Source organism: Bacteroides sp. FSHCM14E1 (assembly GCF_019633785.1).
GTDB lineage: Bacteria > Bacteroidota > Bacteroidia > Bacteroidales > Bacteroidaceae > Bacteroides > Bacteroides hominis.
This window is the reverse complement of the sequence record NZ_JADKYL010000013.1, coordinates 1-57,671: the sequence shown is the minus strand read 5'-3', so window position 1 is coordinate 57,671 and position 57,671 is coordinate 1. Positions and strand designations below refer to the sequence as shown.

The 57,671-nt window shown below is 38.6% G+C and carries 49 protein-coding genes and 1 pseudogene (1 of these 50 running past the window's edge); 6 read left to right on the top strand and 44 right to left on the bottom strand.

Going from position 1 to position 57,671, the window contains the following annotated elements; translation table 11 throughout:
- The 15 genes and pseudogenes from ISX59_RS17430 to ISX59_RS21290 all read right to left on the bottom strand — a co-directional run.
- Positions 1-307 carry the start of a glycosyltransferase gene (locus tag ISX59_RS17430; RefSeq protein ID WP_220576098.1) on the bottom strand. It extends 689 nt beyond the left edge of the window, so only the first 307 of its 996 coding nucleotides appear in the window; it begins with the start codon at positions 305-307; the stop codon falls past the left edge of the window.
- A gap of 56 nt (positions 308-363) precedes the next feature.
- A pseudogene (locus ISX59_RS17425) lies at positions 364-2,453 on the bottom strand (hypothetical protein).
- 11 nt (positions 2,454-2,464) lie between these two features.
- Complete coding sequence (locus tag ISX59_RS17420; RefSeq protein WP_220576097.1) at positions 2,465-3,136, bottom strand: acylneuraminate cytidylyltransferase family protein; 672 nt, start codon at positions 3,134-3,136, stop codon at positions 2,465-2,467.
- Positions 3,137-3,149: 13 nt separating this feature from the next.
- Entirely contained in the window at positions 3,150-4,391 is a 1,242-nt protein-coding gene (locus ISX59_RS17415) for a TIGR04150 pseudo-rSAM protein (RefSeq protein ID WP_032541008.1), read from the bottom strand.
- 13 nt (positions 4,392-4,404) lie between these two features.
- A complete protein-coding gene (locus ISX59_RS17410; RefSeq protein ID WP_032534069.1) occupies positions 4,405-5,652 on the bottom strand; it encodes a radical SAM peptide maturase in 1,248 nt (415 codons plus the stop codon).
- 3 nt (positions 5,653-5,655) lie between these two features.
- Complete coding sequence (locus ISX59_RS17405) at positions 5,656-6,975, bottom strand: radical SAM/SPASM domain-containing protein (protein ID WP_010993585.1); 1,320 nt, start codon at positions 6,973-6,975, stop codon at positions 5,656-5,658.
- A 30-nt stretch (positions 6,976-7,005) separates the two neighbouring features.
- The gene (locus ISX59_RS21295; RefSeq protein WP_032534071.1) at positions 7,006-8,262 is read right to left on the bottom strand and encodes a PDZ domain-containing protein; all 1,257 of its coding nucleotides are present in this window, start codon (positions 8,260-8,262) and stop codon (positions 7,006-7,008) included.
- A gap of 122 nt (positions 8,263-8,384) precedes the next feature.
- On the bottom strand, positions 8,385-8,696 hold the full coding sequence (locus tag ISX59_RS17395) for a TIGR04149 family rSAM-modified RiPP (RefSeq protein WP_010993587.1): 312 nt from the start codon (positions 8,694-8,696) through the stop codon (positions 8,385-8,387).
- 143 nt (positions 8,697-8,839) lie between these two features.
- Complete coding sequence (locus ISX59_RS17390) at positions 8,840-10,069, bottom strand: tight junction protein ZO-3 (RefSeq protein WP_032534081.1); 1,230 nt, start codon at positions 10,067-10,069, stop codon at positions 8,840-8,842.
- A 72-nt stretch (positions 10,070-10,141) separates the two neighbouring features.
- The gene (locus tag ISX59_RS17385; protein ID WP_220576096.1) at positions 10,142-10,435 is read right to left on the bottom strand and encodes a TIGR04149 family rSAM-modified RiPP; all 294 of its coding nucleotides are present in this window, start codon (positions 10,433-10,435) and stop codon (positions 10,142-10,144) included.
- 278 nt (positions 10,436-10,713) lie between these two features.
- Positions 10,714-11,943, bottom strand: coding sequence for a TIGR04157 family glycosyltransferase (locus ISX59_RS17380; protein WP_032541007.1), 1,230 nt, complete (start codon positions 11,941-11,943; stop codon positions 10,714-10,716).
- The gene (locus ISX59_RS17375; RefSeq protein ID WP_010993591.1) at positions 11,940-12,590 is read right to left on the bottom strand and encodes a hypothetical protein; all 651 of its coding nucleotides are present in this window, start codon (positions 12,588-12,590) and stop codon (positions 11,940-11,942) included. The genes ISX59_RS17380 and ISX59_RS17375 overlap by 4 nt, the downstream gene beginning before the upstream one ends.
- 13 nt (positions 12,591-12,603) lie before the next feature.
- On the bottom strand, positions 12,604-13,371 hold the full coding sequence (locus ISX59_RS17370) for a galactosyltransferase-related protein (protein WP_010993592.1): 768 nt from the start codon (positions 13,369-13,371) through the stop codon (positions 12,604-12,606).
- The gene (locus ISX59_RS17365) at positions 13,368-14,000 is read right to left on the bottom strand and encodes a hypothetical protein (protein WP_032529683.1); all 633 of its coding nucleotides are present in this window, start codon (positions 13,998-14,000) and stop codon (positions 13,368-13,370) included. Before ISX59_RS17365 ends, ISX59_RS17370 begins: the two co-directional genes overlap by 4 nt.
- 12 nt (positions 14,001-14,012) lie before the next feature.
- Positions 14,013-14,144, bottom strand: a complete 132-nt coding sequence (locus ISX59_RS21290; protein ID WP_255469918.1) for a hypothetical protein — start codon at positions 14,142-14,144, stop codon at positions 14,013-14,015.
- A gap of 189 nt (positions 14,145-14,333) precedes the next feature.
- On the opposite strand from ISX59_RS21290, the gene ISX59_RS17360 reads away from it, so the two are divergent.
- The 3 genes from ISX59_RS17360 to ISX59_RS17350 are packed head-to-tail and all read left to right on the top strand — an operon-like array spanning position 14,334 to position 18,440.
- Positions 14,334-15,692 (top strand): sensor histidine kinase KdpD, encoded by a 1,359-nt coding sequence (locus ISX59_RS17360; protein WP_032541006.1) that lies wholly within the window; start codon positions 14,334-14,336, stop codon positions 15,690-15,692.
- A gap of 10 nt (positions 15,693-15,702) precedes the next feature.
- Positions 15,703-16,365, top strand: coding sequence for a response regulator transcription factor (locus tag ISX59_RS17355; protein ID WP_014299476.1), 663 nt, complete (start codon positions 15,703-15,705; stop codon positions 16,363-16,365).
- A 38-nt stretch (positions 16,366-16,403) separates the two neighbouring features.
- Positions 16,404-18,440: a glycosyltransferase gene (locus ISX59_RS17350; protein WP_101603904.1), complete on the top strand. Its 2,037-nt coding sequence runs from the start codon at positions 16,404-16,406 to the stop codon at positions 18,438-18,440.
- A gap of 301 nt (positions 18,441-18,741) precedes the next feature.
- Here the strand turns inward: ISX59_RS17350 and ISX59_RS17345 are convergent, their stop codons facing one another.
- The 22 genes from ISX59_RS17345 to tig form a co-directional block, all read right to left on the bottom strand.
- On the bottom strand, positions 18,742-19,617 hold the full coding sequence (locus ISX59_RS17345) for a thiopeptide-type bacteriocin biosynthesis protein (protein WP_220576095.1): 876 nt from the start codon (positions 19,615-19,617) through the stop codon (positions 18,742-18,744).
- An 8-nt stretch (positions 19,618-19,625) separates the two neighbouring features.
- Positions 19,626-21,788 carry a lantibiotic dehydratase family protein gene (locus ISX59_RS17340; protein ID WP_080715649.1) on the bottom strand — a complete coding sequence of 721 codons (2,163 nt, stop codon included), beginning with the start codon at positions 21,786-21,788 and terminating at the stop codon, positions 19,626-19,628.
- Between the two features lies 1 nt (position 21,789).
- Positions 21,790-22,989: a lanthionine synthetase C family protein gene (locus ISX59_RS17335; protein WP_032541168.1), complete on the bottom strand. Its 1,200-nt coding sequence runs from the start codon at positions 22,987-22,989 to the stop codon at positions 21,790-21,792.
- Positions 22,949-24,721: a S41 family peptidase gene (locus ISX59_RS17330; protein WP_032541167.1), complete on the bottom strand. Its 1,773-nt coding sequence runs from the start codon at positions 24,719-24,721 to the stop codon at positions 22,949-22,951. The genes ISX59_RS17335 and ISX59_RS17330 overlap by 41 nt, the downstream gene beginning before the upstream one ends.
- A 66-nt stretch (positions 24,722-24,787) precedes the next feature.
- Positions 24,788-25,021, bottom strand: a complete 234-nt coding sequence (locus ISX59_RS17325; protein WP_005782335.1) for a TIGR04149 family rSAM-modified RiPP — start codon at positions 25,019-25,021, stop codon at positions 24,788-24,790.
- A gap of 709 nt (positions 25,022-25,730) precedes the next feature.
- Positions 25,731-26,111: a hypothetical protein gene (locus ISX59_RS21285; RefSeq protein ID WP_233481210.1), complete on the bottom strand. Its 381-nt coding sequence runs from the start codon at positions 26,109-26,111 to the stop codon at positions 25,731-25,733.
- Positions 26,044-26,994, bottom strand: coding sequence for a 6-bladed beta-propeller (locus tag ISX59_RS17320; RefSeq protein ID WP_233481211.1), 951 nt, complete (start codon positions 26,992-26,994; stop codon positions 26,044-26,046). The genes ISX59_RS21285 and ISX59_RS17320 overlap by 68 nt, the downstream gene beginning before the upstream one ends.
- A 206-nt stretch (positions 26,995-27,200) precedes the next feature.
- Complete coding sequence (locus tag ISX59_RS17315; protein ID WP_032541166.1) at positions 27,201-28,409, bottom strand: 6-bladed beta-propeller; 1,209 nt, start codon at positions 28,407-28,409, stop codon at positions 27,201-27,203.
- A 102-nt stretch (positions 28,410-28,511) separates the two neighbouring features.
- Positions 28,512-29,756, bottom strand: a complete 1,245-nt coding sequence (locus tag ISX59_RS17310; RefSeq protein WP_032541165.1) for a 6-bladed beta-propeller — start codon at positions 29,754-29,756, stop codon at positions 28,512-28,514.
- A 21-nt stretch (positions 29,757-29,777) separates the two neighbouring features.
- A complete protein-coding gene (locus tag ISX59_RS17305; protein WP_032541164.1) occupies positions 29,778-31,007 on the bottom strand; it encodes a 6-bladed beta-propeller in 1,230 nt (409 codons plus the stop codon).
- Positions 31,008-31,280: 273 nt separating this feature from the next.
- Positions 31,281-32,507 carry a 6-bladed beta-propeller gene (locus tag ISX59_RS17300; RefSeq protein WP_032541163.1) on the bottom strand — a complete coding sequence of 409 codons (1,227 nt, stop codon included), beginning with the start codon at positions 32,505-32,507 and terminating at the stop codon, positions 31,281-31,283.
- 371 nt (positions 32,508-32,878) lie between these two features.
- Positions 32,879-34,759, bottom strand: a complete 1,881-nt coding sequence (gene mutL / locus ISX59_RS17295; RefSeq protein WP_005782324.1) for a DNA mismatch repair endonuclease MutL — start codon at positions 34,757-34,759, stop codon at positions 32,879-32,881.
- 35 nt (positions 34,760-34,794) lie between these two features.
- Positions 34,795-35,091, bottom strand: a complete 297-nt coding sequence (locus tag ISX59_RS17290) for a hypothetical protein (protein WP_005782322.1) — start codon at positions 35,089-35,091, stop codon at positions 34,795-34,797.
- A gap of 2 nt (positions 35,092-35,093) precedes the next feature.
- The gene (locus tag ISX59_RS17285) at positions 35,094-36,797 is read right to left on the bottom strand and encodes an OstA-like protein (protein WP_032541162.1); all 1,704 of its coding nucleotides are present in this window, start codon (positions 36,795-36,797) and stop codon (positions 35,094-35,096) included.
- A 12-nt stretch (positions 36,798-36,809) separates the two neighbouring features.
- Positions 36,810-38,180, bottom strand: coding sequence for a peptidylprolyl isomerase (locus tag ISX59_RS17280; protein WP_005811273.1), 1,371 nt, complete (start codon positions 38,178-38,180; stop codon positions 36,810-36,812).
- 9 nt (positions 38,181-38,189) lie between these two features.
- Positions 38,190-39,032 (bottom strand): peptidylprolyl isomerase, encoded by an 843-nt coding sequence (locus tag ISX59_RS17275; RefSeq protein ID WP_005811274.1) that lies wholly within the window; start codon positions 39,030-39,032, stop codon positions 38,190-38,192.
- 56 nt (positions 39,033-39,088) lie between these two features.
- The gene (locus ISX59_RS17270) at positions 39,089-40,642 is read right to left on the bottom strand and encodes a peptidylprolyl isomerase (protein WP_220576093.1); all 1,554 of its coding nucleotides are present in this window, start codon (positions 40,640-40,642) and stop codon (positions 39,089-39,091) included.
- A gap of 187 nt (positions 40,643-40,829) precedes the next feature.
- The gene (gene guaB / locus ISX59_RS17265; protein WP_005811276.1) at positions 40,830-42,305 is read right to left on the bottom strand and encodes an IMP dehydrogenase; all 1,476 of its coding nucleotides are present in this window, start codon (positions 42,303-42,305) and stop codon (positions 40,830-40,832) included.
- Between the two features lie 86 nt (positions 42,306-42,391).
- Positions 42,392-44,572, bottom strand: coding sequence for a DNA helicase RecQ (recQ, locus tag ISX59_RS17260; RefSeq protein ID WP_005811277.1), 2,181 nt, complete (start codon positions 44,570-44,572; stop codon positions 42,392-42,394).
- Between the two features lie 171 nt (positions 44,573-44,743).
- The gene (gene clpX / locus ISX59_RS17255; RefSeq protein WP_220576092.1) at positions 44,744-45,991 is read right to left on the bottom strand and encodes an ATP-dependent Clp protease ATP-binding subunit ClpX; all 1,248 of its coding nucleotides are present in this window, start codon (positions 45,989-45,991) and stop codon (positions 44,744-44,746) included.
- A gap of 2 nt (positions 45,992-45,993) precedes the next feature.
- Complete coding sequence (gene clpP / locus ISX59_RS17250; RefSeq protein ID WP_005782306.1) at positions 45,994-46,656, bottom strand: ATP-dependent Clp endopeptidase proteolytic subunit ClpP; 663 nt, start codon at positions 46,654-46,656, stop codon at positions 45,994-45,996.
- 139 nt (positions 46,657-46,795) lie between these two features.
- A complete protein-coding gene (gene tig, locus ISX59_RS17245) occupies positions 46,796-48,151 on the bottom strand; it encodes a trigger factor (RefSeq protein ID WP_220576091.1) in 1,356 nt (451 codons plus the stop codon).
- Between the two features lie 1,239 nt (positions 48,152-49,390).
- Between tig and ISX59_RS17240 the strand changes: the two genes are divergently transcribed.
- Complete coding sequence (locus ISX59_RS17240) at positions 49,391-49,636, top strand: RNA-binding protein (protein ID WP_005811280.1); 246 nt, start codon at positions 49,391-49,393, stop codon at positions 49,634-49,636.
- Between the two features lie 117 nt (positions 49,637-49,753).
- Here ISX59_RS17240 and lptB read toward each other — a convergent pair whose 3' ends face one another.
- Positions 49,754-50,515, bottom strand: a complete 762-nt coding sequence (gene lptB, locus ISX59_RS17235; RefSeq protein ID WP_005811281.1) for an LPS export ABC transporter ATP-binding protein — start codon at positions 50,513-50,515, stop codon at positions 49,754-49,756.
- 75 nt (positions 50,516-50,590) lie between these two features.
- On the opposite strand from lptB, the gene ISX59_RS17230 reads away from it, so the two are divergent.
- Both ISX59_RS17230 and ISX59_RS17225 read left to right on the top strand, forming a co-directional pair.
- Positions 50,591-51,334 (top strand): ABC transporter permease, encoded by a 744-nt coding sequence (locus ISX59_RS17230; protein ID WP_005782292.1) that lies wholly within the window; start codon positions 50,591-50,593, stop codon positions 51,332-51,334.
- Complete coding sequence (locus tag ISX59_RS17225; protein ID WP_005782291.1) at positions 51,331-52,101, top strand: ABC transporter ATP-binding protein; 771 nt, start codon at positions 51,331-51,333, stop codon at positions 52,099-52,101. The genes ISX59_RS17230 and ISX59_RS17225 overlap by 4 nt, the downstream gene beginning before the upstream one ends.
- A 232-nt stretch (positions 52,102-52,333) precedes the next feature.
- On the opposite strand, the gene ISX59_RS17220 is transcribed toward ISX59_RS17225, so the two are convergent.
- The 6 genes from ISX59_RS17220 to ISX59_RS17195 form a co-directional block, all read right to left on the bottom strand.
- The gene (locus tag ISX59_RS17220) at positions 52,334-52,981 is read right to left on the bottom strand and encodes a response regulator transcription factor (RefSeq protein WP_005782290.1); all 648 of its coding nucleotides are present in this window, start codon (positions 52,979-52,981) and stop codon (positions 52,334-52,336) included.
- Between the two features lie 176 nt (positions 52,982-53,157).
- Positions 53,158-54,471: a ribosome biogenesis GTPase Der gene (der, locus tag ISX59_RS17215; protein WP_005782289.1), complete on the bottom strand. Its 1,314-nt coding sequence runs from the start codon at positions 54,469-54,471 to the stop codon at positions 53,158-53,160.
- 52 nt (positions 54,472-54,523) lie between these two features.
- Positions 54,524-55,405: a GTPase Era gene (era, locus tag ISX59_RS17210; protein ID WP_005782288.1), complete on the bottom strand. Its 882-nt coding sequence runs from the start codon at positions 55,403-55,405 to the stop codon at positions 54,524-54,526.
- A gap of 87 nt (positions 55,406-55,492) precedes the next feature.
- Positions 55,493-56,497 carry a beta-ketoacyl-ACP synthase III gene (locus ISX59_RS17205; RefSeq protein ID WP_005811282.1) on the bottom strand — a complete coding sequence of 335 codons (1,005 nt, stop codon included), beginning with the start codon at positions 56,495-56,497 and terminating at the stop codon, positions 55,493-55,495.
- Between the two features lie 98 nt (positions 56,498-56,595).
- Positions 56,596-56,781: a 50S ribosomal protein L32 gene (gene rpmF, locus ISX59_RS17200; protein WP_002562387.1), complete on the bottom strand. Its 186-nt coding sequence runs from the start codon at positions 56,779-56,781 to the stop codon at positions 56,596-56,598.
- A gap of 13 nt (positions 56,782-56,794) precedes the next feature.
- Positions 56,795-57,370, bottom strand: coding sequence for a DUF177 domain-containing protein (locus ISX59_RS17195; protein ID WP_005782286.1), 576 nt, complete (start codon positions 57,368-57,370; stop codon positions 56,795-56,797).
- Between the last annotated feature and the right edge of the window lie 301 nt (positions 57,371-57,671).

Below are 57,671 nucleotides of genomic sequence, written 5' to 3'. Positions count from 1 at the left end.
CATTCTCTGCCAGCCAGTCGTCACTGTCCAGAAATGCCAGATAATGCCCGGATGCATATTCTATTCCGGTATTCCGTGCAGCAGAAAGTCCTTGATTCGCCTGTTCCACATAAACGCAACGAGCATCCTTACCCGCATACTCCCGCAGCAACTCTCCGGAATTATCCGTCGATCCGTCGTTCACCAGAATGATCTCAATATCCGTCAAAGTCTGCTTCTCCAAAGAGTGCAGACATTCCTCCAGAAAAAGTTCCGTATTATAGACCGGAACCACCACCGAAACTACCGGTCTTTTTACCTCCTTCATATCCCTCTCAATTTTAGTTCGTGTATTTTTGGGGAATCAATATATCCATCCACCATCTATCTTTTATCAAGCTGCGAAACACATTTATCTGCCACTACTCGTCCTCCCCCTTTCAACATCCTCCACGGAATCCTTCCTTTACCCGCCATAAAGAAATAAGCGAATACCGGTTCCGCCCAACGTACGGCAACAAAAGGTTTATATCTCTGTTGTAAACTCCTGTACGACAGCTTCACAAAGGTGCCCAAAGGTATAAACCGCTCCGGATGTTTCCGGTAAGACTGCCGATAGCCCTCTTCATGCTCCTTCATCAGGGCACGCAAATGAAACCAACAAAAGCCGACATCCAATATTTCATTCGGACAGCGCATCACTTCCAGTCCCCGATGACGGCCATCCGGCTTCGTTTCCGTCACATACCTGAATATCCGGTCCGCAGACACCTCAAAAAAGAAAGTATCACGCACGCCATTAAACGGAGGGAGTATCTCTTTGCTATCAGGCTCCGGATGTTCCTGCCCCAACCCTACCATCCACTCCCGGTCTTTCCGGAACAAGTTAATGCCCGACATCGAGACAGGCACTTTATACCGAATGATCATCTTCTCCAGATAAGAAGCATACAACGCATGTGTCCACAACGCAATTCGTAATCAATGCACATCTCCAAAAAATCCTCACAATTCTTACAGCGCAATAACCCCGATACCCCGACGGGCCGTTCGCGTGTCAACGTATCCGCATCAACCACATAAATCTCCTTCAACGTAACAGGAGGCATTTTTTCTTTAATAAACCCTACCATATTCCGGAGAGTTTCTTCTCCTGTTGCCTGAAACCACAGAGGTTGCCCCTTCTCCATCCTCTGTTCAAAATCTCCATAATTCTCCAGTATCCGGGACAAACCGCCGGTCAACTCCTCTTTCGTTTTCGCTATCATCCCCAGCCCCTCGGCTTCCACATCCGGAGAATACCGCGATCCCTCGGTCGGATCGTACACCAACGGGACAGCACCATGCGCCACTCCCTCCATTAAAGAAGAAGAATAGTGTGCCACCCCTACCCGTGTGCGGGCAAATACCTCTGCCAGCTTTCTATCCGTTACCATTTCTATATTAGGAATCTGCTCCCATTCCATGCGTACCTCCTCACCTATCCTGAACTCAGGATGTTCACGCACCAGAAACCGCCGGGCGGGAAATTCCGCAGCAACCGTCCCTATCAGACAGATCATCTCTTGAAGATACTTTTTGTCACTCAGAAAAAAAGGTCCCTGCAAGAAAAAAGTAACACACTCCTTTTTCGTCTCATTACGTGGTTCCACCTGATACATATAGCCCGTCGGAACAAAGTCCGGCAGCGGATTATGCTTCTCCCACAAAGTCCGGAAGCCTTCCCCCCACATCAGATAGTACCGGTAAGGCATCCTCCTGAAAGCAGTGTGCATCAATGACGGCCATCCCTGCTGGATACACAAGGTCGGTATTCCATAATCACGTCCTATGGTGGCAAGCAATAACTGCTGGTAATGGCAGCCTTCCAGAAAAATCAATCCTTTAGGTTGCAAGATCCTCATCAATATATCAAATGTATTCGCATATTGAAAAATCAAGGGAAACCACTCTTTCAGGAATGGATTAACCAATGGAGCTGTTTTGGTAAATTCAAGAGTAATGGCCGTTACAAAGTCCGGCAACTCCGTTTCATCCGGAATCTCATATTCCGACAAGAGCAACACCGGTTCTTCCAGACGTTCAATCAACGGAGTCAGATAAGCCAATTGACGGGCATTATAAATATAGATCACCAACTGCCCGCCATAAGGTGCCAGTGCTTCATACCATTCATGGTCGTAGATTTTGTATTCCTCTTCCTGTCGCTCCCATTCTTCCACCTGCTTATCTGCCAGTATCTCCTTTACGCTACCCAATGCTTCCCCACAGCTCTTTCCTTCTTTACGTAACCGGTCGTACTCCTCTCTATGCCATGTGAACTGCCAGAATAGTAAATTGATCAAAGGCACGCCCACATCATGCCTCCCCATTTTCAGCCAATACTCTTTCTCTTCCCTCAAATGGTTCACGTAGTCAGACAGCACCCTATCCAGTACTTCATAATACTCCACATAATAGTCCCGTCTATCCATATCTTTTTTTATTAAAGCCCGGTTTCAATATAATGTTCAGCCAGTCTCCAGTCCGCTTCTTCATCAATATCTATCACCCCTGCAGGACCGACCTCCACCACCTTCACAACTCCCGAAAGAAGCTGCCCGGAGTCCAGTATTCTCCCCACCGTAGAAGCATAGAAAGCTCCCGACTCTATCAGAAAACCTTTGTACTCCTGCCGGCGAGGTTTGGTTTCGAATGAATAGTCCAAAGGTCTCCCCTCATCACTCCAACGAAACTTCTTCAAACGGCAACAGGCAACATAGGAATCCGCTTCCCCCCTTTTCATCTCTTCTGCAAGCCCCCTTAGTTCTTGTGCAGTCGTAAAAGGAGAAGTAGCCTGTAACAAAATAAAATCATCATTCCGGTCCGGCTTACAAAAATAGAAAAATTCCTGTACAACTTCCAGACTGGGAGCCTCATCCCTTGCACTCCACTCACTGCGCCTGAATATCCGTACAACTTCTTTGTAACGGCCTCGTATCAAACTTTCCATTTCATCACAATTTGTCGCTACACATATCTCGTCCGCTATGCCGGAAGCAAGGATGGTATCGATAATCCAACATACCAGAGGTTTATCTCCCAGCATACGCAGGTTCTTACCGGGGATACCTCTACTCCCTTTGCGAACCGGAACAAAACAGAAAGTACGATTCATAAGCTATTATCATTTATGGTTTCACATGACAGAGGTTCGGTTTTCCAATAGCCAATTCATAATTAGAGGGCGAAGGACACAGCCATTGGTAAATGCAGTCACAGCAAGGATAATCATTTCGTATTTTCCGCCATGCTGTATTATCAAGCATTTCTTTGTTAACAATATCAATCAAACTATCTTTATAGATATTTCCCAAAACTAAACTATTCAAATTAGCATATACGTCTCCATTAACAGAGATTGATAACGAACCGAAAAAATGTGAATTCATTTTTTGATGAGCAAAAATTTGGCTCATTGAGTATTGAGATTGCAGGATATCCCCTTTATCCATATAAACATATTTTTCAAAATAATCCAAATTACATCCTACATAGGTAGAATGTATTGAATAGTCATTAATAGCATATTTATGTACAATCTCCTCCGCCTTAGCATATTCATCTATTTGCGTAACATAAAAATGAATCTTTATTTGTAAATCTCCTAATAAAAAGATACAATTTCGCAGTAATTCTTCTTCCATGGGAAAAGGAACAATCACATCATAAAAAAAATCTGAATCTAAGATTTTATTACCCACAAAATCAGCATAATGACTCCAAATATGAATTTGACCTTTAAAACCTGATAATAAAAAAGGAATATCATTATAATTAGGATACTTCCAAATATTTCCACCAAATAAATTCAACCGACCTACCACTCCATATCGAATTTGTGCTATAATAGACTTCAAAGCAGAGATATCAAGAACTTGAGACGTCTCTGTTTCTGCTACGCGACAGCACAAATTTTGCTGTGAATATTTACTGCAATATAAACAATGATGATCACAAACATTATAAAGAAAAACATTTATTTCTAACAAATTAAACAAAATATCTTCTCCTATACCCCTATCTTCTATTTGCTGTAATTTATCCACATCACATTGTAAATTAAGAATAGGCATCATTTGTATCGGTTTATCGGGAAAAGATGCCACATCTATAACACCTCCCATTTCCTTTAACACAAAACCAGATATAAAATTTGAGTAACATAGCTCTGTCAACATTTTCCCTTCACAAAACACCGCACCAAGATTATCTCTTTTATGTAACTGTCGTAATAGCCCTATTACATTCTCATTTTCCACCTCTAAATACTCCCAATTCTTAGTATTATATAATAGAGCCTTCTTACCCTTTATACAACAATATACATAAGGCGCAATTACCAGCCAATAATTCTTATCTACTTGAAACATATTATACCCTATTTTATTCAACCATCACATTTTCCATAATTCGATAATATTCTTCCGGATGCTTTCTTAGAAAATCTATTTGTTTTGTTTTATAGATTTCAAAAGCTTGTTTACTAGTAAATCCATAGCAAACAGGACAAGTATCCAAGTTATTAAGATTGAAAATACATTGTATACAAGATTCTGCTTTGTAACATTTACTACATTGATTTTCCATTTTAGCATAATAAGTATTATACTTATCTGCAATTGCTTCTAAATCAAGTTCAACACCGCTATCTGCCGTTACCTTTCCCAATGCAAATTGTTGTCCTATGCGTTCGCAAGGTAAAATCTTACCAGTAACAGTGACAAACATTCTTTTACCAAAAGGGATACAAGTACCGGTAGGAATTGTTTTTTTAGGTTTACCATATTGCAAATCAACATAACTTCGAAAAACAAACCCACTATACTGATGGAGAAAATTGGTAAGAGTCTGATAAGTAGCTGATTTTAGAAACATATCCTGCTCTATTTTTTCATAATTCTCTGCTTGGTGTAAACTTTCTTGTGAATTACGATACGTTTTTTGGAAAAGTTCTACCTTATCCGGTCGAATCCCCATATTATTCAACTCTCCAATACTGGGTACTTTATTGTAACGAGTTTTAAAGAAGTGATAAATAGAAGTAACCGAATTACGATTATGTAATACAGCATTAAAATTTACTTTTCTTTCAAAGAACTCAGGGTATTTATTTCGTAAAACATCTATATTTCTGATAATATTGGGATATGCAGGATCACCCACCTTATTCACTCTATAGGAAGTGCCATATTCATCACCATCCAAACTGATAAGCAAATTGAAATCATGTGCCACCAAAAAATCCATATGACGTTCAAGCAACAAAGCATTCGTTGTCATTGAAAAAGTAAAATTGCGATATTGGCAATGCAGTTTTTCAATATACGTCACCACCGATTCAATAAATGGCATATTTAATAAAGGTTCTCCCCCATAGAAACTGATATATACGTTACGTTTAGCTGACGTATTATATTCTGAGCCCCATAAATCAACTAAATAATCAATTAATTTCAAAGAAGCGGACAAACTAATTGTGCTATTTTCACGCTTATCATAATCATTATAAAATTCACCATACGCACAATACTTACAACACAGATTACAAGCATCTGTCACTTCAAAAGTCAGCTGACGCAGGTTAGCTAATTGATACTTAATATCATCAACTGTAATATATTTTTTTTTCATCGATTATATTAAATTTCTTTGTTTTGCCATTTCTATTACAAAAGAAGACAAACTGTATTCAACGTTATCATATACACAAGTAAGCTGTTTACAATTTATAAGTGCATCGTAATTTTTTTGTATACATGGTCCCATACACAAAGGTAAAACTCGACAATTTTCACAACGTTCATTCTCAAATGTAGCCTTTACAAACATCTTACTCAATATTCCATCGTTCCAATCAATCTCTCCAGATTTTAACAAATGGCCAAGAGTTAGTTCTTCCCCATAATCACGTGCTGTACATTTAAAAATTCTACCATCGTAATTGACAACATAATGATTGATACTATCCGCATAACAACACTTATATCTAAATGGCCTATATGCCCAAAAACGCGAACGAAAACCAGCCTTCTCAAATTCAACTTTTGCCTTCTCTAATAACTTTCGCATTTCTTCTGTACATGAAATCTGCCACACTCTCTGAAAATCTACAGTAATGCACTTTATACTTTTTTCCGTAAAATCATTTATTATATCTTTTATATTCTTCAAAGTTTGTTTATCATAATTTACACGCAAACAAATTGAAACATCTGGAATTACCTCAGAAAGCAAATTAATATTGTCAACCACATCTCTATAAGTACCATGTTTATCAGAATAACGTTTAATCAGGTTCTGGCGGCACTCATTACCATCAATAGATATCTGAAAGAAATCAAAGTTCATGTCCTTCATATATCGAATTCTATCTTCACTCAATAAAGTAGCATTAGTAGTAATTTGTTGCCTAAATTTCACATTATTCTGTAATAAAATTGGGAATACTGAATCTGATATCTTTTTGATTACTTCATCAAAATACATTAGGGGCTCTCCACCAAACCAATCCAATAAAATTGAATTTGCTTTTTTTTGTGTCACTAATAAATTAATGTGCTTAATCAAATTATCAACTATTTCATCGCTCATTCGTTCTCTATCATATTTTGCCCCAGCATATGCAACAGAACAATACCAGCACTTTAAATTACAATCTAAAGTCGGATTTATTGTAAGATGATAATCCCGATTCATAAATATACATCGCTTATTTTGTAATTTCAAATACGCCAACTCATCAAAATCTGGACTTATAATAAATCCTGACCTCTGAAAAGCAGAATACAATTCAGGAAATTTCTGTCGAAATGTAGGCAAATGTTCCATCAAAGTCTCAATTATAGAATAATCCTTAAGACTAATTGGTAGTATCCTGTTAGTAAGCGAATTATAGAGCAGGATTCCATTATAGTATTCTATTTCAATATTGTATCTACTAGCTTTATCATTCATATCATTACCTATCTAATATTATTATTTCATTCAATCACCTTGAACCTCTTTTTTATCAATAACCACCGGTATCTTATAAGATTTACCTTGACGGACAATATCGTATATCAATGTGTCTTGCCGGCTTAGCTCCGCATCCTCTTCCAAAGAGATCATTTTAATAGGAATTTCATTTATAGCAATAATTTCATCACCTTCTAACAAGCCAGATTCTTTAACATAATTACCTTCATAATCGGCAATTTTAGTAATAATAATTTTTCCATGGCTATTCATACGGGATGACATGTGGAATCGTTTCTTCCGAGGGTTGACCACTCGTTCGTAATTCTTTATTGGCTGCAAACCTAATCTTTGTGATTTCATGTCGAAAAAAACATTAAATCTTTTAAGAAAATTCAGACCAATAAGATAATCACAAGGTACTTGATTAGGTTGATCAAATATATAAATCCGCAAAGAATCAAGTTGTATGCCACTAAACAAAGTAACATTTACATTATGATGACTATAATATCCAGATGGTGCCTGCGTCCAAACGGCATTCTTTTTCTTAGAAAAAAAGGACAATTCAGAAGCTTGAGCCATCAGAGCTATGTCTTGTGGCATACCTGTATCTACAAGATAAGTATGAGTAAGCATCAGTGTGTCTCCATCAGCACATCTAATATTTAAAGGCAGATTAACATAAAAAAGTGAGCTTTTATCATTTCCTCTTACAAAAGGAATCAGAATACAATTCTTAGGCATAATAAAATCTTGAAATGAATGGATAGCCATATAATTATGTTCAAAGTTAAACTCCCATATATTAACAGTATCATTTTGTGGAATATTAAACAAACCATCTGATTGAGTACCTCCCATGTAATCTCTCCAATTATAAACTAACATTTTATCATATATCAAATTGGAATTCCCTACTTTTATAGTCGGAACAATTGTATACATAGATGCGGGCATACGTAATACAGACCATGCACACCCATATGGAGCAATAGTGTCAGGAGACAAATTCGATAAGATAGAAGGGTGAGCTGAACAAAAAGTAGAGTCAACAATAAAAGCTCCCAAAGAAGCCCCACTATCAAATGCCAAATTTGAAACAATGCTATCATTAAATAACACGGGAAGCACTATCTTTCTATCTAAAGAATCAATTGTAAAGTAAGTTCTTGCATCTCTTTTATTCCCTTTGGATATTTTCGTACAACTACCTAAAACAGTAGCTTGCAAAAAAAGAAAAACAATACACTTTATCAGCCCATTGCCTATAATTAACTTCATATTCTTTAATTTAGCTTTCCACAAGAGTAATACTGCTGAAAGTTAATTTCAGCAGTATTACAAAATAAAGGACTACGCTCAATTGTTCATACAAACAAATATAAACGCCCAATCAATTATTTTCATATACCACACGAGTGTCCTTGAGTCGCCCCACAAAGAGCATCTTGAGGCATAACAGGAAAATCCGGAAATTTCGGAAATTCCGGTTTGGGGTCAGTAGTAGAACAACATGGATGAGAACCATCTGATGTATACCCATGAGCATTATTGGCACTATCATTAGCACTAGTACTAGAGCCACCGGGTTTACCTTCATAATTGCAACCACATTGGCAGCACCCAATAGTACCACCTCCCAAAACACGACACATCTCACGTTCATTCAATTCAGCTTTTGAAGCTTCATTCAGTTTCAGTTTTCTTAATTTCATACTTTAATCATTTTAAAATCAATATTTAATGTTCTTCGTAAAAATCACATAGATTTCCAATGTTACAGGTATTTGTTAGAACAAAAAAGAAAGAAACTTAATAGTCCAATATATAACAAACAAGCCATATTCAACAATATATTTCAATCACCTTGTATTTCTTCTTTATTAACAGCTACAACTATTTTAAGAATCTTCTCTTTACGAATAACTTCATATAATAATGTATCTTGCTTTTCAAACAAACGATGATTTTTATAAAGATAATCTTCATAATTTTTTCCATTCACAGTTTTAATTTCATCGCCTTCTCTTAACCCAGCAGCTTTATAATAATTGTCCTTAGAATCAGCGACCCTAGTAATGATCCACCTCCCATATCTATTTTTTTCAACCAAAATATGAAATCGCTGATGCAAAGGATTAACAACACGAGTAAAATTAGGTATTGGCTGAAAACCAATTCTTTGATGTTTCATATCAAAGAAAACATTAAATCTTTTAAGAAAATTCTGCCCAATCAAATAATTAGATGGCGCTCTATTAATAAAATCAAAAGTATAAACTCGTAATGAATCCATTCTCAAAGTATCAGCTAAAATAGCATCTACAGGACAATAGCGATGATATCTATTTAGATATTTAGTCCAAACAACATCCTCCTGTTTATTAAAGAAAGAAAACTCATTAGCTTCTTGCATTAAGACGATATCCCAAGCCATTCCCGTATCTATCATGAACATACGATTTATCATTAATGTGTCACTACTAGCACATTCCATCTTAATAGGTAATCTGACATAGAGTAAATTAGGATATTCTTTTTTTCTAACTAATGGAAATATCAAACTATTATCAGGCATTCGATAATTCTGCGCCAAATGAATCTCCATATAATTATGCTCAAAGTTCAGCTCCCACACATGCATAGTATCGTTAGGAGGGATATTAAACATTCCTTCTGAAGAACTATTCATATACCATTTCCAATTCATAATTTGAGTAACATCATATTTCAAAGACACCTTTCCAACCCTAACAATTGGGGCATTAGAATAAATAGAACAAGTGACAAGAAAGTTAGCCCAACCAGAGCCATTTCGTAATTGCGCATCTGAAAACAAACGATGTTTAATACTAGAATGTGTTGCACAAAACATCGAGTCTAACACAAATTGTCCTCCAGTATCAAATCCTAAGCGAGCCGTGATACTGTCATTCAATTGCACAGGTAAAACTATCTGCCTATCTTTTGGATTTATACAAAAATATACCTTTCCCCCACCATTTATAATCTCTGTATATTGTTGAGGATAACCACAACTCACACAAATTATGAAAAACAAAAATACAGAACACAATCCTTTATTCATTGGAAACATATAATTATTAAGAACAGTACTATTAAATATTTCATATAACAGTACCGTTCTATTTTACCCTATTTAAAAATGTCCACAAAGAGCATCTTGGGGATTCCAAAATGGCGGTGATGTTATTTCAGGAAATTCCGGTTTGGGGTCAGTAGTAGAACAACATGGATGAGAACCATCTGATGTATACCCATGAGCATTATTGGCACTATCATTAGCACTAGTACTAGAGCCACCGGGTTTACCTTCATAATTGCAACCACATTGGCAGCACCCAGGAGTACCACCTCCCAAAACACGACACATCTCACGTTCATTCAATTCAGCTTTTGAAGCTTCATTCAGTTTTAGTTTTCTTAATTTCATACTTTAATCATTTTAAAATCAACATTTAATATTCTTCGTAAAAATCACATAGATTTCCAATGTTACAGGTATTTGTTAGAACGAAGAAAAAGAGCCAAACAAATACCTTAGTAACTCAAATTATTTTTCCCCAACATCCAGATTGTGATGGAAAAAGTAAAGCGTAAAACATAAGTCAACTCTCTCATATACATTCTTTTTTAATTTCTATTTTGAATCGTCACAAGATCACCACATAATAGTATTCAAAAAACTAAATCAAAGACAGCAATTTATTCTTAACTATAAAAAGACTCAAATGCCATCCTCATTTTTTCTAATGAAAAAGCATCTTTATATCGACACCTATTTAACTTACCAACCTCTCTCGCCCAACAATCATCCGTTACTATTTTCAATAAACATTTCGACAGTTCTTCAACTGATAACCTTAATTCATTTTGATCTTCCTTTAATATCAATCTGCACTCTACATTTTGATGATGAATCATTTCACTCAATCCTGTGGTATTAGTGATAATTAATGGTAATCCATGCATCATCATTTCTATGGCTACATAACTGCATTGCTCATGAAAAGACGGCATCACTCCAACATCTGCAATTTGATAAAATTCATATAATTTCTGTTTACTAATTTTCCCTATAAAAGTAATCCTACTCCAAATGTCTGCAGACATCTGTAAATACCTACTATAATTCCCGTCTCCCACTATTAACAAACGAGTGTTCGAACTCTTTTTTATCACCTTTGCGAAAGCTTCTATCAAATAGTCAACCCCTTTTATATCATCCAAACGTCCTACAAATAGAATTAATTTCTCTCCTTCTCCAAAAAATAAATCTCTTTTTCTTTGCATTCTCTCCACTTCATCCAAGAAGATAGCCTGATCAATTAAACCATTGTATATCAACGTTAGTTTACATTCTTCAATTCCATAAAATTCATTCAGCAACATCTTAGTATATTGAGCCAAGCATATTATCCTATCTACTTTTCTGTAAAGAGATACTTCTTGCTTATATTCGTCATATATGTATTTTTCTTCCTCAGTTCTATCGTTCTCAGCTTTATCCAAAACAGTTTGTAACCTCTTTATATTCCCTTTCAAAGTGAAGCACCAGTTCAAATAATGTAAAGTCAACACAAATTGGCTGGTAGGATATATTTTCTTCAACAAGTCAACCAATGGTTCATGATGTAAATAATTAAAATGAAATACATTATCTTCACTTGAATCTACATACAATGCCAACAAGAAAGCAACACTTCTATAATATCGTTGAATTTCTTTCTCACTCCTCCAATCATACACTTTAGGAAAAGTTAGATAACGAACATTATTATCTTTTTTTTCAGTAAGTATCCCATCCTCTGAGTTCATACTAACTACAGTCAAACGCAAAGAATCAATACTGCTAAGACAGTTTATAACTTGAATTATATATGTCCCAATACCATATTGTGCCGCACGACTATCACTATTTATCAAATATATATGCCTCATCGCAATAAGTATTTTAATCCTTCAACCCACAACAAAGCTTCTTTCTTCTCTCCGCCAGTTCTCTGTGACGTTATCTTTCCCAGAACAACGAGATACCAATCATCTATTTGTTTACCCACTAAATAGTCTAACAATAAAGAAATTCCAGGATGGCAGACTTTATTCGGAACATTCTCACAAACACCTCTTAAATCATCCAAATACATCTTATCGAATGGTTTTTGCAAATATCTCTCAGATGACAATAAGCGTATTAACACATACCACGCCAACCCTTCTATCCCCGTATCAAATGAATAGTCTTTTACACGTCGTAAGTCACGTTCCATTATTTTATTATCAAGTTCTGTTAAGATATCATTAGAACCACATTCAACAAATCCTTTCTGCATAAAATACTCTAATCCCCATCCAATTCCTAATAAGCCATTTCGAATCCCCCATGGAGTATCTATTCTAATATCATCATACACATCCCCAATCAGTTCATTTGCATAGTCACTATAAAGCGAATCTCCACAAAAATGAGCATAATGAAAAAAGAAAAGTGAAATGCCTATTTTGCCACGCAATAGCCCTAAATCCTTACAACAGGCACTATATAGTATCTGATAATTAGCTATTTGTCTCAATAATTGTCCATTCATCTCAACTATATTTTTACCAGGATTTAACATATGCACGTAATTCATTCTGACCCATGCTACAAACTTTTATAAATTCCATTCGATTAATAAAAGCTAACTTTTCTATAGAATATCTGGAGTTCTCTCCCCTAGGATGCCATAAGTGGTATAATGGTCCTCCATTTGTCCAATGTACAGATTCTCCCAATATTTCCATCCTTCGAATACGCTCAGCATCTTCAGGTCCCCAACTGATAAAACGTTCATTATCTCCCCCATATCTCAAATACTTTTCACGATCTACAACAAAAACTCCCCCACAGGAAGGACGCCACATCAAACGAGCATACATATCATCATGCGAAACTAAATGATCATACCTTTGTCCAGAAAGTATATATGCTTCACTTTGTTTTTTTGAAAGCATTTTTACCACTCCATTATATGGTATACTCATCACATATTTTCGTTCTATAATTGCTTGTATTGAGGCCTCCAACTGCGACAAAGAAAATATAATATCAGCATCCCAAATAGCAACTATAGGAGTAGAAATTTCTCTTAATAATAAGTTAACATACCTCGTTTTGTGATAAACTAAATTTTCATCACGTTCATAAGTATAAGTAATTTTACTACAGATATCATCAGGGAACTGACACTCTTCACTTCCTGCATCCCAAACATGTACCCTCATCCCAGACGAGGATATATAGTGTAATAAGGCTAAAAGATTTCTCTTCCTCTCCCAACTGTCTATCCTCACAGGAATTCCAATAGTAATTTGCTCCAAATAACTCATAGATTGTACCTATTCATACATTTTTCGATTAGAACTGATACTTTTGTCCGATAAAAACCTGTAGGGTATAAGTCAAACAAAAAATCAAGTAAATCATCAATAGATTCGTTTGTATATTCCAATCTTTCCTCCAACCAATCAATCAAATAAATAAGATACTCTTTCAGGAAAGCACTTGAAACCGTATCACCTTTCAAAAATGTTGGAATAATCCTAATTAGAATATATCGTCCTAAACCTACAATTCCGTTATTTAATGAAAGTCCCGACATACCATAGGCATGTATACAGCGTGCAGCACATTGATCTATATCCTTTAAGACTTCATCAGCATCACCTTCCATATAACCATTTTGAATCAGATATTCAATCCCCCAACCAATCCCCCATAAACCACTACCAAAAGAAATAGGTATAGACGAATCAAGATGTTCATAAATCTCATCAAGGAGTTCACAACCAACATCTTCACATGTCAACTCACCGGAAAGGCGTGCATAGCGAAAAAGAGCAATGGCGATCCCCATTTTTCCGTTAATAAGTCCGAGGCAGGACGTTCTACGTCCTACCTGAATAAGATCCTCTATAGGTAAATACCCTTGACCAGATATAAATATCTGATTTTGCATATTTATATAGAGTTACTTAGGAGAATCTATGGGATCTTCTTCAGAAGCTTTTATACTAGCAATCCAAATCCATTCACCATTTATTTCAACCCATACTCCTCCACCTTTAATAACCTGCATTTCATCTGTTGTTAATTTATCCATAATATTTGTTTTTAAGATTTTTTCAAAGGTCACAAAAAGCAGACATATTTACATCACGTATCTCACGAAAAACGAACTATTATGTTAATAAATATAAATTTAAAAACAATTACTTAAAGTTACAATAATTCTTTCCATAAAAATCAAATACAAAAACTATCTTTACAATATGAGAAAAGCAAATATAAGATGAAGCAAAAAATAGTAATCTGCGTCGTAACCATTGGCACCTTGGCTATCCTAATATTACAAGGATTTTGGCTTATGAATATGTACACACAATATCGCAAAGATGTAAGCGAACAAATGCTATCAAAATACCAATTAGCTATAGAATTGGAACTAGGAATGCGTTCCTCTGCCAAAGCCAAAGAACAAATGTATGAATTTACTCCTAAAAAAGTAATTCCTACAAAAAAGCTACATGAATATACAGGGGATACCATTAAGCTAACAGATGCAATTCAGCAAAACGTTGGTAATAACTTTGCCGAAATATTCAGCCAAATTTATCAAACCGTATTAATAACAAAAGGAAAATTTATCAATATCAACGATTTAGATTCAATTTACGAACAAGAACTTAAAAAACAGAAGCTACAAACGCAACATGTATTCATACTTTACAATAACGAAGGACGTTGCATCTCCTTTTCAGGAGACACCTTGCAATTTGTAGGAAATACCCATATCCTAAGCGCAATACAACCTATTGGAGCAAAATCACTACAGAGCCTAAAACTATTGGTAAACTTACCACCCAACTTAATATTAGACCGAATGGCCAGTGCACTCATTATTTCTTTTCTATTGGCTATCCTTATTATAGCATGTCTACTATACCAATTAATTATCATTAGAAGACGAGACAATTTATTATATAAACGCGCTGCCGCCATTAATGGAGTTATTCACGATTTAAAGTCACCTTTAAATGCCACTCACGCTATATTGCTTTACTTTGCACAAGTTGAAGAAAATAAAGATAAACTGGAATTATTAAAAAGTGGAAAAGCACGCATTGAGCGACTAGGAAATATTATTGAATCATTGCTATTAGTAGCCAAAAGCCAGAAACAAGAGATAGTTATAAATAAAAAGGAAATAAATATAATTCAAATTATTTATAAGGTTATCGAAGATATCAAATTGTGCTTCATCAACAAGCAATTCAATATTAAAGTCAACAATCATCTAAAAGAAACTAATATTTATGTCGATGAAATTGGAATAAGTAGTGTGTTTACCAATTTGATCGAAAATGCATTAAAATACTCCGATAATAATACTCAAATAGATATAACTCTATCAGCGTCACTTAGCGAATTATACATTGACATTAGTGATGACGGATATGGAATACCCGCAAAAGAGCATAAAAAAATATTCAATCAATTCTATCAAACTCCGAATTCGCGGAAAAATGATGGTTATGGAATTGGCTTAGCATACGTAAAAAAGATAATTGAAGCACACCATGGAAGCATCAGTTTAAAGAATAATTCCCAGAAAGGAACAACTTTTCTAATCAAATTACCAATCAATTAATAATTAATATATGAAAAAGAAAATTCTGTTAGTAGATGACGATGGACTTATAACCCAAACATATACTTATATACTGAAACAAAATGGATATGAGGCAGAATCTTTGAACTCTTTAAAAGAAATAAAGAGTTTAATAAATGAATGGACACCGGATATTATAATATTAGATGTGAAAATAGGCAATAAGAATAGCATCGACTTTTTGCCTGAACTTAAAAAGATAATTCCACAAGTCCCGGTAATATTCATTTCATCACATACACAAGGATCTGAAATAAAAAGAGCCATAGAAGCAGGAGGAGAACATTATATCAAGAAACCTCTCGATATTGATGAATTAGAAGCCTATATAAACAAACTACTACCAAATCCACAAGAATGGTTTCTGACCAAAGAAGGGTATAGACTAAATTTAATCACACGAGACTTTTTTTTCAAAACAGCAAAAATCGCCAGATTCTCAAACAAAGAAGTTATCCTATTTAAGCTATTATACTTAAATAAAGGAAGAGTGCTAAGCCGTAATCAAATAATGGACGAACTATGGCCCAATGGTAACGGTGGTATAGACGGTAGCCTCAATAATCTAATCTCAAGTATTCGCAAGTATTTAACAACATACGGATATCTTACAATAGAGACAATAACCAACGAAGGGTATTATATAAAATAATAACCTCGATAAATCAACTCATTAATAAAAATCTATTTATGAAATACACAAATAAAAAAATATCAGTCATACTACATGTACATAACAGTAGCAAACAGACAAAAGCTTCCATCAAAAGTATATTATCACAATCTTTTAGTGAATTTGAATTTATTATCATCACTACTCCTTCTAATAAAAAGATTAATCAATATATTCAAACCTGCAATGATGAACGCATTGTTATCCTAAACACCACACAACATAGTAACTATTATACATCTCTCAACCACGGAATAAAACGGGCAAAAGGAAAATATATAACAATAATAAGAAGTAACCATATAGCTCTATCCAATAAACTTCAAATTCAATACGACTACTTAGAGCAGCATAATGAATTAATAGCCGTAGGATCCAATTTCTACAATAAAGATAATAAACTTATAAAATACACACCAGTATCACACAGTGATATACAAATTCATTTATTAAAGAATAACCATATTTCAATCTCCTCACTAATGATAAGGACAAACATAATATATAAACTTAGGGGATACAATGAAGTATACAAACATTCTGCAGATTACAACCTGTATTGCCGCTTAGTAGAAGCCGGAAAAATAGAAATTCTCACACTTCCTCTAAGTATACATGCATATTATGAAAAAAGAAATATAATAGAAGATTACCACATTCGAAAACAATATCAAAAAACATTCACTAATAAATATAAAGTAGAAAATCAATTCCCAATAATGGAGAGTGATCTGGGATTTCCTAAAATGGGTAGAATAATCGGACTGTATACATTTACACAATACACGTCAAACCATAAATATGCGAAATTGGCAGATACCTTAATCGATAAATTGTTCAACAATATCACTACAACACTTCCTCTTACATTAGAGTATGGATTATTAGGTATTGGCTGTGGAATTATCTATTTATTAAGAAATAACCTAGTCGAAGGAGAAGAAGATGATATTTTATCTCAAGTTGATGATTCCATGGTCCATGAATTACTTTATCAAAGCAGTAATAAAAAAATAGACTGGTATGGAATTATGCGATATTCACGTTTAAGATTACAAGGCTACAAAGAAAGTAAAAATAGAATCATATTTCAACAACACGTTATCTATGCAATAGATAGTATGATGCGTAGAATAAACAAACAAAAATTAAATAAATCCATAAGAGCAGAACTCTATGAACTCTATAAAATGAAAATATATCCAGAAAAGACTAAAGTTGCTTTTAAAACAGATATTAATAACCAAGTAATATCAACGATACAACTTAAACCATTATCAGCATGTGAAGGTACTACTTTTATCATCCCAATTCGAATTGATTCTGATGAAAGAAAAAGAAATTTAGACATGGTACTAAATGAATTATCCAAAATACAGAATACGAGGATCATTATTACCGAAGGAGATTGTACTCCTCGATACATCCCGCCTCAAATAGCCAATGTCACATATCAATTCGTTAAAGATACCAACCCAGTATTTCATCGAACCAAATATTTAAATCTAATGTTAAGAATTGCACAAACAGAAATTATCGGAATCTGGGACGCGGATGTTATAATCCCACAAAAGCAAATACTCATCGCAATCAATGCCATTCGTGAGTCAAAAGCTATTCTAAGTTTTCCATATGAGGGAAATTTTCATATGATCCCACCTCAAACAACTATCAACTTTATTACAAGCCGTTCTTTTAGTCTATTAAAAAAAGAATCTCAAAATCTATTACCTCAAGGTTTATATGCTGTAGGTGGAGCTCTATTTGTAAACAGGACGGCATATCTAAATATAGGAGGAGAAAATGAAAAATTCTATGGTTGGGGGCCGGAAGACGCAGAAAGGGTAAAACGAATAGAAATATTGGGATATCCTATATATCGGGCTAAAGGTAAATTATTTCATCTATACCATCCAAGAAATGAAAATTCACGGTTCTACAATGAGCAAATAGAAATACAAAACAGAAGTGAATTTTTAAAAATATCGAACATGACAAAGCAAGAATTATTACAATACATATCAACATGGAATAAAATAGCTAGAAATTATTAACTAAAACCAATGAAATATTAGTAAGAAAAGGTATAAATCATCATAAACAATACAACCTCAAATTTAAATATATAATAAATATTTCAGCATTGATAGTCCCCCAAATTTTTTTTTTGGGGGGGGGAGGACAATAAAGAAAGCTATAAAAAATTCAGACTACAACAAACACTTACATAAACAATTCACTTCTAAAATAAAAAATCCTAACAATCAAGCGCATAATTATCATATCCACTATAGATAGCTAAAAAACAATCTATATAAACAAAGTAAATCTCCCAACAAGCTCATAATTTTACAATCACTTTCTGTTATATTTCTCTTTTGCAATCTCACTACAATAGAACCTATTCATAAAATCATAAATAACCAACTCTTGTAAACGATTCCTAGAACAAAACAATCTATTCAGCATCATATGAATATAACTTGTAAATAAGTAAATTACATTCTCTTCCTTACTAATTTTCAAATAGAACAAATCTATCAAAGGTTTTAACTTTTTAGACCTTTCTTCAACATAACAACATAAGTCCGCAAATTTTCTATCATTAATTTCATCTCTTAATACAGATTCTACAACCTTCTTTTTAGAACGAAAAAGAGAATTCAACTGTTTCGAATTATACTCATTAAAACCAAACTCTTTCTTAAATGAGCCAGCCATCCGTTGGGTTAGACTCTGTTTTGAAATAGTATCCAACAACATATCTGTCATAAATTTATCTACCATTTTCAAAGCAATCATCCATCTGTAATTTTCATCTGAATAGCCATTGATTTTTCTAACAACAAACAAAGCGCATTCGCTATCTAAACAAAAAAACGACTCAGATATTTCAATCAATGAATTTCCATATCGTTCCAACTCACGATTATAAGTATCTAACTGGATCTTCCAAATCACTCCATCTTCTATCAAATTCGAAAATCGATTTGCAAATAAAGATAAAATTATTCCTACACAATCCTCTTTTTCAGCAAGCAACCTTAATCTCAAATGAAAATCTTCATCAACGTAACGAATAAAGAACCACTTTTTAATCAGTTTGTTTCTTTTGAGCTCTTTAATAAAGAGAAATAGACTATGCGACAACAATTTATCAGCTGTTTTAGCTCCTGTATATATTTTCACATATACCCATTCACTGCCTGGAATAAAAAGTCTTTGTACCATCAATATATTTAACTTTTATAAAATGCAACAATACATTCGTTTACATACACTCCATTTTCTCCTTTAACAACTGCATTTTCTGGCTCGAAAATGAATTCTTTTAAGCTAATAATATCACGGTGCTTTATTATCATAAAAAGTGATTTCACACTGACAAGATCACCCCAATCAATAAACAATTCATTGTCTCCATCTGGCATTACCACATAAACCGGAAGTGATATTTGTGTACGCCATCGTATAATTTCGTCTAACAATAAAGCCTCATCTGCTATTTTAAAAAGATATTTTATATCTACCACTTTTATATTCCAAGAAGCTAATGAAAGTATTGTATTTTTATATCTTACTCTTGGGCGAAAAGGCAGTTGTTTTTCTAAAATTCCCCAATTAAAAAACAAAGAATTACGGCCATAAGGATGCTGCATGTCACACAAAAAACGGTAAACAGGCATTGAATGACTCCGAAAATTGTGCGCATTTGTCAAACGGGGCACAATCTCTTTATTTAATCTTTTAGAGCGAAGATGCAACTTCCCATTTCTCACAGAAAGTAATAAATCTGACACATATAACATCTTATCTTTAGGTAAATCAGAGTCTGACATATAAGCCAATTCATACTCACGAATATGAGGACGCATCAAAATGTTTCCTGTCCTAGATTCCGGTAAATAAACTAGTTCAGCCAAAATACTATCAGGCGACAATTGTTGCTCCTCACAAGCAATATTTTTTACAAAGCCCTTTATTCTTTCATCAACATGAGCAAAACGAGACAAAAGAATGGCTCCACAACTACCTGAAAAGAAATTAGCCTGTATTAATAATCCATTTTTCTCTGAACGAATCATATTAAACATAGTATACATAGTAGATGGTAAATCATCCCAATTAGGAGTACCGTCAATGTCTTTATCTATAAGCACAATCTCTTTTCCACCATTCGTCAAAGTTTCTACCATCTTGCCAAGTAGCAATATCTCCAATGAGCTCATAGAAGCATTTCCTAAGGTATTTTTAAGGAATGGCAGTTCAAGTTCTTCTATCAAAGGAGCTTCATCACCATCCATACTTTTAGATGGATACCCTAAGCCCAACTCCGGATCTAATACTTCCATTAAAGGAACTTCTCTTTCTTCATATCTGTAAAAAAAGTCTTCTTGGAACTTCTTCAGCACCTCATTCTGACGTAAAGGAGTTAGTTTATTAAGAAACTCCATAGTTGATTTTAATTCTACAATTACTTTCTCTCCCAAGATAGACTGCGATAGATTCTTTACCATATCAACTTGGAAAAGATATTGTTTTTCATAAGGTACATTTATCAATTTTATATTATTAATAATCTCAGCATATGTGCTGATTTCCACACTCTCATTCAAATCCATTGAATCCAGTCGCCTTTTTAAACCTTTGAGGTTATTTAACAAGGAAACTTCGCAATTCGTTGATTCAAGTAGGCTAATAATACGTTTAAAATAGTCATCACCAGTTAATGATTGATATAGTTCCCCAACAAGTATTTGCGAATTAATCAACTCATGTACATAGTGCCGAGCCTCTTCATTTGTTATTTCATCACACACCAGACTCGCAATAAGTTCATTCAACTTAATTCCATTAGAAGATAATTTCAAGATTTTATTCAAATAAGAGGTACTATCTATTTCTTGCAATTGATATTTACGATTTCCATCCGTATGGAAACATTCTACATAACGATATTTATGCTTTAAACGATATAAACTATTATTAGGATAATAATAAATGCCTTCAGAAATAGAGCTGTGTCTCAGCAAAGTGTTATATAACAAAGACAAATAATACATATCCAATCTTGTTTTCCGTTTCAAAGAATTGTCTACTTGAATACTTGTCTCACTTCCAATCTCTCCTATACTACAGCCTGCAAATAAACCAAAAGGAGTACAACGAGTCATCATTCGACATAAATAACGTTCTATAGAATATCTGATCCGATTATATTCTTTCCCTTTATCGATACTACCATCCAACAACTTACATAATTCGTCATAAAGAATTGGCGATGCTAAATATATTGACTCCAAGACTAACTTGTCCTGTACTTTTACAATCCAATTATCCCTCACACAATCAAAATAGCATAAAGGAGTGCGCAACACAAAATTATTAAAACATCTATACATTTCAATCCAATAAAAGTAAATCTTCCCAAGACATATCCTGTTCTGATAAAAAGGATAATATAACCAAGCCTATGCCTGCAACACCATTCAATAAATCCAAAGATTTTTTTTCTCCGTCTGATTTATAACCAACAATACCATCCTCATACTTTGACATATTTAAAGTTTCACTTAACCAATATAATGAAGTTTCCCTAAAAATATCCAAATGAGTTTCTTGATACATTTTTTTAAAGATTAAGGCTATTCCAGCAGTACCATGACATATACTCGCATCAATTACATAGTTATCTTCTAAGTCTTTTCGATTTGCCGAAAACTTAAAAATCTCAATTGCCTTATTCCCTACAACAGTATTTTTTGTAACCTGAGAATATTTCCAAAGAGCTAAAGCAACACCTAAATCACCATAACACCAACCAAGTCGACTTTCAACGGGATATTGACGAAAAGTATATTGAGGTAAAGCAAAAGTAGGAAATAATGATATACTATTATTATTCTTTATTTCTTGAGACAGAATAAACCATGTACTCTTTTCCAACAACTGAGAAATTACTGGATCACATATCCCCAACTTACACGCATTCGATAAAAACAGACTGGTTCCAGACATCCCATGAGCTAATCCAATATTATATTTATTACCAATTTTATATTCCCAGGTATATGTATCATTCACAATTATCTTACTATAATTCAATATTTCAACAACCTGCTTAAGCACTTCTAAAACACTTATTTTAGCCGATCTACGCAACAAATAATTAGACACTCCTATAGAGCCATGTAAAAAGTCAAAATAATTATTTGAAGATTCAAACAAAGCTTGTTCACACAAGTAATTATCAAATTTTTCAATTAATTCAATATTCTCTTGATCTATAAAACCTTCATTAACCAAATGCAAAACGGCACTACAAATTCCACTGATACCACCACAAAAAGCAGGATAAAAATAATCGTTCATACCATCTACAGAGCGAGATAAAAACTCCATAGCTTTATCTGCATATAATTCGTCTTCTTTATACTTTGAATAATGAAATAGAAGGACAGCTATCCCTGCATTACCTGTCAATAGTCCTGGGGATGTACAATGTTCGTCGTTAACATTAAGCAAATATTGAATTATATCATCAAGTTTTAATTGCAAAAGTCTAGTTAGTTCCACCTTTTGCGATAATAACAGCCCTTTCATACGCAACATCAATTCTATCTTTAATACTTTGAATACTAGGTTCTGCAATACAATCAATACGTACTCCAACTCGTTGAGTTGGAGAAAAATCCGGATAATAAATCCCTATCCCAGAATAAGTAGTTAGCACCTTTCCAGGAAATGTAAAAAGTGAAACATTGCCATCAGACCCCGAAGTTGAATTGCCAACCGTTATTGAACGTGGATTAACTTGTAAAGCCATCGTTAAATATTCAGAGAAACTTCGTGTCCATTCATTGACTAAAATTATAATTCGACCTTTATAATAGTTCTCACTACCTATTTTGCTGGAAGAAGATCGGTGATACCTCAACATACCTGGAAAACGAGTATCCGAATATGTTGAATAAGCAAAAAATGAGTTGGGAGGAACAAACATTTTAGTTAATGGCGAAATTATATCGGTATAAGGATAAGATCTCAAATCTAGAATAATGGCAGATGCAGTTTTAATGGCATCATAATTATCATAAATATTATCAACAGAAGCGGAACGTAAATTCAAATATGCAATACTATCATTTACCCAATGATACAATGGAAGCTTTTCATTATTCCTATCAATTAGTCTTTCTTTTTGAAATAAATCGTATGCAGAATAGTTGTCTGATTTAGTTCTTAAAGTCTCCCCATCTCTAAGCAACGTGAATACAGTAGCAGAATCATATTGAGACAAAATAGCATTACAAATAAACATTTGGTCAGACCAATAGTTTCCTCCACAAACAAATTCCTTTAGGCTATCAGCTAACTGATGAATATCCCGTCCGTCAACTTTCAAAACAATATCACCGATTTCAAAAGCACCTTTATCGTAAGCCGGAATCCGGATTTGATTGATTACAAATGTATCATTAATCAAACTCATTCTGAAATTAGGTCGATAGGGGCCAAATACAAGTCCATCAATTGTTGCCGGATAAGAAGCATGGGTGTCACGTAGCCGATTGGTTAATCGATATATTTCCAAATGATATTTCTTGGGCAAATCCGCTTTTTCGAAAAGTGGTATAGACTCATATAAGATTCGGTCCCAGTCACCCTCAATACTATTTTTATAAACATAAAAATAGTTTATCAAATTCCAATATTGAAAGAGTCCAACCAAACGCATATCTCTTTTAGGGAAAGAGGCATATTCCAATTCATCAATTAGGGCAATGTTACCGATAGATTTATTAAAAACAAAGCGATTTCTACGTCCGGAGTGAGAATAAAACATGGCTTCAAGTTTTTTCTTAATTCTATAATCGAGACATATAGTATCATCCATCCATTCGTTATTTATTAAGACATAATCATTTAAATCAGGATATGGATTTTTATTTTTCGATTGAGAAATCGCTGGGTATTCAATCAGACTATCCAATATTGCACAATATTTATCCTTAGAATCCGCCCTTTTCACCCTGGGAATATTAGCAAGTAACAGGCTATCCATTTGACTAACAGAAAGACGGGCATCTTCACGGTAATACTTTATAAATCCCCAAATTTTACACAAATAAAACAAGCGGGCATTAGCATCAAAGACTGTTGGCACAAAGCTATCTATTCTTTTTTTTTCTTTAAATATAGAATCAGTATATAAATTTATTTCCGAGCTAAACCTATAACAAAAATTCAACCATCGAACATATTTATAAATAGGAATTACAAGTAAACCTACCAATATTAGAATAAATACATATCTTTTCTTTATGTTTTTCATAATTCTAAGTAAAAGGAAAAATAAAAGTTCCTTAGAATAGACAACGGCCTACTCTAAGGAACTTTATTAAATACCATAACACCAACACCAAGAATCACTCTTACTTAGACAATTTGGACCATCATCATGACCAATAGTTGGAATATCACAATTTCCTCGTGTAAGGCAAGCAACTGTTTCAGTAGTTGGATTACCACATACGGTTGAAGTCGTATATCCTCCTTTTAAATCAGATAGATTTTGTTGATCCAATTTCGCGATCGTTTCTTTCTTCAATGTTAATTTCTTTAATTTTTTCATAAGTAAACAATACAAAATTACTCTTACTCTTTTAGCTTTTCAGATTCCGCTTCTATATCGTTTCATACCATAATAGACCCTTTCAATACTCATAAAGATGATATTTAATTCTATGTTTTAACACAAAAAAGTATAGTTATTCAGAAATCTAATGTATATATTTTCGTTCTCAAAGATATATTACAAATATCGACTAAATAAAAGTCATTAATATCATACATGTCATTAAAAGCAAAGCCAAAAGTTAAAATAGCACAATAAGGCATATTTAAACGCTTTCCAGAAAAGAATAGAAAACAGCCATCAGTAATAATCAAACAAACAGATTTCATATAGTCCCAGACTGTCATCCCAATTAACATTGTTAATGCTATTTTTTAGAGCATTCTATTCTCGGATGCAAAGAACAAGTCTTTTGCATTTAAAAGAGCTGTTCCTTATCATCAAAAGACTTGCTTTAACAGTGTGTTAAAACAGCTCTTCTAATCGCCCAAAACAAATAGAGTAAACTAACTGATTTTTAATATAATAGAGTTTTAAAAAACTCTATATTCTAATAAATTCGCAAACAGGACATAAAAGAGATACTCGCCAATTTAACAACTAAGAAAGGTGCTTAATCTGATGTATTTATTCGCAATACATGCCTATTTACTGCTATCTCATAATTAAGTAGTCTTTTGCCAGACCAGCCCATCATAGCTCCCCTTCAATTTTTTAACTTGTAAATGGCAATAATCGGATTGTCATCTTCTCCCATTTCATCAAGAAGACGCATTAATTCGACTTTCTTCTCCGGGAATTTAACTTTGGCATCTTTTATCGTTGCCTTCAGTTTATCTACCTGAACTACATCAATAATCGAATAAACATGTCGATCATCAATATAGCGGAATCCGCCCATATTAACACCACCGTCTATGTCATTTGTTATCCCGGGAGTATATAGTGCAAACCAACCACCTATCTTATCAGAAGATTGGCTCCAACTCTTCACATCTCCCGTTTGCTTATTGAAGAAACTATACCACCACCTTTTTCCATAAACATAAGTAAGCAACAAAAAATCTTTGGTCTCTGCGATAGCCATAGTTTTCTCGCCTGCTTTGCCGACTTATTTGATACTCGGAAACAGGTAACTTATACCGTCCCAAATTTAAATGATAACGGGGAAAGATGGAGTCCAGACTTACTCCATAGATTGTATCGTTAATTACAGAATAAGCATTATAGGAATTATCATAAAACCAATGCCGTGGTCTATCAATCATCACAAACTGAGGACAATTCGTATAAAAACTCGATCCGAGATAAGGGCTTTGATTTGTCACAACAGTACCATCAGCTCCTACAATACAAACAGTAGAAACATATTGAGGAAAGAGTTGACCTTCCGGTATAAAACCAGGATAACAAACAATGTTATTATTCAAAAGATCAAAATCAGCAGATGCACTCATCAATGCCTCAAAATCTTTGGACGGAACTATCTTTTGAATAAATTGATTATCATGTACCCGATATACAAAAAAACCACTACGATAAGCAGCTTTTACATATACAAGACTATCCGTAGCTGAAAAACCAAGTATTGTATTTGTTTCTCCCGGCCCTTGTCCCAACTTTCCGAGTGAACGAATATAAGTTCCATCTCTACTAAACATTTTTATTAAAGAATTCTCTCCATCACTCTTTACAAAAAGGAAGTGAGGAGTTAATTGTATTTTAGAAATATAGCCTATCAGCGATTGATCGGTTGTTTCAGGTTTAATATATTCCACATCCTCCATAAACAGACTCATCGACAGCTCTTCACCACAGTCGGAAAGATGATCAGCTAAATTGATTTCACGAAAGGCCTCTACGTGGAACTGCGTATCACTGGCAACAGATGATTGATCATTGTTCTTCCTGCTCTGGCAAGCAATAAAGATACAAAACAGACCTAATATACAACTCAAAGACTTATGCATATCATTAATTCATATCGTTTATGAAAAATCACTAATCAACATCGTAATCTAATCCTTCAAAACATGAACGCCCCAAACAGTACATTCTGCATCTTTATAAAAGAAATTTCTTCCAAGGTGTAAAATCCTTATCTGTCAAGAATCGATTTTAGCCTTTCTTTATCATAATGGCCAAACCATATTCTCTAACTTTGCATTGATTTTACTTATTTATATTTACAGATCATCAATATATCATTGTCATCTATACTCAATCGGGATGCAATATCCTTCAGCTCCCCCTTCAACCCGCCCGCTTGATATTGCTCAATAAGCCTTTCCGCCCCAAACATACTTATACCATAATTTTCTCTATCAGCAGACTGAAGCATCATAGTCGGCACAGGCCTTTCTATATCGGAGGAATAATTAGAATCATACATTCTCCATTCCGCAATCTTGCCTGTATGCCTGTTTAACACAAGCTCAGGAGCATCCGCCATAGGAGACATGGGAGCAGAAGGATTATAATACATCGGAATTATTCTAAAATACAAGTATGAATCGGTGTATAATTCACAAGCGACAATGACCGGTGAATCTGACGCATATACCGAAGGAGTCTGCACGGCGATAGGAACCAGCTTGTGATGACGATAGCTGTAAATAGTATCCAAAGCATAGTCGGCAATCAAGAAAGCATCTCCATTTTTTATCAACGGGGTTATGAGAAAAAGGACCTGATCTCTATAAGCACCTCCGGGAAACTTGACGATCTCTGTATGCACCTTCTCACTGATAGGTTTATCCACAGCAATCCCGATGGAAGACATCTCTCCGCTCTGTTTATCGATCAGATAGTAAGGATGCGTATCCACCTTTTTCTTTTTGCGAAAGTCATAAAACCGATTATAACCTATCAGATAATCCTTATCATAATTATACAGATCGATAAATGTGCAATCCTTCATAGGCAAAGCATGGCTACGTTTATACCGTCCATCAAAAGAATAAATATATATCTTTTTCCTGAACGAATCATAGATGTATATTTCTTGCATGCCAAAATCGGCATCCCATGCGGTTATAGAACTGTACTCTTCAGCAGATCCTCCTCGCCGGTTAAAAGTCCACAAGTACCTCCCTTTTCTATTAAAGAAAAAGATATTGCCATTATCAACACCACTTGCGACAGTTATATAATCATCTGAAATCCGAAAAGCGGAACAATCCGACGCAAGCAGTGAATTTCGTGTCGTTTCTAAAGGAACATACTCTACATCGGCAACATCATGTATATTCACTTTCTCAACAGGATATTCACAAGTAACATCTATGACACACAAAGAGGAATCCATGTCATTAGAAACCTTTTCTTTAGTATGAGAGCAACTACATGAAATGAGAAGCAGAAGCCATAAATAGATTTTATCCATAAACCTAAATTTTACAAGTATTATTATACTTACTGATTACATCCAAAGAATCTCAGGTTACATACCGTTATACCAGATCTTTCGTCTAAAATATATTCCGTTTCAGTCTTTCAATTTATAGAAAGCAATAATCGGATTGTCATCCTCTCCCATTTCATCAAGAAGCTTCAATAATTCGGCCTGCTTCTCAGGGAACTTGACCTTAGCTTCAGCGATGTTGCGCCTCACCTGATCCAAATTGTCCGGTGTGATTGCGAAGTAAAGACAGTTTTCGCCTACATTATAGAAGTCTTTGAACGATTGAGAACCGTCAACATCATTCGTTATTCCCTGTGCATCAAGTATGTACCAATGGACAGCTTTAAAAGGAGTTTGCTCCCAAGAATCGATCTTCTCCGTTTTTTTATCGTATCGGCTGAACCACATCTTTTTATTAAACCAAAAGCTAAAAAGAAGACATTCTTTAGTTTCATAAACACTTTTCATTAGAACAAAATCTCCCCAACCATAATCACGAGTAGGATCATATCTTCCGGAAGGCAATTTATATTTTCCAAGAGAAAGATGGTAACGGGGAAAAATAGAATCGCAAGTAATGCCGTAGATCGTATCATTAATAAACGAATAAACGTTACTTCTTCCACGATAGAGCCAAGATGGATCAGAAGATAATTGTACTATTTCCTTATCACCAGAAGATAAGTAAGGGATTTGCTCCATCAATGTCTCCCCTTTTCCATTCGCAACACAAGCACTTATGAATGTCTTACTATTATCAGGCGAATAAACAGTACCGGGATAATAAACCAAACAATCTCCCACTACATCGATGGCCCTACTAAAAAAAACAGGCCATTTTAAAGGAATTTCCTTGACGAAGCTGTTATCCCGCATATCATAGACTGTCAGGCTACCATTACGGCTGAACGGATAAATAAATACCAAACTGTCACTGACTGTGAAAAAGTCAATATTAGCTATCTCTCCGGGGCCCTGACCTACACGACCGATTTTACGGATAAACTTTCCCGAAGTATCAAACATCATGACATGATTCTGATTTCTTGAATAAATAAAGACAAACTTCTCCGTCCGCTTTAGCTGCTTTATATCACCGACTAATATATTATTCTGCGTTTCCAGCTTCACATACTCTACATCTTTCACGATGTCACTCAGCAGTAAAGGCTTGCCACAATCTTTCAGGTTGTTAGCAAGATCAATGTCTTTAAAGGTTTCCTCAGCCGATAAAGCGTTATCATCCACCATATCTGGAGAAGAAGGCTTGCTGCCACAAGCAGCAAGAAAAAACAATACCAAAAACAATGCGATACAATCTAACTTCATAGGACGATAATTTATAGGTTACTAATAGTTGGATTTAAGTTTCCCAATCATAAGAATGTCATTATCATTTTCGTGTAAACTATTTCTTAGATTAGTGACTCGTTTACGTATTTCAGGCTTTAAATCAGTTTGGGCAAGAACTTTATCTAAAGCATCCATCAGTCCAAGAGGTTCGTAAGAGATACAGACATAACCGTTCTGCATTACCAAATAAGGATAAGATAAACCTAAAAGAGGATCAGTAAAGCGATCAATGCGCCGTACATTGCCATCTTTTTTCGAAACGCAAACATTAAATGTAGTCAGACGGACGGGAGAAGCACTTGAAGAAGTATTATTAGGATATAATGTAACACGTGCCCAATAGCTTTGGGGTATTTCATATAAAATAGTCGCAACTCTTCGATTTGCAGCAACAACATAATCTAATGTAAAACAAGGTATTATTATATTCCTTTTAGTATCATAATGATACAAGGTATCAGGACGAGTACGTAACCCCGGATCTTCAAATATTGAAAAAGAAATCGCATCCACATTCCGACATGCCACTAAGCCATTACTGTAATCTCCAATTAAACCGTAATGATTTACAGGAATCCGATGCACGATATCACCCTCCCTATTTTGCACCCAGCACACATTGTTACTAATTGCAAAATTGGAGTTCTCATTCTCAGAAAATGGCAAACCCACTACAGTTACATGCTTTTTATCATGGTCCATCCAAATACAAGGCTTATGTACTATTTCCTTGAAATGGATAGCTTCATCTGACAGATAATTCCCCTTCAGGTCATAAGTAAGTATTTTATTTGCTCTTCCTGCACCTAAGTAAATACGTTTTTGCTTTTCATCTATCATACAGGAATGTATCGTTTTGTACTCTCCAGGACCCTGTCCTATACCACCAATATCCGCCACGTATTGACCTTTACGCGTAAACAACTTAATAGGAGATATAGCGTCTGGATTCAGCAAGATATAATTATCTGTCACAAAGATCCCAAATGGATAAGTTTTAACAAGAGCCTCATCCCTATTCTCTAATTTAATGACTTCATATGACTCCACTAAATCACTCAAAGACATCACTGTCCCTTCTGCTTTCTCCACCATGTGCAAATCGACAGAACGGAAAGTAGAATCTTTTATTATATCCCCCTCTTTGGATACAGATGAAGAGCAGGAAGCAAACATTGCAACCGAAAAAAGAAAGAGAAGCGGATATAAAAGGTATCTTGTCTTCATATAAAAATAGATTTTGGCTGAAAGTAAAAAACTACTTTTCACAAAGCATACTACAAGATACGAATTATTCGTAGAATGTTATTCTATTAAGGATATGTTAAAAAGCATCTCCTTCAAAATTCTTCAGTCTTTCAATTTGTAAATGGCAATAATTGGATTATCATCCTCGTGGACATTTTGCACGATCTATCAATATCACATATACTTGAGAACCTTCAGTGGTTCGCCTGATAGCATTTAGAGATACAATCGAAATTTATAAATTACTTATAGTTATTGTTTCAGTTTTCCAATGATAAGAATGTCATTATCATTCTCGTGCAGACTATTTCGTAAATCGGTGGCCCGTTTACGTACGTCAGACTCCAAATCTGTTTGGGTAAGAACTTTATCTAAAGCATCCATCAGTTCAAGAGGATCATAAGAGATACAAATATATCCATTATTCATCATCAAAAAAAGATGAGATAAACCTAAAAGAGGATCAGTAAAGCGATCAATGCGCCGTACATTGCCATCTTTTTTCGAAACGCAAACATTAAAGGCTGGTAAACGAACAGAAGAAACACTTGAGGAAAGATTATTAGGATATAAAGTGACTTGCGCCCAATAACTCCTTGAAGTTTCATATAAAACAGTGCAAGCACTTTGATTTTCAGAAACAACATGATCTATTGTAAAGCATGGAGTTATTATATTCTTTACCGCATCATAGTGATACAAAGTATCAGGACGAGTACGCAACATGGGTACTTCAGAAATAGAAAAAGAAATCGCATCCACATTCCGACGTGCCACTAAAGCATTACTGTAATCTCCAATTAAACCGTAATGATTTACAGGAATCCGATGCACGATATCATCCTCCCTATTTTGCACCCAGCACACATTCTTACTAATTGCAAAGTTCGAGTTCACATTAGCAGAAAAGGGTAAAGTAACCACAACTACGTTTTTTTTATCATAGTCCACCCATATCTGAGACTTATGTACTATTTCCCCGAAACGAATAACCTCATCCGGCAGATAATTCCCCTTTAAATCATAGACAAGCACCTTGTCGGTTCTTCCCGGACCCAAATAAATACGGTTTTCTTTCTCATCCACCAACCATGAAAATAAATATAAATACTCTCCCGGACCTTGACCTACTCCGCCAATATCAGCCACATATCGTCCCTTGCGCGTAAATAGCTTAACAGGAGATACAACGTCAGCAGGTCGCAACAAGATATAATTATCCGTCACATATACACCATATGGATAGGTTTTAATAAGCGCCTCATCCCTATTGTCCAATCTAATGATTTCGTATGATTCCATTAAATCACCCAAAGACATCACTGTCCCTTTTGTCTTCTCTATTATACGCAAATCAACAGAACGAAAGGCGGAATCTTCTATTATATCCCTCTCTTTGGGTACAGATAAAGAGCAGGAAGCAAACATTGCAACCGAAAAAAGAAAGAGAAACGGATAAAAAAAATATCTTGCCTTCATATAAAATAGATTTTAGTTTAAAACAAAAACATACTGTTCTAAAAAGCATGCTGAAATATACGAACTATTCGTAGAGTGTTATTCTTTTAGGAACATGTTTATTAACACTATTAACAAGATTTTCAGGTGATGAATAGGGTGCGAACAGGTTCTTAACTTCCCGGATGTACGAAGTTAATATCCTCCCTGTACGAAGTTAACTTTAACATTGTGTTAAAGTTAACTTCGTACAGGGAGGATATTAATAGCATATTCTGCTGGTTATTAATCTATTAGGAAAGAGATGTAATAAACAGATAAAATCTGTCGATCGTGTGAGACAGAGTGGAGTCGACGTAATACTTACTCTGATAAGTACAGAAGAATGATGATCACCGGAAAAGTTTATCGATCTCTTCTTCTTTTATGGTAGTCAACACCACACGACCATCCGGCGTATAGTTGGGCGAAGGACAGGCAAACAGATTATCGACCAAACTGACCATCTCTTCATTACTCAGCACCTGCCCATAGACAATGGCAGCCGCGCGGGCAAGGGTCAACGCAAGGATATCCTGAATTTCTTCTTTGACATCGTTGCCTTTCTCCATAGCGGTATGCAACATGCTGCGCACCAAATCGACCGGATTCAGTCCGTCGATGCCTGAAGGTACTCCGTTAATGGCATAACTGCCTCCACCAAGATCGCTGAGATCGAAACCTACCGCAGATAAATCGTCCATAATGTCTTGCAATACGGCTGCCTCAGAAGCCGGAAGTTGCAGAATTTCGGGGAAGAGAACGCCTTGTGAGAATCCCTGCTTCTGCTGAATCTGGGCACGATAACGGTCAAAGAGCACCCGAACATGGGCCCGGTGCTGATCGATCAGCATCAATCCGGACTTTACAGAAGTAAGAATGAAACGTCCCTTGAACTGCAAGTGCTGGGTCCCCTTCTCCATTATGGCCGACTCACCGGCATAAAGAGTTGCAGGAGCGGCTGTAACAATACTTTCCTCTTCAATTACCGCAAATTCTTCCGGTTCGGGATCGGGTTCGGCGAAAGGCTGATTCATCTTACTGGCTTTCTCAAGACCACCGTACAAATCTTCCCAGTCCACTTTCGGACGGGAGTAATTGCCACCGCCGGAAGAGGGCACCGAAGGTTTGAATGGATTGAAATCGGAATTGAAATGCACCTTAGGCGGCGCAGGAGGCAAGTTCTGTTCAAATGCAGGGATATCAGGCATGTCTTCCGTATCGAAATCGATAGAAGGGACGGCATTGAACTTGCCCAACGACTCTTTTACCGAGGCAGAAAGAATCTGCCAGATAGCCTGTTCGTTCTCAAATTTGATCTCTGTTTTGGTAGGATGGATATTGACATCGATGTTGGCAGGATCGACTTCAAAATAGATGAAATAAGAAATCTGTTCGCCTGCGGGAATCAACTGTTCGTAAGCATCCATCACCGCTTTATGGAAGTAAGGATGACGCATGTAACGGCCATTCACAAAGAAATACTGATGGGCACCTTTCTTACGGGCTGTTTCGGGCTTGGCCACATAACCTGAAACCTTCACCATCGTAGTGTTCACTTCCACACTGAGCAATTGCTGATTGAGCTTCTTACCAAAAATAGAAAGAATACGTTGCCGCAAATGGCAGGCGGGAAGATTGAACAGTTCGGAGTCATTGCTATACAGTGAGAAAGCAACCTCAGGATGTACCAGGGCAATACGTTCAAATTCGGCCAGAATATTACTCAACTCGGTAGAGTTGGCCTTCAGGAACTTACGCCGGGCAGGAATATTGAAAAAAAGGTTCTTAATGGAAAAGTTGCTTCCTTTGGGACAAGACACTGCTTCCTGACTCTCCACTTTGGAGCCCGCAATGATAATCCTGGTCCCTAACTCTTCGGATTCGGGACGAGTCTTCAGCTCTACCTGAGCAACGGCGGCAATGGAAGCCAGCGCTTCACCACGAAAGCCCATCGTGCGAAGAGCAAACAGATCGGATGCCTCGCGGATCTTTGAGGTGGCATGCCGCTCGAAAGAGAGGCGTGCATCGGTTTCGGACATTCCCTTACCGTCATCAATCACCTGTATACAGGTCTTGCCTGCATCGGTAACCAATACATGAATATTTTGTGCCTCAGCATCGATGGCATTCTCGACTAACTCTTTGATGACAGATGCCGGACGTTGTATCACCTCTCCGGCAGCTATCTGGTTGGCAACCGAATCGGGTAATAAATGAATGATATCGCTCATAATAGATTTAGCTTTGACTGATTAATTTATAGGACTTAGAAAGACCAGCTACCGGTCTGCAAATAATGCCATAGAAAAATAAGCAGGGCAATGATAGCCAGAATGACACCCAAATGAGCAGGCTTACGCCCACTCTCCTTACGACGCTTCAGATGTGTGGTGCCTTCGATGAACTTTCCGCGAATATCTTCCGGAGAAAATTCTTTTTCGGGTAACATTCCCAAATCACGCTTGGCATCTTCTTCCATTTTCGTCAATTTTTCTTTCCGCTCGTCCACATAGATATATTGATGATTGAATCCACGCGGCTTTCGTACATTGAACATTCCCATAGCTATTTCATATTAATTATTTCACGTTTAGGACCACTGATGACCTTGCGCTCTGTTTTACGTAAAGCCTCACCTGCCTTTTTCCCTCTCCAGTTGAAAATGTCTTCCTTATTCAAGGGACGGACATAATCAAACCAACTGAAAGTGGGCAATTTCATTTTGTCGGGCGGAATCTGATCCATTGGATAAAGCACGCAATTAGACTGAGGACTCATAACCATTTTTTTCATTTTTCTATCTCTAAGAAACAAATTAAGCAAACTTGTTTCAGAGGTATTCATACCAATCATCGTACTGTCCTTTTCCTCGGGATAATAAATTAATAGTACATTCCCTATCACATCTATTTTGCGTGCCTCACCCTCGGCAAAGTAGGCTTTGATCTCTTTTCCTGAGATCTGATTAAAATGAATGGAGTCTTTCTGTTCCACCGTGAGCGCCTGATTGATGATATGAGCCCAATCAATCGTACTGTCGTTCATATATACCTTAACCTCTTCTCCCAGCAGTTGTTGCCCTTCGTTCCAAATAATAGGATCGCGATACATGGTAAGGCAAGAGTCTTTCGTATTAAAGACCAAAGAATCGCAAACGCCTTGCAGATCAGCGCTGTACATACGTACCTTATGAAAAGCGCGCATCTCACGGAAAAGGGAGTCGGTGTCGAGATTATAGCTATTCATCAGTAACGTATCGGCATGCATAAAGAGGCTGTCACCCCGTGAATAATCCACGGCAACAGCTCGCTTGGTGGCAAGAGCATTCTGCTTCAACTCGTCATAATAACAATAATCACCGGTAAGCATGTTCTTATTGACAGTGTCGTTCATCTGGACATTATCGAACGCCTCACCATAACCCGCTTTACGGTCATAGAAAAGGCTGTCACCGGTCAACTTCTTACCTTCATTGGTCAAAACCGAACGGTCGAGCAGTTCGGCTTGTCCGGAAACGGTATTGTAAATGCCCCGCTCGGAATAGATATGGTTCTGATCGCTGACAATATTGGAGGGTCCCAGAATGGTGGCAATCTTAGTATTCGTACTATACTTCAGGGTGTCGGAAGTAAGCACGAAACGGGGATTCACGAGCTTGACATCATGGTTGAAAACAGAAAGTTTAGTGGCAGGACTGTACTCACCCCAGTCGGAAGTCAACACATTTTCTTCATCCATCAACGTACCCCCATCAAAATAGTAACCCAAATTGTACAAACGGTCATAATTCAGGCTGTCTGTCAACAAGGTAGTATTCCGGTTGATCATTTTCACATTCTCACGCAGTTGCGCTATCTGAGTCATGCCGTCATAAAACAAATAGTCACCATAGATGAAAAGAGTATCTCCCTGCTCCATACGCACATTGCTGAATGCTTCGAATGAATTCGTTTTTTCGTAAATCAAGGCACTGTCACAATACATGTACATGCTGTCGTGACGCAACTTGACCGAGCCAATCAACACCTGTACATCAGGGCGGGCCAGTTTATCAGCTTGTCCCTGATCGGCATGGAGCAAGTCGACACGGGTCTTTTTATTTCCCGTTGGCTTTTCCGGTTCAGCCTTCTTCTCCTGTTGTGGCTTCTTGTCGTGCTGCGGTTTCTTGTCCTGGGCCACCAGAAAACATACGGCAAACAGGCATAGAATACCCGCTAAGAGAAATCTATGCCTGCCGTGGAATTTATGTTCTTTGTTTAATCTAAACATATCAAATCAGGATCAGTCTTTTTTAATCCAGCCCGGATATTTAAAGTCACAACGCTGCCATGCCGGATTAATACGCACATACGTATGTTTTTGTTTTTCAACAATCCATTTTTGCAACGCCTCTTCACGACGTTTGTCGAGCACAATCTCTTTCAGGTTCTGGTAGTCATCGGTGATAGTGGCCTTGTGTCCATTGATGCGTGCCTTCAGCTTAACAATAGCACAAACTTCCTTACCATCTTTGGGGTTGACCATAGTGAAGGCTTTGGAGATCTCACCGATATTCATCTTATCTACCACTTTAGCTATCTCCTGCGGCAAATCCTGCATCTCGAATTTAGCAGTCTGATTCATCGGATTCTGCATCAGACCGTGATTGTTGCGTGTGTCTTTATCCTGAGACAAAGCAGCGGCTGCCTGATCGAATGTAAACTTATCGCTACGAATATCGTTGGCAATGGAGTCAAGACGTGCATTGGCTTCATTCAACTCCTTATCCGATACTTTGGGCTTCAACAGGATATGACGGGTATTGATACGGTCGCCACGTTTCTCGATCAACTGGATGATATGGAAACCATACTCGGACTCTACGATCTTAGATATCTTCTTGGTGTCCTGCAAGTTGAAAGCGACATTAGCGTATTCGGGCACCATCTGACCTTTACCCATAAAACCGGTTTCACCACCTTTGATGGCAGAACCGCGGTCCTCGGAATACAACAGGGCAAGCGTAGAAAAATCACTTTCGCCTTTATTGATACGGTCGGTATATTCACGCAAGCGTCTTTTCACATCCTCTATTTCAGAGATGGGCACTTTAGGTTGCTGTGTGATGATCTGCACCTCTACCTGAGTAGGGACATAAGGGATACTGTCCTGAGGAAGATCCTTAAAGTAGCGGCGCACTTCGGCCGGAGTCACTTTGATATCACCTACCAGCTTCTGCTGCATTCTCTGTACAATCAATCCGTCACGGGCATTCTCGCGCATGGCTTCGCGGATCTGCGTAGAAGTCTTGTTAAACTCAGCTTCCATCCTTTCTCTGCTACCCAAAGCCTGAATATAGTTATTGATCTGATAATCGACACGCTGTATCACTTCCGATTCAGGAACTTCGATACTATCGAGCACAGCCTGGTGCATATAAAGTTTCTGTACCGCCAACTCTTCGGGAATCACACAATAAGGATCACCATCAAACTTACGCCCCTCATACAAAGCGGCCAGTCGTGCTTCTTCCACATCGGACTTCAGGATGGCTTCGTCACCAACGACCCAAACCACTTCGTCAATCACATTGTCCTGCGCATAGGATGCCACGTTAGCAACCAGTGCCAGGGCAAACATAACAACAAATTTAAAGTTCACAAACTTCTTCATTCTGTGTATTTAATAATTTATAATCTTCTTTCTTTTTACTGCACGTTCGTACAAGTCGTCCTTTACTTGTTTCATAAAATCAACCCGCTTGATATTGACAAGCATATCTTTAACTTTCGGTTGGGCAAACTCGTAAGGTTCCTGTTCGCCTGCCACACGAAAATCGCTGATATTCAGAAAATAGTAGAATGCCGTATCTTTCAGTTCGATATGACGGTTCTTATCCATATAGGCTTCCGGGGATTCCGCTTTCAACGGGATCATATCAAGTACATCGGCCACCCGCACCCATTTATCATAAAAATACTCATACTTCACAGCATTCTGCAAACTATACTTCTCCAAATGCTCAACGGCATCCTGAGTCTCCGTCTTATACCACTTACGGACATTTCCCAGTTGGGGAGCGGTAAGGGGAACCTTGATAAACAGACCTTTCATCAACGGACGGTCCAGTTTAAACAGTTCTTTGTTCTTTTCGTAATAGTCTGCTATTTCCTGTTCGGGGATCTCGCCCGACAATTTCTGGCTGATTAGTTCTTGTTGATAAGTATGCATGATCAATGCTTTCCGGTAATTTGCGACCAACTTATCGATTTCGCCGTTGTCAGGGATATTGCTTTGCGCCTGGTTAAACAACAAAACGTCTTCAACCCAGCTACGAATGTAGTGCTCGGCGAAAAGAAGACTGTCATCTTTCGACAAACCAGCGGGGAACACGGCCTGAAGGTCCTCTTTGTACAAAAAGTTTCCATCGACCTCTACCAAAGGAGTCTGTCCTTTGTGATCATGCTTGTCAGTACACGACACACAGAAAAGGAGAGAGATTAGCAGAAGGCCCGTTTTTCGCATTGTCAACTGAATTATACTTAATTTAAGGTACGAAGATAATACAATAATTCGTTGCTTCAGTGATTATTAACCGTTTTTAAAACCTCTTGGTTAATTTCAACCTTAGCGGAAGCCCTGAGACGCTCTGCCCAAAGTGCATCCAGATGATTCTGATAATCTTCGATCAAACGGGAAACAATCTCTTTGTAGGACTCCGGACCTTTCTTTTTCTCACCCAAAACAACGGTAAAAGGATAGGACTTTAATGGTTCGAAGTCTCCTTTTTTAAACACTAACTTATCGACAAAAACATTGTCACCTTCGGCAAAGGTCCCTTGTTCTATCCGGATGACAGCCGGTGAAGCAGAGGTATTAAATGTCAGGCGAATGGCATCTTTCCACTCTTCTTCCGGAAGTTTTTTCAGAAATTTACGGGCGCTCTTCAGCGTTTTCTTATGGGTTCCGTGCAACACCGCACCTCTGTAGCGGGGTGAATCCCAGTTGTAATCGGTCCGGTGCTCCTTGAAGAAGTTCTTCAGTGCAACAGAATCTGCCAGGCTGACCTGATGGGTTTCCCGGCGGGTAATAGCGGCCAGCAGCAAATGATCACGATGTTCTTGCAGTGTCCTGCGGAACTCAGGATGTTTCTGCTCAAGGCGACTGTTCTCATAATCGAGAATTGATTTTACCACAAAAGCATCCAACTGCCTCTTTGTCCCCATGGGATGGGCAGCGGCAAACCGCTCAAAGTCCTTCCCTGTAAAGTTTTTACCGTCCAGCGTAAAAAGAGTACGGGAGGTCTTGCCTTGAGAAAGCAACTCTTCCATCGCCGCTTTGTCCGGAGTATACCGATAGCTCTCCTTCAGTTTGTTTACCAGGATTTCGGTTCCTTTATCCGCACCCGGACGATGGGACAGTTTACGGATTAGTCTGTCCCGTATCTGTTCAAATGGAGGGAGTTCGCGTCTGCCCGTTACTTTGACGATATGAAGTCCTTTAGGAGTAAAAAACGGCTGGGAATATTCGCCATCCTTCAAAGAGAAAGCGACCTCCTCAAATTCCTGTGGTGTCTGCAACCAACTGATCCAGGATTCTGCCTTATCATCAGAATATTGGTCTACCAGAGTCTTGAAATCGGCATCGGGATTTGTCTTCAATACATTGTAAAGAGAATCCATTAAAGCCTGCGCCTCCCGCAAATGATGGGGCAGGGCCGTCTGGGGAAGATAACGGAAAATATGCATAACCCGGACCTCGCCGGCTATGGAGCGGCTCTTCATCTGATCGTAAAGCTTTCTGGCACAGGCTTCCTCTGCAGACGAATCTGTAAGATAGGATTTAGATAATGAACGATGGTAGTTGTCCATCTCCGCACGAAAGGCAGAGAGAGTATCCAACCCCGCTCTCTGTGCCGCGTGCAGTTTCAACTTCTTATCGACAAAGAGATCAACACAAACCTTCAAGGCTTCTTTCCCGGATACTCCCGAAGGCTTATTCCGATGATAGAAAGACTCAAACTCCGAGCGGGAAATGTCTTGTCCATTGATCCGCATCAACACAGGATCTTGCCGGGCATAGCCGGCAATAAACCCAAACAAACAGGTCAGTGCACCAACCAGAATCTTCTTCATACCATTCTACGTTGAGATATTCATATCGGAATAAAATAAATCGAGTTCACTACAAAGGACACGGATTAACACAGATTGATAATTTATCTCATTGATATTGAAGATTAAAAAGTTCTGTGTTAATCCGTGTAATCTGTGGTGGAACAGCAACCAGACGGCAACGGCCAAACGCCCGATAAACAGGCTGTTATTCCGGACGACTGTAATTAGGCGATTCGCTTGTAATCGTCACATCGTGCGGATGGCTTTCCATTACTCCGGCATTGGTGATGCGAGTAAACTTGGCATCATGCAGTTTCTCGATATCAGGAGCACCGCAATATCCCATACCGGCACGCAAACCACCGGTCAGCTGATAAATCACTTCATATAAAGTTCCTTTATAAGGCACACGGGCAGCAATGCCTTCCGGAACCAACTTCTTCACATCCATCTCGCCACTTTGGAAATAGCGGTCTTTCGAACCATTTTCCATCGCTTCGAGAGAACCCATACCACGGTATGACTTAAACTTACGTCCATTGAAGATAATCGTCTCGCCCGGACTTTCTTCTGTACCGGCAACCAATGAACCGATCATCACACAGTATCCTCCGGCAGCCAGAGCTTTCACCACATCACCCGAATAGCGGAGTCCGCCATCGGCAATCAAAGGGATACCTGTACCTTTCAAGGCTTTGGCTACATCATAAACAGCCGAAAGTTGCGGTACGCCTACACCGGCAACCACACGTGTCGTACAAATGGAACCCGGGCCGATACCTACTTTTACACCGTCAGCCCCGGCTTCCACCAAGGCCTTGGCTGCATCGCCCGTAGCAATGTTACCAACCACAATATCAATATTGGGATAACGTTTTTTCGCTTCGCGCAAGGTGTCGATCACTCCCTTTGAGTGTCCGTGAGCCGTATCGATCACGATGGCATCCGCACCGGCATCCACCAACGCCTGCATACGGTCGAAAGTGTCGGCAGTCACACCTACACCGGCAGCTACACGCAGACGGCCTTTCGAATCTTTGCAAGCCATAGGTTTATCTTTGGCTTTTGTAATATCTTTGTAAGTAACCAGCCCGATCAGTTTTCCTTCTTTATCGACTACCGGCAGCTTCTCAATCTTATGGTGTTGCAGAATTTGCGCAGCTGCTTCCAGATCGGTAGACTGATTGGTGGTAACCAGATTTTCTTTTGTCATCACCTCGTCGATACGTTTATCCATGTTACGTTCGAAACGAAGGTCACGATTCGTTACAATACCAACCAAATATCTATTGTCATCCACTACCGGAATGCCGCCGATTTTGTATTCGGACATCAGGGCGAGAGCATCACGTACGGTAGACCCTTGCTTAATAGTCACAGGATCGTAAATCATACCGTTTTCAGCACGCTTCACAGTAGCCACCTGCTTAGCCTGTTCCTTAATGGACATATTCTTATGGATCACGCCAATTCCCCCCTCGCGCGCAATGGCAATGGCCATCTTGGCTTCGGTAACCGTGTCCATGGCGGCAGTTACAAACGGAATCTTTAACTCAATGTTTTTTGAAAACTTTGTCGAGAGATCGACAGTGCGTGGTAAAACTTCAGAATAAGCGGGGATCAACAATACGTCGTCATAAGTTAATCCATCCATTACAATCTTATCGGCAATAAATGACATAGGGCTATGCGTTTAAAAATTATTGCGTGCAAATATACAGTTTTTATTCAAGACTGCATAAGTACACGCAAGTTTTTTTTCGCTTTTTAATTAGCCATTTCGGAGATAAACTTGATACGAACCAGACGGACTTCTTCTTCGGTAAATTCGTCCCCGAGTTCATCAAGAGCGTCGTCAATCTTATCTGTTGTCGACTCTTTGAAGTAATCGTAGATGTCGAGCATGTGATCTTCGTCCATGATCTCATCCAGGAAGTAGTCGATATTCAACTTAGTACCCGAATAAACGATCGCTTCCACTTCATCCAGCAATTCGCTGAACTCAATGCCCTTGGAAAGCGCGATATCATCCAGAGCCACTTTACGGTCGATGGCTTGAATAATGGCCACTTTCATCTTCGACTTGTTGGCGACAGTGCGTACCCGTAAGTCCTCCGGACGTTCAATCTCATTCTCTTCGCAATGTCTCTTAATCAGCTTGCAGAATTCTTCGCCGTAACGTTTGGCTTTTCCGGCACCTACGCCCGGGATATTCTGAAGTTCTTCGAGCGTCACAGGATAGATAGTAGCCATCGCTTCAAGAGAGGGATCCTGGAAAATCACGTAAGGAGGCACTTCCAGTTTCTTCGATAACTTTTTCCGGAGATCTTTCAGCATAGAATAAAGAACCGGATCGACTGCACACGAACCTCCACCTCTTGCCGGTGTTTCTTCTTCCACTTCTTCAAAGTCATTGTCCTCGGTAATCTTGAATGACTTGGGATGTTTAAGGAATTTCTTTCCTGCATCGGTCACTTTCAGCAAACCGTAGTTTTCTACATCCTTACTCAGATAACCGGCTATCAACGCCTGACGAATCACGGCATTCCAGGTTTTGTCTTCTTCTCCCATTCCTGATCCGAACACTTCCAGATCTTCATGTAAGTGTGCCTGAACTTCAGACGTTTCGCGTCCCTGCAGGACATCAATAATATAATCTGCCTTAAAATTTTCTTTTACCGCTATGATTGTTTCGATCACAGCACACAATAATTCTTGAGCCTCCACTTGTTTTTTAGGGTTTAAACAGTTGTCACAATTTCCACAATTTTCTTCCGTGTACTCTTCGCCGAAATAATGTAGTAATGTCTTACGGCGGCAAACGGAAGATTCAGCATACGCAGCAGTTTCCAACAGAAGCTGCTTGCCAATTTCTTGTTCTGCCACAGGTTTGCCTTGCATGAACTTCTCGAGTTTCTGCAAGTCTTTGTTTGTATAAAAGGTAATGCACTGGCCTTCTCCGCCGTCTCTTCCGGCGCGGCCTGTTTCCTGGTAATACCCCTCCAGGCTCTTTGGTATATCATAGTGGATGACGTATCGCACATCGGGCTTATCAATTCCCATTCCAAATGCGATAGTAGCTACAATTACGTCGATCTTTTCCATCAGGAAATTGTCCTGATTCTGCGTTCGCGTTGCCGAATCCATACCTGCATGATATGCACGGGCATTGATCCCGTTGGCTTGAAGTATCTCAGCAAGCTCTTCTACCTTCTTCCGGCTCAGGCAATAAATGATGCCCGATTTTTCCGGATTGTTCTTGATGAACTTTATGATGTCCTTATCTACATTCTGAGTTTTAGGACGTACCTCGTAATACAGATTCGGACGGTTGAACGAAGACTTGAAGACGTGTGCATCCACCATTCCCAAGTTCTTCTGAATATCGTGCTGCACCTTCGGCGTGGCCGTTGCGGTCAGCGCAATAAGAGGTGCTTTTCCTATTTCATTAATAATCGGACGTATCCTGCGATATTCCGGGCGGAAGTCGTGTCCCCATTCGGAAATACAATGTGCTTCGTCGACAGCATAGAATGAAATCTTTACTGACCGCAGAAACTCCACATTCTCTTCTTTCGTCAACGACTCGGGAGCAACGTATAACAGTTTTGTTTTTCCGGCAAGAATGTCAGACCTCACCTGATCAATCGCACCCTTGTTCAAAGAAGAATTAATGAAATGAGCCACACCGTCTTCTTCACTGAAGTTGCGCATCGCATCTACCTGATTCTTCATCAGCGCGATCAGCGGAGAAATCACAATGGCCGTACCTTCCATTAATAAAGAAGGCAACTGATAGCACAGAGATTTTCCACCGCCGGTAGGCATCAGCACAAAGGTATCATTACCATCAAGCAAATTCTGGATGATCGGCTCCTGGTTCCCCTTGAAATTATCAAATCCGAAATACTTTTTCAGTTGGTCTGTCAAATTAATCTTCCCTGCCATCTTAATATAGGTTGTTTTATTCAGTTCATGGTTTAACTTAAAAACACTCGCTTTGCTTGGAAAGCGCTCTAACAAAGTTATAAACAACTTCTTAAATATCAAGCATAATCAGACTAATATTTTTCAAGAAAAAACGGACCTCACCTCCATTATTGCCCTTACCTTTTGATTTTAAGCAGTTTGCAATCTCGCAAGATTTGCTTTTTCGAGCTGATGCTTCGCATAATCCAGTGTCACTTCATATTCTTTCTGGTTTTCAGAAGGAATCTCGAACATGACATCCATCATAATTGTCTCCACGATAGAGCGCAATCCGCGGGCACCCAGTTTATACTCCACTGCCTTGTCGACGATATATTCGAAGACTTCGGGCTGGAAGGTCAACTGCACACCATCCATTTCGAACAACTTGATGTATTGTTTGATAATGGAATTCTTGGGTTCGGTCAGAATGGCACGAAGTGCATTCCGGTCGAGCGGGTTCAGATAGGTCAGCACCGGCAAACGGCCGATAATCTCCGGAATCAGTCCGAATGACTTCAAATCCTGCGGTGCGATGTATTGCATCATGTTGTTTTTGTCGATAGTAGCCGTCTTACGGGAAGCATTGTATCCTACGACATGGGTGTTGAGACGCTGGGCAATCTTTTTCTCGATGCCGTCAAACGCTCCTCCACAGATGAAAAGGATGTTTTTCGTGTTTACGGGAATCATCTTCTGGTCGGGATGCTTACGTCCTCCCTGAGGCGGGACGTTGACCACAGAGCCTTCGAGCAGTTTAAGCAATCCCTGCTGTACGCCTTCACCGCTGACATCACGCGTGATGGAGGGGTTGTCTCCCTTACGGGCAATCTTGTCTATCTCGTCGATGAAGACAATGCCTTGTTCTGCCTCGGGCACATTGTAATCGGCCACCTGAAGCAGACGGGTGAGGATACTCTCGATATCTTCGCCTACATAACCGGCTTCGGTCAACACGGTCGCATCCACTATCGTAAAGGGTACATGCAACAGTTTGGCTATGGTACGCGCCAAAAGGGTTTTACCGGTTCCGGTGCTGCCCACCATAATGATGTTCGACTTTTCAATCTCCACATCATCACCGCTGTCTTTCTGCAACAGACGTTTGTAGTGGTTATATACCGATACGGCAAGAAAACGTTTGGCATCGTCCTGGCCAATCACGTACTGGTCGAGGAAATTCTTTATTTCTACCGGTTTGGGTAGTTCCTTTAAATTGAGTCGGGTAGCTCCCGCGCTCTGTTTGCCGGCTCCCATGGCTTCCTGAGTAATCTCATAAGCCTGGGTCGCACAGCTGTCGCAAATGTAGCCGTTCATCCCTGTAATCAGGAATCCGACTTCATTCTCCGAACGGGCGCAAAAGCTACACCTTTTTTTATTATTCTTTGATTCAGCCATGTTTATTTCTTAATCAACACTTCGTCAATCATACCATATTCTTTTGCTTCCTGGGCGGTCATCCAGTAATCACGGTCCGAATCGGCCCATACCTTGTCAAAAGAAGTACCCGAATGATCGGCAATAATGGTATAAAGTTCTTTCTTTAATTTTTGTATTTCGCGGGCAGTGATTTCAATATCCGAGGCTTGTCCCTGCGCGCCACCCATCGGCTGATGAATCATCACACGTGAGTGAGGCAGCGCCGAACGTTTGCCTTTGGCACCGGCCACCAACAGTACAGAAGCCATAGAAGCTGCCATACCGGTACAGATTGTAGCCACATCACTCGAGATGAACTGCATCGTATCATAAATACCCAGCCCGGCATAAACCGATCCGCCCGGAGAGTTGATATAGATTGAGATATCTTTACCCGGATCTACCGAATCAAGATACAGCAACTGTGCTTGCAGCGTATTGGCCGTATAGTCATCAATCTGTGTACCGAGGAAGATAATGCGGTCCATCATCAGACGTGAGAACACGTCGAGCTGAGTGACATTCAGTTGTCTTTCTTCCAGAATATAGGGATTCAAATACCCGGCTTGCGATTTAATCACATCGTCCAGCACCATTGCATTCATACCTAAATGCTTGGTTGCGTATTTTCTAAAATCATCCATTGTTTTACGTTCCTTTCTATTATTAATAATGTAACTGCAAAGAAACAAAAAAGAACACAGAGACACAAAAAAACACAGAGTTATAATTCTATAAAAACTCTGTGTTTCTGTGACTTTATGTCCTGTTCAAAAGAAGAGCTTATTCAAACATCTTATTGAATTCTTCCATTGAAACGGTTTTGTTCTCCAATGTAACCTTGCCTTTCAGTGCAGCGGCCAATTTGGTTTCTACTACGCGGTTCACCAAACCGTCGATGCTTTCTTTCTTTTTCAGCATCTCTTTTGCGTAGTTTTCGAGGATATCATCGGGTATAGTCAGCATACCGTATTGAGCAAACTGAGCTTTTGTAGCTTCTTTCGCCATGTTGATCACGTCGTCCTGCTCTACCTTGATATCATTTTCTTTCACCAACTGTTCCTTAATCAGGTGCCATGTCAGTTCTTCGATGCTCTTATCGTAGTTTTCGTTTACGAATTCTTCGCCTTTGTCTTTGTTGTTCATCAACATAACGCGTTTCAGCAGTGCATCCGGGAATTCCAGCTTACCTACTTTGTCTGCCAATACCTTGCGGACATCGATCAGGAATTTATAATCGCTATCGGCAACGAACTGGGCTGCGATGCTTTCTTTTACTTTAGCACGGAATTCTTCTTCTGTCTTCACTGCGTCTTTGCCGAATACCTGATCGAAGAGTTCCTGATTCAGTTCACCGTTTACGAAACGGGTCACTTCTTCTACCTGGAAGCTGAAGTTCGATTTTACTTCGGCAGCAGCTTCTTTGTCGATCTTCAGCAGTGATGCGATTTCAACAGCATTGCCTTCGTAAGCAGCATCCGGATTGAATACCAGTACGTCGTTTACTTTAGCGTTTGCCAAGATAGCCTTCTGCTCGTCGTTCTTCATGTACGAAGGCATCATTACAGCACCTTCTACCTGAATACCACCTTCTTTCGTGTTGCCTTCTTCATCAAGTTCGGCCAACAGACCTTTCAGCATATCGTTTTCTTCGTATGCCTCTACTTGTTCGTATTTTCCGTTACGTTGAGTATAAGCTTTAATCTGGTTTTCTACCATTTCGTCAGTTACCTCGATTGTATAGTAGTCTACCTTGTCCTGGCTGCTAACCTCAGCTTTGAACTCCGGAGCTAAAGCGATATCGAATACAAATTCAAATTCTTCCATTGTATCGAAATCGATATCCGGCTGCTTTTCTTCGTTAGGCATCGGTTCGCCAAGGATGTTTACGTTATTCTCCTTAATGTATTCGTATACTTTCTCAGAAAGCAATTTGTTCACCTCGTCGGCAATGACTGACTTACCATACATCTTCTTCACCAAGCTCATAGGAACCATGCCCGGACGGAATCCCGGAACCTGAGCTTTCTGACGGATGTTCTTCAACGATTTGTCTACCTGAGGCTGGTAGTCAGCTTTTTCAAGCTTCACGGTAAGCAATGCGCTTACTTTGTCAATGTTTTGTAATGAAACGTTCATTCTGACAATTATTTATTTGATTTATACTTTATTCTATACTCAAACGAGGGTGCAAAATTAGTGCTAATCTTTCAAATTTCAAAAAACATTGCAGAATTATTTCATTTGCAGAGAATCGCCATTTCGGACGAAAGCAGCCGGACATACGGCAGAAAAGACATTAATCCGTTTTCAAAAGAACCCGTTTTACTTTTTATTAACCAAAAAAGAAGAAAACAAAAAGACAGACCCGGACGGAAAAGTCCGGAACAGAGGCCGGCAAAGCAGTAAAGTTCAACACAACCGGATGTGGATAAGGAGGTCGGAAACCGGTTCATTGCTTACGGAGTGCTACCACAAATATCAATTATAGCAACAATCGGAGATTATACTGTCAAAAGGATCAAAAATCCTTCTTTCCGCTGACTCGGCTTTTCGTTTCTCCGCTCCATCCGGAGGAAATAGAGCTCCGGAAGGTGGCTTTTTGCCTCCCAAAGCCTGCCTCTTCCGGAAACAAAACCTGTGTTTTACTGAAAAGCAAGCTTCTTTTTGCGGAAAAGACGGGTACATTTGCCCCGAAAGACGTTAGCATTTCCGGAAAACGCTTACTTCTTTTCCGGATTTCTTTAAATGTTTTCCCCAATTGCATATATTGTTTCGGAAAAAGAAGCTTCCGAACTCTTTTTTCACTCTGGTTGCTCTCCGCGAAACGACGCGGCCGGACTATCGGAAGAACAAGTATTTGACATAAAAAAGTACATGATGCATCAAGAGGATATGTTTCTCTTTCAGTCTGTCCAGAAACCGGTCATCGGGTAAACAAAAAGATAATGGCTAAACTGGCTGGAAGACGTTTTTTCTGACCTAGACGAATGGTCCTCCGAAATAAACAAATATGAGAGGATACGATTGTCATTTTGACAAAATGCTATCAAACTTCCGCCACCTTCACCGTAACACCGGGAAGTCAGTATCTTCTTTACAACTTATGTTTTCCAACTTCATCCTAATATCTCTCCAATCCGTTAAATTTCATAGGTTTCGCACACAAAAAAAGAGAAAAAGTTATTGCAATTCCGGATTTTATGTGTTTCTTTGTTGCGGAAAGATGATCGATTAGTTTCTCGATTTCGATTACAAGGTTTTTACTCCCGTCGACAAGACGCTTTTGTAAACTCTCTGTTTCTTTAATCTTTTTATTATTAAATCATCTTCCGGAGAGTTTTTTATTTCATTTATTTTATTTTTATCATTTTCATTATGAACATTTATGTTGGAAACCTTAACTACCGTGTTAAGGAAGCAGATCTGCAACAAGTTATGGAAGACTACGGAAAAGTAACTTCTTGTAAAGTAATCATCGATCGCGAAACAGGCAGATCAAAAGGTTTTGGTTTCGTAGAAATGGATGACGATGCAGCTGCAACAAAAGCTATCGCAGAATTAAACGGAGCGGAATACGAAGGCCGTACTATGGTACTCAAAGAAGCCAGACCGAGAGATTAACGATAGGAGAAAGAATTAAAAAGAAACCTTTTACCAGAAGAACCGGTAAAAGGTTTTTTTTATGTATTCTATGTTCAAGCGGCTCCCCCCGATACACAGGAGAACGGAAACAGCAGACTAATCTTTCAACTGGAAGTCTTTGCGCCGCAAAACGAAACTGTTACTCAGATATTTCTCACGCACAATCTTATTCTCAGCCAACTCCTCAGGGGTACCCTGAAACAGAATTTTTCCTTCGAACAGCAGATAGGCACGATCGGTAATACTCAATGTTTCCTGTACGTTATGGTCGGTAATCAGGATACCGATGTTTTTATCTTTCAACTTCCATACAATCTGCTGGATATCTTCTACGGCAATCGGGTCTACCCCGGCAAAGGGTTCATCGAGCATGATGAATTTGGGGTCGATAGCCAGACAACGCGCGATCTCCGTACGGCGGCGCTCACCACCCGACAACTGGGTACCTTTATTCTTCCGCACTTTCTGCAAACGAAACTCGGCAATCAAACTTTCGAGCTTATCTTTCTGATAATCGAGAGGTTTATTAGTCATCTCAAGCACGGAAGCAATGTTGTCCTCCACCGTCATCTGGCGGAAGACCGAAGCCTCCTGAGCCAGATATCCGATACCGGTCTGGGCACGTTTATAAACAGGATATTTCGTTATTTCAAGATCGTCCAGGAAAATACGGCCTTCATTCGGGGTAATCAATCCTACGGTCATGTAGAACGAAGTGGTCTTACCGGCACCATTCGGCCCCAGCAAACCTACAATCTCACCCTGCTTCACATTGATGGAAACATGGCTCACTACCGTACGCTTACCGTACTTTTTCACCAAGTCTTCGGTACGAAGCACCATCTTGCTTTCTTTCATATCCTTTGTTATTTTGCGGCAAATGTAGCAAAAATAAGCCGAAAAAACGTACATTTGCAAACAAATATACGAGTTATGATTAAAGCATTAAGAACCGTCGGCAGATACATGATGCTTATGGGACGGACTTTTTCACGTCCCGAGCGCATGCGTATGTTCTTCCGGCAATATATCAAAGAGATAGAGCAACTGGGGGTAAACTCTATCGGCATCGTGCTGTTGATTTCATTCTTCATCGGCGCGGTGATTACCATCCAGATTAAACTAAACATCGAAAGCCCATGGATGCCCCGCTGGACGGTGGGATACGTCACTCGTGAGATTCTTTTGCTTGAGTTCTCCTCCTCCATCATGTGTCTGATCCTGGCCGGTAAAGTGGGATCGAACATCGCTTCCGAACTGGGTACAATGCGTGTGACACAGCAGATTGATGCACTCGAAATCATGGGAGTGAATTCCGCCAACTATCTGATATTACCCAAAATCACGGCAATGGTTACCATGATTCCTATTCTGGTGACCTTCAGCATCTTTGCAGGTATCATCGGAGCATTCGCCACCTGCTGGTTCGGCGGTATTATGACGGCCACCGACCTTGAATACGGACTCCAGTATATGTTTGTAGAATGGTTTGTGTGGTGCGGCATCATCAAGTCACTGTTTTTTGCCTTTATCATTGCCAGTGTATCCTCTTTTTTCGGCTATACCGTAGAGGGCGGCTCGATAGAAGTGGGAAAGGCATCTACCGATTCGGTGGTTTCCAGCAGCGTACTGATTTTGTTTGCCGACCTGGTATTAACTAAACTTTTAATGGGATGATCGAAGTAAAAGGACTCTATAAATCATTCGAAGGTAAAACGGTATTGCATAATATAGATGCCTCTTTCGAAAACGGAAAAACCAGCCTGATTATCGGTCAGAGCGGTTCGGGTAAGACGGTATTGATGAAGTGCATCGTCGGATTGCTGACACCGGAAAAGGGCGAAGTACTCTATGACGGACGCAACTTTCTGGCAATGGGTAAAAAAGAAAAGAAACATTTGCGACGCGAAATGGGAATGATTTTCCAAAGCGCGGCTTTGTTCGACTCCATGTCCGTTTTAGATAACGTAATGTTCCCTCTCAACATGTTCGGTACCGATACATTGCGCGAACAAACCAAACGGGCCATGTTCTGCCTCGATCGGGTCAACCTGACAGAAGCTAAAGATAAATTTCCCGGCGAAATCAGTGGCGGTATGCAGAAACGTGTAGCTATCGCACGGGCCATTGCGCTGAACCCGCAGTATCTCTTCTGCGATGAACCGAACTCAGGACTCGACCCGAAAACCTCTTTGGTAATAGACGACCTGATTCACGATATTACCCGGGAGTACAACATGACCACCATCATCAATACTCACGACATGAACTCGGTAATGGGTATTGGCGAAAAGATTATCTATATTTATCAGGGAACCAAAGAGTGGGAAGGTACGAAAGACGACATCTTCACTTCGACCAACGAACAGCTGAACAATTTCATTTTCGCTTCCGACCTGCTACGTAAAGTAAAGGATGTAGAAATACAAAACCTCGAAGGCTGATCTTCTCAACAGATTGAAATAGAAGGGCTCATGAATCATCGCAACTCATGAGCCCACTTTTTGTTATAAAAAAACCAGTTAATAGAATCGACATATATCATCACGACATATTGACTGTCCCAAAGTTCTCAATAAAACTTAAAAAGAGAATAATTCCAATTACACATCAAAGATAACAAAAAAAATGCAGCAAAACATCACCGAAAACCGTGACAAATTGAAATAAATAGAATCATCCAATCTCTATCCATCCTTTTGCCATAGCTTTCACTACCATATCGATAGCGTTCTTTGCACAAAACTTTTGTATTAGCCTTTTACGAAATGTTTCGACAGTATTTTCTGAAATCTTCAATTCAGCCGCAACTTCATGCGTATTACATCCCCTTGCGACAGCTTTCAGTACATCAAGCTCGCGCTTTGTGGGTATATCTTTAGGATGAATTTGTACAGGACTGAGGCTTAACCTCTGACGAATGGACTTAAACCGCGGACATGCATAAGAATCACCTGCAAGCACGCTCTTCACGGCATTTCCTATTTCCATAGCTTCGGATGATTTAAGGATCACGGCATTCACTTTCTGACGAATCAAACGGTTGATAATCCAGATTTCTTCATGCATAGTACTAATAATAATACGTGCACTCTCATTAATCTCACGAATCATATCAACCAAATCGAATCCTGATATATCGGGGAGGCTTACATCCAAAACATAGATGTCGTAGTCTCTCTCCCCAATCAATTCGGCAGCTCTCGTTCCCGAAGTCACCGCATCGGCAACTTTAACCCCCGGCACTAACTCAAGCATGCGTTGCATCCCTTCAAGAATCAGTGCATGATCGTCAACCAATAGTATTTCTGCCTTCGTTTCCATGTAGCCTCTGTCTGTATTTATGGTTTGTTTCTTTTTGCTCTGTACAAATATAAATAAAAAGAGTTATATAAGAAACAAAAAGAATCAATTATTTCAAAAATGATGGGCAAAAAGAAAGCCGGAATTATGATAATCCGGCTTTTACATTTATATATCAATACTATTCGACACAAAAATCACTTCTGTCTGATATAAATATTGATAGGCGTTCCACTCAGATCCCACTTTTCACGCATCTTGTTCTCCAGGAATCTTCTATAAGGCTCTTTCACGTACTGTGGAAGATTAGCAAAGAAGACAAACGAGGGTACCTGCGTATTAGGCAGCTGAGTAACGTACTTAATCTTGATATATTTTCCCTTAGTCGCAGGAGGCGGATAAGCTTCGATCAACGGAAGCATCTCTTCGTTCAGGCGAGCTGTCGGAATTTTAATCATACGGTTCTCGTAAACTTTACGTGCCTCTTCAAGCACCTTGAGAATTCTCTGTTTTGTCAATGCCGATGCAAACACAATAGGGAAATCAACAAAAGGAGCAAAACGTGAACGAATGGCTTCTTCAAAAGTCTTCATTACTTTATCAGTCTTGTTTTCTACAAGATCCCACTTATTCACGACTACCACTAACCCTTTTGAGTTTTTCTGAATCAACGAGAATATATTCAAATCCTGGCTTTCTATACCACGGGTCGCATCCACCATCAGAATACATACATCGGCCCCCTCTATGGCACGAATAGAACGGACAACCGAATAATATTCGAGATCCTCGTTTACCTTATTCTTTTTACGAATGCCGGCTGTATCTACCAGATAGAAATCGAAGCCAAACTTATTGTAACGAGTGTAAATAGAATCGCGGGTTGTTCCGGCTATTTCTGTAACAATATTACGTTCTTCCCCGATAAAAGCATTCACAATAGACGATTTACCGGCATTAGGACGTCCCACCACAGCGAAACGAGGGATGTCTTCATCCAGAATCTCATCGGATTCTTTCTTGAATTTACTAACAATCAAGTCCATCAGATCTCCTGTACCACTACCACTAATCGCAGAGATACAATAAGGATCGCCCAATCCCAACCGATAAAACTCAGGAGCATTGTATCGCAGCTCATGATTATCCGTCTTGTTGGCCACCATGATGACCGGACTTTTGGCACGGCGTAATATGGCAGCTACCTGCATATCCAAATCTGTCACTCCATTTGTCACATCCACCACAAACAGAATCACATCCGCTTCATCCACTGCCATCAATACCTGCTTGCGGATTTCCTCTTCGAATATATCGTCAGAGTTTACTACCCATCCACCGGTATCAACAACAGAAAACTCTCGCCCTAACCATTCGGATTTACCATACTGCCTATCACGGGTAGTACCCGCTTCATCGTTCACAATTGCCTGACGGGTTTTCGTCAAACGATTAAATAAGGTAGACTTGCCCACATTGGGTCGTCCTACGATTGCAACTAAATTTCCCATAGTTTACACACTTTATTTTTGCGACTATCACAGTCGTATGAATTTTCTTTTTTTAATCTAACTGATAACCAAAATTCCGCAATTCCTTGTCAGAGCTGCGCCAATCTTTGTCTACTTTCACATAGGTTTCCAGAAAAACAGTTTTTCCGAAAAAACGTTCCAGATCCCGCCGTGCCTCTGTAGCAACTTTCTTCAGGGCTTTACCCTGTTTTCCTATAATAATCCCTTTCTGAGAATCACGCTCTACATAAATCACGGCATGAATGTGTATCTTCTTCGCATCTTCTTTGAATTGCTCCACCACCACCTCTACCGAGTACGGAATCTCTTTATCATAGTACAACAGGATCTTCTCACGGATAATCTCGTTGACAAAGAAACGGGCCGGCTTATCAGTCCACTGGTCCTTATCAAAATAAGGAGGTGAGTCAGGCAAAAGTTCTTTGATCCGCTTCATCACATAGTCCACATTGAACTTTGTAGCTGCCGAAATCGGAATAATCTCAGCTTGTGGAAGCAACTCTTTCCAGTCTTCCACCAGCTTCACCAGCTTTTCCTGGTCAGTCAAGTCAATCTTGTTAATCAATAACAAAACCGGAGCAGTCTGCTGACGCACTTTCTGAATAAATTCATTATTCTTATCAGGAGTTTCAATCACGTCTGTCACATAAAGCAAGACATCTGCATCCGCTAATGCTGAAGTCGAAAAGTTCAGCATAGATTCCTGCAACTTATAATTAGGTTTCAACACCCCCGGAGTATCCGAAAAAACAATCTGCATATCATCCGTATTATAGATACCCATAATCCGGTGACGAGTAGTCTGCGCCTTAAACGTAGCAATTGAAATACGTTCGCCTACCAACACATTCATCAGTGTCGACTTACCCACATTGGGATTTCCTACTATATTCACAAAACCAGCTTTATGCATCGCCTTCCATTTATTGATTTAGACAAAAAAACGCATCGAATCGAAATAAGATGCGTTTTATGTGATTTATATTAGCAACTTTCGTTACTATTCTTTTTTCCCGTCGTAACCCCATTTCACATACACGGCACCCCAAGTAAATCCGGCACCAAACGCAGTGAAAATAATGTTATCGCCTTTCTTAAGTTTCTCTTCAAAATCCCAGATACACAATGGCAGCGTACCCGCACTCGTATTACCGTAATGCTGAATATCCACCAGAACTTTCTCCATCGGAACTTCCATGCGATGAGCTACCGCTTCGATGATGCGCATATTGGCTTGATGGGGAACAATCCAGTCAATGTTATCTTTTGTCAGCCCGTTCTTTTCTGCTATAGCTGCACTGACATCAGACATATTAGAGACAGCGTACTTGAACACAGTTCTACCTTCCTGATGAATATAATGCATTTTATTGTCAACCGTGAAATAAGAAGGAGGACAAACCGAACCACCCGCTTTCATGTGGAGGAAAGGCAATCCCTTACCATCAGTTCTCAATATAGCATCCATAATTCCCAAGTCTTCCGTGGTCGGTTCAAGCATAAAAGCTGCCGCTCCATCACCGAAGATAGGGCATGTTGCACGTTCTGTGTAATCCACCATTGATGACATTTTATCGGCACCAACAATGATTACTTTTTTATATCGTCCCGAACGAATAAAATTGGCAGCTGTTTCCATCAGATACAAGAATCCGCTACAAGCAGCCTGTAGATCGAAAGCAAAAGCATTTTTTAGTCCGAGTTTATCACAAAGAATAGAAGCTGTTGAGGGGAAATGATAGTCAGGAGTAGTAGTTGCAACGATAACTAAATCAATGTCATCAGGATTTGAACCCGTTTTTTTCATCAACTGTTTAGCTGCCTTACGGGCCATATACGAAGTACCTAATCCCTCTTCGTTCAGTATTCGTCTTTCTTTTACTCCGATACGAGTCATAATCCACTCGTCATTGGTATCCACCATCTTAGATATCTCGTCGTTTGTCAAGACATAATCAGGTACATATCCTCCGACTCCTGTGATTACTGCATTTATTTTTTCCATCAATTCTGTTTTAATTTAGCAATACATCTAATACTTAAAGCAGCCGGAGAGCATTGCTCTCTGGCTGTTTGATAAGTATAAGCTTATTCAGACTGCAATTATACAGCAGCTTCTTTTTCAATTGCCAACTTACCTCTGTAGTATCCGCAAGCGCCGCATACTGTGTGGTAAACATGCCATTCACCGCAGTTCGGGCAAATAGCCAATGTAGGAGCTACTGCTTTATCATGAGTTCTTCTCTTTGCAGTTCTTGTTTTTGATTGTCTTCTCTTAGGATGTGCCATTTTCTTTTAAACTTTAATTATTATCTAATATTTTTTTTAATTCATTCCAGCGCGGATCAATCTGTTCCTCCGCTTCATCTTCCACAACGATATCCTCACCAGCGCCAAAAGATTCTTCTGCATCGTCATCACCACTTGTTCTAAGATGCTTGTTCAGCTTACTGGTCACAGCTTTATTGCATTTACCGGGAGCATGCACATGCTTCATCGGGATAGCCAAAGCTATAAACTCGTACATAAACCAAGCTACATTGATCTCCCCTTCTTCCTCAGGGATCACAATCAGATTATCTCCCTCTTCAGCATATTCACGGCCAAATTTTACCATCAACTTATCTGAGGAAGTAACCGGCTGTTCCATCTCATCCAAACAACGGTCACATGGTACCCATACGATACCTTCTGTCTGGAAGCTCAATTCAAAAGCACGAGAGGTCTTTTTAACCGTCAACTCTACGTTGACTTTACCTTTCTGAACTTCAGGGCCATCAATATGAGCGAAAAAAAGATTGTCAAGTAGAAACTCATACTTACATGAGTCTGCTTGCATTCCTTTCAAATCAATTTTGTATTTATCAAACTTTCCCAAAGCTTCTTTTTTTTAATCGTTGCAAAGGTACAAAAAAAGCCCAAACGTTATGTACTACTTAACTAATTTTCATCTGAATCTTAAGTAGGTAGACATAATTCGGGCGACAAAGATACGAATAATAATCCTCATAACATACAAATTATCAGTAAATATTCGTATTTTAAGTAGTATTTTATTTATAAACGAGTGCATCAGTTCGGTTGTTATCCTCCCTCCTTCTTTTCCTACGTCTATAAACAAGTCATCCCCTCGTGTCTTCTGACCCGAGGGGATGAACTCTCTAAAAAAAACGGCGACT

Excerpts from the sequence above, each read along its gene's own strand:
- ISX59_RS17370 (WP_010993592.1), bottom strand. The coding sequence starts at position 13,371 with ATGAGTTATTTGGAGCAAATTACTATTGGAATTCCTGTGAGGATAGAC.
- ISX59_RS21295 (WP_032534071.1), bottom strand. The coding sequence starts at position 8,262 with ATGAAGTTAATTATAGGCAATGGGCTGATAAAGTGTATTGTTTTTCTT.
- ISX59_RS17375 (WP_010993591.1), bottom strand. The coding sequence starts at position 12,590 with ATGAATGGACAATTATTGAGACAAATAGCTAATTATCAGATACTATAT.
- ISX59_RS17335 (WP_032541168.1), bottom strand. The coding sequence starts at position 22,989 with ATGAAAGGGCTGTTATTATCGCAAAAGGTGGAACTAACTAGACTTTTG.
- ISX59_RS17275 (WP_005811274.1), bottom strand. The coding sequence starts at position 39,032 with ATGCGAAAAACGGGCCTTCTGCTAATCTCTCTCCTTTTCTGTGTGTCG.
- ISX59_RS17330 (WP_032541167.1), bottom strand. The coding sequence starts at position 24,721 with ATGAAAAACATAAAGAAAAGATATGTATTTATTCTAATATTGGTAGGT.
- rpmF (WP_002562387.1), bottom strand. The coding sequence starts at position 56,781 with ATGGCACATCCTAAGAGAAGACAATCAAAAACAAGAACTGCAAAGAGA.
- der (WP_005782289.1), bottom strand. The coding sequence starts at position 54,471 with ATGGGAAATTTAGTTGCAATCGTAGGACGACCCAATGTGGGCAAGTCT.
- ISX59_RS17380 (WP_032541007.1), bottom strand. The coding sequence starts at position 11,943 with ATGAGGCATATATATTTGATAAATAGTGATAGTCGTGCGGCACAATAT.
- ISX59_RS17385 (WP_220576096.1), bottom strand. The coding sequence starts at position 10,435 with ATGAAATTAAGAAAACTAAAACTGAATGAAGCTTCAAAAGCTGAATTG.
- ISX59_RS17410 (WP_032534069.1), bottom strand. The coding sequence starts at position 5,652 with ATGAAAAAAAAATATATTACAGTTGATGATATTAAGTATCAATTAGCT.
- ISX59_RS21290 (WP_255469918.1), bottom strand. The coding sequence starts at position 14,144 with ATGGATAAATTAACAACAGATGAAATGCAGGTTATTAAAGGTGGAGGA.
- ISX59_RS17325 (WP_005782335.1), bottom strand. The coding sequence starts at position 25,021 with ATGAAAAAATTAAAGAAATTAACATTGAAGAAAGAAACGATCGCGAAA.
- ISX59_RS21285 (WP_233481210.1), bottom strand. The coding sequence starts at position 26,111 with ATGGCTATCGCAGAGACCAAAGATTTTTTGTTGCTTACTTATGTTTAT.
- ISX59_RS17405 (WP_010993585.1), bottom strand. The coding sequence starts at position 6,975 with ATGAATGATAAAGCTAGTAGATACAATATTGAAATAGAATACTATAAT.
- ISX59_RS17360 (WP_032541006.1), top strand. The coding sequence starts at position 14,334 with ATGAAGCAAAAAATAGTAATCTGCGTCGTAACCATTGGCACCTTGGCT.
- ISX59_RS17365 (WP_032529683.1), bottom strand. The coding sequence starts at position 14,000 with ATGCAAAATCAGATATTTATATCTGGTCAAGGGTATTTACCTATAGAG.
- ISX59_RS17285 (WP_032541162.1), bottom strand. The coding sequence starts at position 36,797 with ATGTTTAGATTAAACAAAGAACATAAATTCCACGGCAGGCATAGATTT.
- guaB (WP_005811276.1), bottom strand. The coding sequence starts at position 42,305 with ATGTCATTTATTGCCGATAAGATTGTAATGGATGGATTAACTTATGAC.
- mutL (WP_005782324.1), bottom strand. The coding sequence starts at position 34,759 with ATGAGCGATATCATTCATTTATTACCCGATTCGGTTGCCAACCAGATA.
- lptB (WP_005811281.1), bottom strand. The coding sequence starts at position 50,515 with ATGAAAGAAAGCAAGATGGTGCTTCGTACCGAAGACTTGGTGAAAAAG.
- ISX59_RS17420 (WP_220576097.1), bottom strand. The coding sequence starts at position 3,136 with ATGAATCGTACTTTCTGTTTTGTTCCGGTTCGCAAAGGGAGTAGAGGT.
- ISX59_RS17270 (WP_220576093.1), bottom strand. The coding sequence starts at position 40,642 with ATGAAGAAGATTCTGGTTGGTGCACTGACCTGTTTGTTTGGGTTTATT.
- ISX59_RS17280 (WP_005811273.1), bottom strand. The coding sequence starts at position 38,180 with ATGAAGAAGTTTGTGAACTTTAAATTTGTTGTTATGTTTGCCCTGGCA.
- ISX59_RS17340 (WP_080715649.1), bottom strand. The coding sequence starts at position 21,788 with ATGTATAGATGTTTTAATAATTTTGTGTTGCGCACTCCTTTATGCTAT.
- ISX59_RS17390 (WP_032534081.1), bottom strand. The coding sequence starts at position 10,069 with ATGAATAAAGGATTGTGTTCTGTATTTTTGTTTTTCATAATTTGTGTG.
- ISX59_RS17415 (WP_032541008.1), bottom strand. The coding sequence starts at position 4,391 with ATGTTTCAAGTAGATAAGAATTATTGGCTGGTAATTGCGCCTTATGTA.
- ISX59_RS17300 (WP_032541163.1), bottom strand. The coding sequence starts at position 32,507 with ATGAAGGCAAGATATTTTTTTTATCCGTTTCTCTTTCTTTTTTCGGTT.
- ISX59_RS17395 (WP_010993587.1), bottom strand. The coding sequence starts at position 8,696 with ATGAAATTAAGAAAACTGAAACTGAATGAAGCTTCAAAAGCTGAATTG.
- ISX59_RS17240 (WP_005811280.1), top strand. The coding sequence starts at position 49,391 with ATGAACATTTATGTTGGAAACCTTAACTACCGTGTTAAGGAAGCAGAT.
- clpX (WP_220576092.1), bottom strand. The coding sequence starts at position 45,991 with ATGGCTGAATCAAAGAATAATAAAAAAAGGTGTAGCTTTTGCGCCCGT.
- ISX59_RS17345 (WP_220576095.1), bottom strand. The coding sequence starts at position 19,617 with ATGGTACAAAGACTTTTTATTCCAGGCAGTGAATGGGTATATGTGAAA.
- era (WP_005782288.1), bottom strand. The coding sequence starts at position 55,405 with ATGCATAAAGCTGGTTTTGTGAATATAGTAGGAAATCCCAATGTGGGT.
- ISX59_RS17305 (WP_032541164.1), bottom strand. The coding sequence starts at position 31,007 with ATGAAGACAAGATACCTTTTATATCCGCTTCTCTTTCTTTTTTCGGTT.
- ISX59_RS17225 (WP_005782291.1), top strand. The coding sequence starts at position 51,331 with ATGATCGAAGTAAAAGGACTCTATAAATCATTCGAAGGTAAAACGGTA.
- clpP (WP_005782306.1), bottom strand. The coding sequence starts at position 46,656 with ATGGATGATTTTAGAAAATACGCAACCAAGCATTTAGGTATGAATGCA.
- ISX59_RS17310 (WP_032541165.1), bottom strand. The coding sequence starts at position 29,756 with ATGAAGTTAGATTGTATCGCATTGTTTTTGGTATTGTTTTTTCTTGCT.
- ISX59_RS17230 (WP_005782292.1), top strand. The coding sequence starts at position 50,591 with ATGATTAAAGCATTAAGAACCGTCGGCAGATACATGATGCTTATGGGA.
- ISX59_RS17205 (WP_005811282.1), bottom strand. The coding sequence starts at position 56,497 with ATGGAAAAAATAAATGCAGTAATCACAGGAGTCGGAGGATATGTACCT.
- ISX59_RS17290 (WP_005782322.1), bottom strand. The coding sequence starts at position 35,091 with ATGGGAATGTTCAATGTACGAAAGCCGCGTGGATTCAATCATCAATAT.
- ISX59_RS17315 (WP_032541166.1), bottom strand. The coding sequence starts at position 28,409 with ATGGATAAAATCTATTTATGGCTTCTGCTTCTCATTTCATGTAGTTGC.
- ISX59_RS17220 (WP_005782290.1), bottom strand. The coding sequence starts at position 52,981 with ATGGAAACGAAGGCAGAAATACTATTGGTTGACGATCATGCACTGATT.
- ISX59_RS17350 (WP_101603904.1), top strand. The coding sequence starts at position 16,404 with ATGAAATACACAAATAAAAAAATATCAGTCATACTACATGTACATAAC.
- recQ (WP_005811277.1), bottom strand. The coding sequence starts at position 44,572 with ATGGCAGGGAAGATTAATTTGACAGACCAACTGAAAAAGTATTTCGGA.
- ISX59_RS17355 (WP_014299476.1), top strand. The coding sequence starts at position 15,703 with ATGAAAAAGAAAATTCTGTTAGTAGATGACGATGGACTTATAACCCAA.
- ISX59_RS17320 (WP_233481211.1), bottom strand. The coding sequence starts at position 26,994 with ATGCATAAGTCTTTGAGTTGTATATTAGGTCTGTTTTGTATCTTTATT.
- tig (WP_220576091.1), bottom strand. The coding sequence starts at position 48,151 with ATGAACGTTTCATTACAAAACATTGACAAAGTAAGCGCATTGCTTACC.